The sequence below is a fragment of the Microbacterium sp. Y547 genome, from assembly GCF_057669785.1.
Window position 1 is genome coordinate 114188 of sequence record NZ_JBYHFN010000006.1, and the last position, 54259, is coordinate 168446.

Consider the following 54259-nt stretch of genomic DNA (forward strand, 5'->3'; position numbering starts at 1 on the left):
TGAGCGCCGCGCGTGAGCTGTTCGAGACCGTCTACGGCCGCGAGCCCGAAGGCACCTGGTCGGCACCGGGACGAGCCAACCTGATCGGCGAGCACACCGATTACAACGACGGGTTCGTCCTGCCCTTCGCGATCCAGCACCGCACGCAGGTCGCCCTCGGCACCCGCGACGACGGCCGCATCCGCGTCGTCTCGCAGTTCCCGGGCGGCTCGCCGCACGACAGCGCGCCCGTCGAGCTCTCCCTGGCCGACCTCGACGCCCTTTTCCCCGCTCGTCGCGACGAGGTCCGCGAGTGGGCCCGATACCCGCTCGGCGTCGCGTGGGCGCTGATGCGTGCCACGGGCGTCGACTCCCCGACCGGCGTCGACCTGGCCTTCACGACCGAGGTCCCTGTCGGGGCAGGGCTGTCCTCGTCTGCGGCGATCGAAGGTGCGACCGCTGCCGCCCTCAACGACATCTGGCACCTCGGACTCGAGGGCGAGGCTCTGGCCCAAGCGGGTCGGACGGCCGAGAACGAAGCGGTGGGTGCGCCCACCGGGATCATGGATCAGATGGCCTCGATCAAGGGCCAGGCGGATGCCGCCATCTTTCTGGACTGCCGCACCCTGGACGCGACCGTGGTCGACCTCGGCTTCGCCGCTGCGGGCTTGCAGCTCGTCGTCATCGACACGGGCGTCCGGCATGCGCACGCGAGCGGAGGCTACGGCGAGCGCCGGGCGGCCTGCGAGCGCGGTGCCGCGATCATGGGCGTCCCGGCCCTGCGGGATCTGCAGCCCGCCGACCTCGGCCGCGCGCGCGACCTCATGGACGACGTCACCTTCCGCCGGGTCCGCCACGTCGTGACCGAGAACCAGCGGGTGCTGGACACCGTGCGCACGCTGCGCGAACACGGTCCCGCCGCGATCGGCGACCTCCTCATCGCCTCGCACGCCTCGATGCGCGACGACTTCGAGATCTCGGTGCCGGAACTCGACACCGCGGTCGATGCGGCGCTCGCGGCCGGGGCGATCGGTGCGCGCATGACCGGCGGCGGGTTCGGCGGCGCCGCCATCGCCCTCGTGCCGCACGACCGCGTCGACGCCGTCGCGGATGCCGCGCGGTCGGCGTTCGCCGCATCCGGTTTCACCGCCCCCACGGTGTTCACCGTGACGCCGTCCGCGGGCGCAGGCCGCGACGACTGACGCGGTCAAGGCCTGGCACTTCGCACCCACCGGCCCTAGCGTCAGATGGTGCCGGGATCCCGCCCGGCCGGAAGGAGTGACCGTGGCGCACATCACCGTCGGCACCGAGAACTCGGCCGACATCGACCTCTTCTACACCGATCAGGGCGCTGGCCAGCCGGTCGTGCTGATCCACGGTTTCCCCTTGGACGGAGAGTCGTGGGGCAAGCAGCAGGCAGCGCTGCTGGATGCGGGCTATCGCGTCATCGCGTATGACCGCCGCGGATTCGGCCGGTCGTCCAAAGCCGGCTCGGGGTATGACTACGACACCTTCGCCGCGGATCTGCACGCGCTGATGGACGACCTCGACCTCACCGACGCGGTGCTCGTGGGCTTCTCGATGGGAACGGGTGAGATCGCGCGCTATCTCTCGCGCTACGGCACCGAGCGTGTCGCGAAGGTCGCCTTCCTGGGCTCGCTCGAGCCGTACCTGCTCAAGACCGACGACAACCCCGACGGCGCCGGGCCGCAGGAATTCTTCGACGGGATCGCGCAGTCGGTGCGTGAGGACCGCTACGCCTTCGCGCGCGGATTCTTCGACGACTTCTACAACCTCGACCAGAACCTCGGCTCGCGCATCTCACAGGACGCCGTCGACGCGAGCGTGCAGGTGGCGAACACCGCCGGCAATACCGCGATCGCGGCAGCACCCCTCACCTGGCCGACCGATTTCCGGGCCGACATCCCCGCGATCACGGTGCCGGCACTCATCCTGCACGGCACCGCCGATCGCGTCCTGCCCGCCGACGCGACGGCGCGGCGCTTCCGTGACCTGCTGCCCGACGCGACCTACGTCGAACTCGAGGGTGCCCCGCACGGCCTGCTGTGGACCCACGGCGCCGAGGTCAACGACGCACTGCTGGCCTTCCTCGCCGCCTGACCCGACGGCAAGAGAAGGGGATGCCGCGAGTCGCGGCATCCCCTTCTCTCACTTGACCCTGATCTTCGTCTGCTCGGCAGGCGTCGCCCGCAGAGCGTCGGACTGCAGCGTCGCGAATGTCGACCACGTGCCCCACAGGAGCCCCTTGAGGGTGTAATCGAACGTCACGGTGCCACCCGCCGAGGGCGGGGCCGTCGTGACCCGCACCGTGTCGCCAGCGGCAGGAAGCGTCGCGAGAGTCGCCCCGCTCGTGCCGTCGCGGTTCTCAGCACCGACCGCGGTCGCAGCCCCCGCACTGCCGACGGCGGCGGCACCGTAGGCGAACGTGATGTCCTCCTCGCCTCCGAGCCGGATCCACACCTGGAACGTGTTCGTCGCGTTGCCGGCGTACGTCGGCACGCCATTCCAGTCGACGACGAGCCACGACGACACCCCGTCGGTCAGCGATCCGACGCGCAGCGCGCCGCCTGCCGCGGGGTCAAGGTCGGTCCACAGCGGAGCGAGCACGTTGTTCGGCGCGACGGGATTGGGGATCCCGTTCGGCTCGAAGCGGTGGTCGGCGGCCGCGCCACCCCCGACGACGACGTAGCCGTTCGAGTCGACCCCCACCTGCGTGTACGTCTCGCCTCCGTAGGGGAAGGCGGGCACGGTGAAGTTGAGCATCTCCTCGTCGCCGATCGGCGTCGGAGAGATGCCGAACAGCGACAGCGGCAGGTAGCCGCCGCCGGGCGTCGATCCGGGGGCGACGAGCGCGACGGACGAGACGGTCGGCGGGATCGCCGGCGCCAGGGTGCCGCTCCACTTCGCTCCGAGCAGCGTCTTCTTGGCCGGCGCCGTGGCCGAACGCACCTGCAGCAGCGGACTCGCCGCGACGTCGATCTTGGCGGAGACCTCGACCGGCAGGTAGTTCGACGCCGTGACGGTGCACGTCGTCGTGGAGCCGCGCGTGATCGTCGTCGGATCGCACGTCTGGGAGAAGGTCACCTCGGCCTCGCCGACGTTGGCCGCCACGGGCAGCACCACGGGGTTCCCCGTGCGGGGCGTGATCGTGATCTGCCCCTCGTGCCACCCCTCGGTCGCCTTGAGCGCGTCGAGGACGATCTTGAGGTCTCTGGATTTCTTCGGCGCCAGCGAGAAGCTGGAGGGGATGACGGTGATCCGCACCCCCTCGGCGCTCGTGGCCTTCACCGTGAACTGCTGCGTCTTGCCGCTCACGTTCGTCACGGTGCGCGTGGTCGCGATCGCTCCGGGGAGCGGGTCGACATAGACGCTCGGGATGTTGAGGTCGACACGGTGCAGTGGATCGGTCGCGCTCGCGGCGAAGTCGGCCGCCGATTCGCTGATCGTGAGCACGGGCGCAATGGCCCGGTCGGCGCGGATCGATCCTGCGCCGCGGTCGAACACACCGGCGGGCGAGCCGTCGACGTTCACGACCGACTGCAGCGACGAGGTCATGAGCGCGGATTTGATCTGACCCGGCGTCCACGACGGATACGCCGCCTTGACGAGTGCCGAGACCCCCGCAGCGTGCGGCGCCGACATCGACGTGCCCGCGATGGCCTGGTACTGCTCTCCCGCAGGACCGCTCGAGATCTCGGACGGTGTCGGCGTGTGCCCCGCGATGACCTGCACGCCGGGCGCCGTGACATCGGGCTTGAGGAAGTCGCCGGCGGGACCGCGCGAGCTGAACGCCGCCATGACGTCACCCGGCGAAACCGTGGCGGTGCCGGCCGCCCACGTCGCCGTCGCTCCCGCGTTCGCATCGAGGAACGCCACGAGGTCGCCGTTGGGCCCCTCGAGCTGGATGGTCGGAAGGAAGTGGTTGTCCGTCTGCAGATCCTGCGGTTGGGGGTTGATGAGGATCATGCCCGCCGCCCCTCCCTGCAGCGCGTAATACCCCTTCTCGACCCGTCCGCCGCTGTTCGCGCCGCCGCGGACGCAGAGCACGACCTGTCCGGCGACCGACCCGGGTGCGAACGGCTTGTCGCAGTACTCCGTGCCCGGGTAGCCGGCGACGTTCTTCGTCTGGACGACGGGTGCGTCGGTGACCCCGGCGGTGATCGTCGTGCCGGGCTTGACGAACGTCTCGCCTGCGGCGCCTGCGAGCACGAGAGTCGAGGTGAAGGCCCGGTCCGACGTCGAGGCGGCGACGGTCGTCGTCCACGGGCTCGCGTGGTCGAGCGTCGAGGCGCCCGGCCCCGAGTTGCCCGCCGACGAGTTGACCGTGACTCCCGCCGCGAACGCGTCGAGGAACGCGAGCTCGACGGCGTCATACGGATTCTGGCTGCCGCTGATCGAGTAGTTGATGACGTCGACGCCGTCGAGAACGGCCTGGCCGATCGCGGCGAGCAGATCGCCGTCATACCCACCGAGCTCAGCGAGCGCCCGATAGGCGATGACGGATGCACCGGGGGCGACACCGCTGATCGCGCCCCGGTCGACGCCGAAGATCTCAGCCGATTCGACGTGGCTGCCGGCCGCCGTCGTCGCGGTGTGGGTGCCGTGGCCGTTGGCATCGCGCGCCGAGCAGACGTCGACCGTGCAGTACTCGCCCTCGAGGGCAGGTCCATGCAGCGAGACGTACGTGTCGAGAAAGGCGTGCGCGCCGATCAGCTTGTCGTTGCACTCGAACGCCGCGCCGACGCTGCCGTCGCCGAACTCGCACGCCCACGGCCCACCGTCCGGCCGGTCGATGCCGTTGTCGCGCAGCATCGGGTGCTCGGGCCAGATGCCCGTGTCGATGACGCCGATGATGACGCCTTCACCGGCCTTGTCGCGGCCGCCGAGCTTGGGCCAGACGGCATCCGCTCCGATGAACGTCGTCGCGTCGGCATCCGGCGCGGGCGTCGTGGGGGGCAGGGTGACCGCGGCCCGCGGGGCGACGGGGGTCGCCGGCGGCTTCGTCGCGGGGGCTTTCGTGGCCGGGGCCTTCGCCGGGGCCTTCTCAGGCGTCGGCGTCGGGGTCGACGGCTCGGGGGTCGAGAGCGGGTCGGCGGCCGGGGTCGCGGCATCCGACTGGCGCAGCTCGTTCTCTTGCACGGCGGCGACCGATCCCAGGGCGAGGACATCCTTCGCGCGGTTCGCCGGGATCGTCATGGCGTAGCCGCCGTACACCGTCGCGTAGGTGGCGATCATGCGGGCATCCGGCACGAGGGCGAGCGCGTCGGCCTGCGCCGCCGCGATCTGGGCTTCGACGTACTCGGCGTAGCGCGCGACCGCGGCACCGCCGTCAGCGAGGGAACGCCCCGTCACCTCAGGGCTCGTCGCGTTGTAGCCGTCGACACCGCCGGCGTACGAGGCGACCGGGTCGACGTCGACTTTGACGAGCACCGGCACGACCGCGGCGTCCGAGCGCGCGAGCAGGTCGTCATCGCTCTTCGCGAGGTTGCCCGACGCGGATTTCGCACCGACGTGCGGAGGTCCGTCCGGCGCGATCGGCGACGCGGTGAAGTCCGACGGCGGCGGTGCTGCCGACGCGGGTACGGCGATCGCGCTGACCAGCAGCCCCACCACAGATACACCGACGATGACGGCGCGAGCGTGGCGAAAACGGGAATTGCTCATGGCACTCCTCAGAGGTGATCTGCGAAACGCGCCGAGCTTGGGGGAACAACATGGCGTCCCGCTGTGCAACGGAGAATAAGCCCATTCCGTCGCGGGCACCAGAGGCCAAGGCCAGTCCGCACCCAGGTCCCCCCGAGCGACCGTGTCAGCTGAGCGCGGGGATGACCTCGCGCTCGAACAGCTCCATGCCGGAGAGGTCGTAGGCCGCCTCGGGGAAGTAGTGGATCGCGTAGTCCATGCCGTGCGCGGCGCGCTCGGCCAGCCGCTCGGCGATCTGCTCGGGCGTGCCGAACGCGGGCGACGCGAGGTAGTCGCGCTCGACAGCCGCGGTGTGCTCGTCGCCGAGGTGCGGGCGCAGTCGGTCGATCACCGCGGCCAGTCGATCGCGGACCTCTGCTTCGGTCGCCCCGATGATCGTGTTGAAATTGGCACTGCGCGTGATCTCACCCGGGTCGCGGCCGATGCGCTCGCAGTGCCCGCGCAGCACGGCGCTCTTGTGGTCGAAGACATCGAGGTCGTTCGCCCCGAAGTTCGTGTACGAGGCATACGTCGCCGCGATCTTGAGCGTCACCTTCTCGCCGCCGCCGGCGATCCACATCGGGATGCCACCGTCCTGTACGGGGAGCGGCTGCACGATCGCCCCGTCGACCTGGTAGTGCGTGCCGTCGAGCGTGGCGCTGCCGGTGGTCCAGGCCTGTCGCATGATGTCGACGCCTTCGCGAAGCATCCCGAGTCGGTCGCCGATGGCGGGGAACCCGTAGCCGTACGCGCGCCATTCGTGCTCGTACCAGCCGCCGCCGATGCCCATCTCGAGGCGTCCGGCCGAGACGTGGTCGATCGTCGCGGCGACCTTCGCGAGGTAGGCGGGGTTGCGGTACCCCATGCAGGTGCACATCTGTCCGAGGCGGATGCGGCTGGTCGAGGCGGCGAAGGCCGCCATGAGCGTCCACGCCTCGTGCGTGGCCTCTTCGCTGGGCACGGGCGTCGTGTGGAAGTGGTCGTACACCCACAGCGACTCCCACGGACCCTCGTCGGCGCGACGCGCGAGGGAGTCCATGACGCCCCACTGCTCGGTGGGGTCGATGCCCACGAGGTCGAAGCGCCAGCCCTGGGGAATGAAGGTTCCGAATCGCATGGGGCCGAGCCTACCGAGCGGGGGCGTCGACAACTCCGGAGAAAACGCCGTTTCGGGTCTGGGCTGCCGCCCCGACCCACCCCTCATCCGGAGTAGTCGACCACCGTGGCGTGCGCCATGCGCTTGCGCATCACCGCGATCGCGTCGGGGTTGTCGTCGACGAGCACGGCGTGGCGACCGAGCGCGACCGCGACGGCTCCGGTCGTGCCCGACCCGGCGAAGAAGTCGAGCACACGGTCTCCGGGGCGGCTCGAGGCCTGCACGATGCGACGCAGGATCCCCTCGGGCTTCTGCGTCGGGTAGCCGGTCTTCTCGCGCCCGCTCGTGGGCACGATGGTGTGCCACCACACGTCGGTCGGCAGCTTGCCGCGCGCGACCTTCTCGGGCGTGACCAGGCCCGGCGCCATGTACGGCTCGCGGTCGACCGTCTCCGAATCGAACCAGTACGCGTCGGGGTTCTTGACGTAGACGAGGATCGTCTCGTGCTTGGTCGGCCAGCGGCGGCGCGTCTTCGCCCCGTAGTCGTACGCCCAGATGAGTTCGTTGAGGAACCGGTCGCGCCCGAACAGCGCGTCGAGCAGCACCTTGGCGTAGTGCGCTTCGCGGTAGTCCAGGTGCAGGTAGAGCGTGCCGTCGTCGGCGAGCAGGCGCCACGCCTCTTCGAGCCGCGGCTCGAGGAACCCCCAGTAGTCGTCGAACCGGTCGTCGTAGGCGCGCAGGTCACCCCGCAGCCGCTCATAGTCACGGCCGTGGAACCCCCGACGCACGACTCCGCGCTCCCCCTCGCCTGCACCCTCCGCACCGGCGGACGGCACCGGGTCATCGACACCGGGGGCATCAGCCACCGTCAGGGGGTCTGCCGCGAGGGGGGCGGATGCCGCCGGCCGAGGCACGCGCGCCGTTTCGAGCGCGCGCTCACGCTGGCGTCCCGTATTGAACGGCGGATCGAGGTAGATGAGCGTGAACGAGCCGTCGTCGAAGCCGCGGATCACGTCGAGATTGTCGCCGTGGTGGATCGTGACCGACCCTGCGGCGAGCGCGGGGACCGACGCCGACGCCGGGAGGGAGCCCGGGGCGGGGGCCGCGGTCACGGCACGCGCTGCAGCCACGCGTCGGTGGCGAACTTCGACGCGACGAGTTCCTCGGCTGCGGCGTACTCGTCGTCCGAGATCGACCCCGGCACGGCGCCGTACAGGTTCGCGAAGGTCTCTTTGAACCGTTCGATGATCGCCTCGCGCGACAGGCCGGTCTGCCGGCGCAGGGGATCGACGCGCTTGGCCGCCGACGTCGTGCCCTTGTCGCTCAGCTTCTCGCGGCCGATGCGCAGCACCTCGGTCATGACCTCGCCGTCCATGTCATAGCTCAGCGTCGCGTGGTGCAGCACGCCGCCGTTGGCGAGCCGCTTCTGGGCGGCGCCGCCGATCTTGCCCTGCGGCGATGCGATGTCGTTGAGCGGCTGGTAGGTCGCCTCGACCCCGAGCGAGCGCAGTGCCTGCAGCACCCAGTCGTCGAGGAACGCGTACGAGTCCGCGAACGTCATGCCGGCGACGAGGGATGCCGGCACGTACAGCGAATACGTCACGATCGAGTTCGCCCCCATGAGCATCGCGCCGCCGCCCGAGATCCGGCGGACGACATCGAAGCCGTGGCGCGCAGCGCCCTCGGGGTCGACCTCGTTGCGCAGCGACTGGAACGACCCGATCACGACGGCGGATTCATCCCACTCCCAGATGCGCAGTGTCGGACGCCGGCGACCGTCGCCCACCCGCGTCGTGAGCACTTCGTCGAGCGCGAGGTTGAGCTGCGGAGAGACGGGGCGCTCGTGGACGATCTCCCAGTCGAAGTCCCGCCATCCCGGAGCCGTCACGAGCGCGCGGCGCACCGCCGTGCCGACCGATTCGGGCGTGAAGCCCAACAATTGGGCACCCTGGGGCAGCGCACCCCGCACCGCGGCGGCGATCGCCGCCACGTCGGACTCGACGGGCATCCCGTTGACGGCCGCGTCGATGTCGGCCAGAGCATCGTCGGGCTCGAGGAAGAAGTCGCCCGCGAGGTGGAAGTCGACGATCCGCCCATCGCGCTCTTCGAGGTCGACGACGACGAGCTTGCCGCCCGGAACCTTGTACTCACCGTGCATGGACCTCAGCCTACGGGCGGCCGACGCGCCGTCGCGCGGGTGGCTCGCAGGTTCGCGTCCGGCCGGACTGCTATCGTTGTGCCGCGGCCATGTGCCGTTGCGTCGTCGTCACGCTCCCCGGCATCCGAAGCCGTGGCTCATTACGAACGGCGAACCGATGCGCGATCCCGCGCCGTCGCCACCTCAGCACTGCTGCCTTTCCGCACGCGTGCACCACCGAAAGCACTCATGTCTTCTTTCCTCTCTCTCGGCGTGCCCGAGAACCTCGCATCCGTCCTCGCCGCTGATGGCAAGACCGAGGCGTTCGCCATTCAGCGCGACACGCTCCCGGACTCGCTCGCCGGTCGCGACGTGCTCGGCCGCGGCCGCACCGGCAGCGGCAAGACCATCGCGTTCGCGCTGCCCCTCGTCGCCCGCCTTTCCGGAGCAGGGGCAGCCAAGCGCCGCCCCGGTCGCCCCCGCGGGCTCGTCCTCGCCCCGACGCGCGAGCTTGCGACCCAGATCGCCGCGACGATCAAGCCGCTGGCCGACGCTGCCGGACTGACCGTGACAACCGTGTTCGGCGGCGTCAGCCAGAAGCCCCAGGAGCAGGCCTTCGGACGCGGCGTCGACATCGTCGTCGCGTGCCCCGGCCGCCTCGAAGACCTCATGAAGCAGGGCGTCGCCAAGCTCGATGCCGTCGAGATCGCCGTGCTCGACGAGGCCGACCACATGGCCGACCTCGGATTCCTCCCGGGTGTCACCCGCATCCTCGCCGCGACGCCGTCGGGCGGTCAGCGCATGCTCTTCAGCGCCACGCTGGACCGCGGCGTCGACAGCCTCGTGAAGCGGTTCCTCTCGAACGAGGTCCTGCACGAGGTCGACGAGGAGAGCGTCCCCCAGGGCGTCATGACGCACCGTGTGTTCGTCACGAACTCTGACGACAAGCTCGCGCTCGTGCGCCACCTCGCGTCCGGCCACGGGCGCCGCATCCTCTTCACCCGCACGAAGCACCAGGCCAAGAAGCTCGCGAAGCAGCTCACGGCAGCGGGCATCCCGTCGGTCGACCTGCACGGCAACCTCGGTCAGAACGCACGCGAGCGCAACCTCGCCGCGTTCGGCGCACCCGTCGAGAAGGGCGGCGTGCGCGTGCTCGTCGCGACCGACGTCGCCGCGCGCGGAGTGCACGTCGACGAGGTCGAGCTGGTCGTGCACGTCGACCCGCCCGTCGAGCACAAGGCGTACCTGCACCGTTCGGGTCGCACGGCCCGCGCCGGCGCCGAGGGCGTCGTCGTGACGGTCGCGACCGACTCGCAGCGCGGCGAGGTCAAGGACCTCCTGCGCAAGGCCAAGGTCACCGCGCCCCTCGAGGCCGTCCACGCCCAGCACGCCGCCGTCGCCGAACTGGTCGGCGAGCCCGCCCCGCACGTCACGCCGGCTCCCGTCCAGCCGCCGCAGCAGCAGCGCCCCTCGACCAAGAGGAAGCCCGCCGTCTCCGGTGAGAGCCAGGGCCGTCCGGCGCGTGGCCGTTCGGGCGGACGAGGCAAGAGCACGACGGATGCCGCGCGCCAGCCCGCTTCGGACCAGTCCCGCTCGGGCGCAGGACGCTCCGGCCAGGGTCGCGCACGCTCGTCCGAGCAGACCCGCAGTGCGGCTCCGGCCGTGCGCACGGGAACCTCGTCGAGCCAGCGCTTCACGACCGGTGCGACCGTCTCCGACATCCGCCGCAGCGCACGCACGCCGAACCGCCGCGCCCGCGGCTGAGCACAGCATCCTGAGACACCGCGGTGTCTCACCCACGACGACGCGCCGGGAGACCCCGGCGCGTCGTCGTGGTTATGCGGGGGTCAGTCCCCTCGCGGGCAGGCGGGCGTCGAGCCACGCGATCAGGTCGGCGCGCACCTCGGCCTGGCCGACCTCGTTGAAGATCTCGTGGCGGGCGTCGGGGTAGACGAGCGTCGTGACGTCGGTCAGCCCTGACCGCTTGCGGTACGCATCGGCGAGGCGGTGCACGCTGCGCGGCCCGCCGACCGTGTCGTCGCGGCCCACCATGAGCAGCACGGGCACGTCGTGCCCGAGATCCCGGCGCGGCAGCCCGTACAGGCGCGCCGCGTCGCGCAGCCCGAACAGCTTGAGCAGCGGGGTCGTCGTGGTGAGGGGGTCGTCGAGGAACGCCGCTCCCACGGAGAGATCCGACGACAGCCACGCGGTGCCCGTGGCATCCTTCGCCTTCCACGGCGCGTTGAGGTCGCCCCCGTTGAGCGACCCCGGCCACCGCAGCGCCGACCCCGACAGCACGACGGCGTCGTACGCATCCGGGTGCGCGTTGAACAGCATCTGCGCGAGGAACGACCCCCACGAGTGACCGAGCAGCACGACAGGCAGCCCGGGGTTCTCCTCGCGGATCAGCTGCGTGAACTGCCACACGGCGGCGAGCGTGGCCGGCATCCCGCCCGGTCCGAGCCGGCCGAGCTTGGTCGCGTCGCCGTTCCACTGCCCCATGCCCGTGCGCCCGTGGCCTCGATGGTCGTCGGCGTACACCGCGTAACCGGCATCTGTGAGCGTTTCGATGAGGGCCGTGTAGCGCCCCGCGTGCTCACCGACGCCGTGCAGCAGCTGCACGGCCGCCCGAGCCTCACTCTTCGCGAGGTGGACGTCGTAGACGATCGGAACGCCGTGTGCATCGATGAACTCGGGCATGCGCTCGATTCTAGGCAGGCTGCCGCCGCATTTTTACTTAACAACGATAATGACCTATGCTAAGGACTTATGCCTGATCACGATGCCTCCGATCTGCGCACGGCTGTCTTCCGGCTCGCGCGGCGCATGCGCACCCAACGCGCCGTCGACACGATGAGCGATGGGCAGTACGCCGTGCTCGCAGCGCTGTGGGTGCACGGCGCACACACCCTGGGCGAGCTCGCCGACCGCGAGCACGTGTCATCCCCCGCGATGAACCGCACGGTCAACTGCCTGCAAGAGGCCGGCTACCTGCACCGCGCCGCCGACGCGACCGACGGCCGCAAGGTCGTCATCGACCTGACCGCGGAAGGCCGATCGGTCGTCGAAGAGACCTCTCGCCGTCGTGACGCCTGGGTCGACGCGGCCCTGGCAGACCTCACCGACGACGAACGGGCGACCATGGCCCGCGCGGCGGGGATCATGCAGCGGATGGTGACGCGATGAGCCGCAGACGCCGCGGCACCCCCGCGATGTTCCGCTCGTTCTCGGTCTTCAACTATCGCGTCTGGTTCATCGGCGCGCTCGTGTCGAACACGGGCGCCTGGATGCAGTCCACCGCCCTCAGCTGGGTCGTGCTGACCGAGCTGACCCCGAACGACGCCAGCGCGATGGGCATCACGATGGCGCTTCAGTTCGCTCCACCGCTTCTTCTCGTGGGCGTCACGGGCTGGGTCGCCGACCGATTCGACCGACGGCATCTGCTCATGGTCACGCAGAGCCTGCTGCTTCTGCTGGGCCTCGTGATCGGGATGCTGCTGCTCATGGGCGTCATGACCCTGCCACTCATGTACGCCTTCGCGCTCGCGCTCGGCGTCGTCGCCGCTTTCGACAATCCCGCCCGCCAGGCATTCGTGTCCGACCTCGTGACGCGCGAGAACGCTTCGAACGCCGTCGCGCTCAACGCGGCGTCCTTCAACGGCGCGCGCATGATCGGCCCGGCCGTCGCGGGCATCGTGATCGTCGCGGTGGGCACGGGCTGGGTGTTCGTCGTCAACGCTGTGACGTTCATCGCCATGATCGCCGCGCTGCTGCTCATCCGCACCGACGAGCTCGTCCCGCGCGTGCGGGCACCGGGGGCGTCGCGCCTGGCCGACGGCTTCCGCTATGTCGCGCGCCGCCCCGACCTCGTCGTCACGTTCGCGATGGTGTTCCTCATCGGGGCGTTCGGCATGAACTTTCCCATCTTCGCCTCGACCATGGCCCTCGAGTTCGGCCAGCAGGCCGACGGCTACGGCCTTTTGAGCTCGATCCTCGCGATCGGTTCACTGTCGGGTGCACTGCTCGCCGCCCGACGCGACCGTGCGCGCATCCGCGTCGTCATCGCGGGCACGCTGCTGTTCGCGACGGCGGCATCCGTGTCGGCCTTCATGCCGACCTACTGGACGTATGCCGTGACACTCATGTTCACGGGATTCGCCGTCGTCACGATGCTGACGACCGCGAACGGGTACGTGCAGACGACGACCGATCCTGCGCTTCGCGGTCGCGTGCTCGCGCTCTACATGGCGATCCTGATGGGCGGGATGCCGGTGGGCGCACCCATCGTCGGATGGGTCGCCGCCGAGTTCGGCCCGCGCTTCGCCATCGGCCTCGGCGCCCTCGCCGGCTTCGCGGCATTCTCGATCGGCGCGATCTGGATGCTCGCGTCGGGGCGGCTCAAGCGCCGCAAAGACAGCCGCTTCCGCCTCACGATCGACGAGACGCTGCCGCTCACCGTCGTCACTCAGCCCTCGCCGGAGGAGTTCAGCGACGAGGTCGCCCAGACGACCCCGATCGGCGTTCCCTCCCCGCATCACCGCCCGCCGGAAGGGCGCTGAACCGGGCCGACGAGATCGCGACGCGCGGACGAGACGAGGCGACCCCGCCGACTCGGCGTCGCCGGCTCTCGGGAGAGGGTCAGCGAGTCAGGACGAGACGGCGTCGGCGCGACCCGTCGACTCGCGGATGACGAGTTCGGGCTGGAAGACGATCTGCGCTCGGGAGCCGCCGGCGTCGACCTCTTCGAGGAGAAGCTCCACGGCGCGGAAGCCGATGAGCTCGCTCGGCTGGCGGATCGATGACAGCGGCACGACGGCGGCGGCGGCGAAGTCGATGTCGTCGTAGCCGATGATCGCGATGTCGCCGGGCACAGAGGCACCGCCGAGCATGACGAGCGCCTGGAGGACCCCCATGGCGAGCAGATCGTTCCCCGCGAAGACGGCGTCGGGACGATCGCCGGGGGCACGAGCGTGCAGGCGTTCCCCCGCGGCGCGGCCGGCCAGCACGCTCATCGCGGGGGTCTCGATCACTTCGAGAGTCGCCCCACCGTGCGCCTCGACAGCGCGTCGTGCTCCTTCGAGGCGGTCCGCCACCTGACGCACCGAGACAGGCCCCCCGATGAAGGCGATGCGGCGGCGTCCCGTCTCGAGCAGGTGCTCGACCGCGAGGCGGCCGCCGGCGACGTCATCGACGGAGACCGACGACACATCGAGGTCGTCGCTCGGGCGATCCACGAGGACCGTTGCGATGCCGCGCGCGCGCAGCCGCTCGAGCCTGTTCGAGATGTCGTCGACGGGGGTGATCAGCACACCCTGCACCCGCTGCTCTTCGAACAGATCGAGGTAGCCCGTCTCACGCGCCGGATCATCGTCGCTGTTCCCGAGCAGCACCGTGAGGTCGCTCTCGGCCGCGCGGCGCTCAGCTCCGCGGGCGACATCGGTGAAGAAGGGGTTGCGCACGTCGAGCACGACGAGCCCGATGCTTCGGCTGCGGCCGGCGCGAAGCTGACGCGCGGCGTCGTTGCGCACGAAGCCGAGGTGGGCGATCGCGGCGTGTACGCGCTCGACGGTCGCGGGGGCGACCCGTTCGGGCCGGTTCAGCACGTTCGAGACCGTGCCGACCGAGACGGATGCCGCGGCCGCGACGTCTTTGATACTCACGGTCATCTGGGCTCCCGCTCGAATGCATGTGCAGTCCGGAGTTTATGCCACGTGTGCCGCTGCGACTCGCACCGCGGCGCCCTCGAGGGCCCCGGCTTGCGGATCATCCCCGGGCCCTCTAATCTTGAAACGATTCATGAGCGGGTGCCGCTTCGCTGAGAGGATCTGTCGATGTCGAATCTGAGATCACCCCAGCGCGTGTGCTTCCAGCTGCAGGTGCGCCCCGAGCTCCTCGACGAGTACATCGCGCTCCACAGTCCGGTGCATCCCGAGATGCTCGCCGTGATCGCCGCCGCCGGCCGGCGCAACTACTCACTCTTTGTCGGCGACCAGGGCACCCTCATCGGTTACTACGAGACCGACGACGACGCTGCCGCGCAGGCCTACCTCGCCGCGTCGCCGGTCGCCGCCGCGTGGGAAGCCGAGATGGCCCGCTTCTTCGTCGATCTCAGCGGGCGCCCCGACCAGGCGGCGACGCCGCTCGATGAGATCTTCCACCTTCACGACCAGCTGGCCGCGGCCTCCGAGAACGAAAGCTCCGCATCATGACGACGCTGACCCCCGAGATCCTCGCAAGCCTCGAACGCCAGGGCATCGAGCTGCCCAGCTGGGCATTCGGCAATTCCGGCACCCGCTTCAAGGTCTTCACGACCCCGGGAACCCCCCGCGACCCGTTCGAGAAGATCGCGGATGCCGCAGAGGTGAACCGCGTGACCGCTCTCGCCCCCGCTGTCGCACTGCACATCCCGTGGGACAGAGTCGATGACTATTCCGCGCTGCGCCGCCATGCCGAGGACCTCGGCGTCGAGATCGGCACGATCAACTCCAACACCTTCCAGGACGACGTCTACAAGTTCGGCGCCCTGACCCATGAAGATGCAGCCGTGCGCCGCAAGGCGATCGACCACCACCTGGAGTGCATCGACGTCATGGATGCCACGGGCTCGCGCGACCTCAAGATCTGGCTCGCCGAGGGCTCCAACTATCCCGGCCAGGCGGACCTGCGCGGCCGCCAGGACCGCCTCCAAGGGTCGCTGCAGGAGATCTACGCGCGCCTGTCCGGCGAGCAGCGGCTCGTGTTGGAGTACAAGTTCTTCGAGCCGGCTTTCTATCACACCGACGTCCCGGACTGGGGAACCTCGTACGCGCAGGTCGCGGCGCTCGGAGAGCGCGCCATGGTGTGCCTGGACACGGGCCACCACGCACCCGGCACCAACATCGAGTTCATCGTCATGCAGCTGCTGCGCCTCGGAAAGCTCGGCTCGTTCGACTTCAACTCGCGGTTCTATGCCGATGACGACCTCATCGTCGGCGCCGCCGACCCGTTCCAGCTGTTCCGCATCCTGTTCGAAGTCATCCGCGGTGGCGCGCTCAACAACCCCGCCGTGACCTTCATGCTCGACCAGTGCCACAACATCGAGCAGAAGATCCCCGGTCAGATCCGCTCGGTGCTGAACGTGCAGGAGATGACGGCGCGCGCGCTCCTGGTCGACGGCGATGCCCTGTCGGCGGCTCAGAAGTCCGGCGACGTCCTCGCGGCGAACGCCGTGTTCATGGATGCCTTCTACACCGACGTGCGCCCAGCGCTCGCCCAGTGGCGCGAGTCGCGCGGACTGCCCGCCGATCCGATGGCCGCCTACGCGGCATCCGGATACCAGGAGCGCATCGAGGCCGAACGCGTCGGCGGCGTGCCGGCGAGCTGGGGCGCCTGAGGCAGCGACGAGAGAATTCGGCCGCCGCACCGGCGCGCGTTCGGGCGCGGGTCACGCGCCGCGGTTGATGCTCGCCAGTCGCGCGTAGCGTTCACGGGATGCCGCGTACGCGGCATGACGCTCCGGATCCGGTGCGAACCGGCGTTCGACGGCACCCGCGAGGGCACGGATGTCGGCGAGCGAAGAGATGACGCCCGTCGCCAGCCCCGCGAGAAGAGCCGCACCGTGCGCGGCTCCGTGGCCTTGCACCGGACGGTGCACCGGGATCCCGAGCACATCCGCCTTGATCTGCAGCCATGCGTCGGACGTCGCCCCGCCACCCGTGCTCGTGATGCTGTCGAGAGTGAACGCGTGGGCGCGCAGCGTGTCGAGGTCGTGCGCGAGTGCGAGCGAATTGCCCTCCATCGCCGCGATCATGAGGTCGATGCCGTCCGTCGTGAGGTCGAGTCCGTCGAGGATGCCGCGCGCCTCGATGTTCCAGCTGGGCGTGCGCTCGCCCGCCAGACTCGGCACCATGACCGCGCGCCCGGGGCGCGGGCGAGAGAGCAGGGCCCCGGCATCGCGGAGGTCGCGCGTCGGATCGAGCGAATTGACCCAGTCGACCGTCGCACCGGCCGTCACCTGAGCGGTGATGAGCAGGTCGACGCCGGGCACGCAGTGGCGGGAGTGGATGAAGCCGGGAACGCTCGTGCCTCGCGGCACCGTGAGCATCGTGACGCTCGAGAAGCCGGTCATGTCGACGAGGGGGTCGCCGACCGCGAGCGCGCCGGCTTCGAGCGCCGACCCGATCGCGTCGATTCCGCCCGCGACGACGGGGGTTCCCACGGGGATTCCGGTCGCGGCGGACGCCGCCTCGGTCACACCGCCGACGACAGCCGATGCGGAGACGATCGGCGGAAGGTATCGGAGTGAGGGCACGGCCGCGCGCAGGTCAGGGGCGAAATCCCCGCGCTCCTCGTCGAAGCCTTGCATGAGCGACGCCGTCGTGTCGTCGAGTGAGGCGACCCCGGTGAGGCGGAAGACGATGAATCCGTTGGCCGAGAGCACGTGCGCCGCACGGCTGAGCACATCGGGCCTGTGCTTGTCCCACCAGGGCAGCTTCGCGGTACCGAAGAACGGGTCTGCACTGTTGCGGGACCGGGGGGCGAGACGTCCGATCTCGGCCGCCTCCGCGGTCGCGCGACGGTCGAGCCACGTGAGCGCGCGCCCGGTCGGTTCGCCATCGGCGTCGACCGCGACGAACGTGGGCGCCTGGCTCGTCACCGCGACGGCTGTCACCGTGCGGCCTGCCGTGAGAGCGCTCGTCGCGTCGACGACGGCGCTCCACCACGACATCGCGTCCTGTTCGGCACCGGCACCGCTCGTCTCGGTCGGGTACGGCACCGACCGATCGGCGAGGCGCGTGCCGGCGGCATCCGTCAGAACGACCTTCGTCGAACTCGTTCCGACGTCGATGCCGAGGAGAACCTCGGTCACCGCGCGTCCGCCCGCGGCAGGTCGACGAGGGGATGCAGCAGCGGCTCGCCCGCGAGGTAGCGCCGCACCTCTTCGGCGACTCCGTCTGCCGCGCGCTGCGCGGTCTCCTGGCTCGCGCCCGCGATATGCGGCGTCACGACGACGTCGGCGTCGCTCTTCGCAAGCTCGAACAGACGGTGCCCGAAGTCGACGGGCTCGTCGGGGTACACGTCGAATGCGGCGCCGCCGAGGCGGCCGGCGTCGATCGACGCCGCGACGGCGTCGTAGTCGACGAGTCCGCCGCGCGCGGCGTTGACGAGAAGGGATCCCGGCTGCATGAGCGCGAGACGCTCGCTGTTGACCAGGTGTCGAGTCTCGGGCGTGAGTCGCGCGTGCACCGAGATGAGGTCGGCGCGGCGGAAGACGTCGTCGATGTCGGAGACGCGTTCGACGATGTCATCCAGGACACCGGCCGGAAGGTAGGGGTCGAACACGAGCACGCGTGCGCCCATCGCGGCGAAGACGCGGGCGACGTGCGCGCCGACGGCGCCGGCGCCCAGGAGGCCGACGACCGACCCGGAGACTTCGCGGCCCACCGCGTCCGAGCGGTAGAGGTCGCCGCGCCATTCGTCGCGGAGCATGCTGGCCTGGGCGAGGGGGATCCGGCGCAGCAGCGCGAGGGCGAGGCCGATGGACATCTCGGCGGTCGCAATGCCGTTGCGGCCGGGCACGTTTGCGACGGCGATGCCGAAACGTCGCGCCGCGTCGAGGTTCACGTTCGTGGGGCCGCCGCGCGAGACACCGATGATCTTCAGATCGGTGGATGCCGCGAGGACGCGCTCGGTGAGCGGCGCGAGCTGCGTGACGATCGCCGTCACTCCCTCGAGCGCCGCGATGATCTCGTCCTCGCTGCCGGAGGCCTCGTCGACCTCGCCGACCCGGCCGAAAGGCTCGTCGGGCCAGATGAACTCGAGCTCGGCGATGTCGAGGGGCTGAGGGATCGCCCGCTCGAGCGACGAGCGGAAGAGGCTGGATCGGATGAACCGGTCGCCCGCAGCGAGGATGCGCGGCATGATCTGTCCTTTCGCCGACGACGTCGCGTCGGCAGTCTGTCGTGAGGCGGGAGCCCCGCGGTTCGCCGCGCGGACGCGGCTTTGACGCGGTGGTGCCGCCCCGCCGGTGCATCATCGGCGGGGCGGCCGGCGATCATCCGCCGAAGACCTCGTCGTAGTACTCCTGAGCGTTGTCCTTGTCGATGACCGTGACCGGCATGAACTGGTCCTTCTCGATCTCCTCGCCCGCGAGGAGCGCAACTGCCATGTCGATCAGCGTGCGCCCGTGAGCCTTGCCGCCGCCCAGGCTGATGGTCGTCTTGGCGGGGTCGCCCTTCAGGATGTTCTGGATCTCGTTCTCGGTCGCGTCGATCCCGAAGAGACCGAACGACTCGTAGTCGGTGACACCGGCCGACTTGACGCCCTCGTTGCCGCCGACGGCGCCGCCGCCGCCGATCGTCGCGATGACCTTCATGTTGGGGTTGGCCTGCAGGAAGTTCTCGGCGTTCGAGACGCCGTCCTCTGCGGTCAGCGCGGGAGCCGTGGCGACGAGCTTCGCATTGGGCGCGAGCTCGGCGATGGCGTCCTTAATGCCGTTCGCGCGATCGATGATCTCGGGGAAGGTGGGCAGGTCCATGAGGCCCCACTCGACCGTCTCCGCGGCGTCGAAGTTGGCGTTGATCCACTTCGCGGCGGCCTCGCCGTTGGCGTAGCCGGTGTTGTAGGCATCGACGAGGTACTGCGCGTCGTAGTTGTCGAGGACCTGGGTGTAGCCGATGACGTCGATGCCGGCATCCTGCGCCCGCTTGGTCACGTCGACGAGAGCCTTCGAATCGACCGCGCAGATGATGATCGAGTCGACACCCTGCTGGATGAAGTTCTCGATCTGCGTGACCTGCTTCGATGCGTCGCTCGTCGCGTCGACGTAGGTGACCTCGAGCCCCTGCTCGGCGCCGTAGGACTCGGCCTCCTGCACAAGCTCGGCCCACACGGGGTTGCTCAGGTCCGAGAAGGTGATTCCGACGGTGTACGTGTCGGAGTCTCCGGCGGTCGATCCGCCGTCACCCGATCCGGGTGTCGTGACGGCGCCGGCGCAGCCGGTCAGGGTCAGGGCCGCCACGGCGGCGACGGCGAACATGCCGAGCTTCTTCATTGAGGTTCCTTTCATGGGGTTCGCTCCGGACTCGCGTCCGGCGTCGAGGGGAGAGTTCACGCGGTCGCCGGGATCTTCGGCGTGCGCAGGGCGACACCGCCGATCTGCTTCGGGCGGCCCTTGGAGTTCTTGGACATCGCGTCGTAGATGACGGCGGTCATGAGGATGACACCCTTGATGACGAGCTGGACGTACTCGCTGACGTTCATCAGGACGAGTCCGTTGTCGAGGACGCCGACGATCATGACGCCGACGAAGGCGCCGAACAGGCTTCCGCGGCCACCCATGACGCTGATGCCGCCGAGGACGCAGGCCGTCAGCACACTGAACTCGAAGCCCGCGCCGGTCGCGGACTGCGCCGAGTTGAGACGACTGAGAAGCAGGACGGCGCCGATCGCGGTGAACAGGCCGCTGAGCGCGTAGACCAGGATGATCGTGCGCCGCGTGTTGACGCCCGAGAGTCGGGCAGCCTCGGCGTTGTTACCGATCGCGTAGAAGTAACGACCGACCGACGTCTTGTTGAGGATGAACAGACCGACGGCCCAGACCACGAGCAGGATCAGCAGCGAGATCGGGATGCCGTACAGAGCACCCTGCCCGATGAGCGAGAACTCCGCGGGGAACCCGAAGATCGGCAGGCCCTTGGACACGAGGTAGCTCGCACCGTTCAGGATCATCATCATCGAGAGCGTGACGATGAGCGGTGCGACGCCGGTGTAGGTGATGATGAGGCCGTTCACGATGCCGATCAGCGTGCCGAGCACGAGAGCCGCGAGCACCGCGAGGTACCAGGGCAGACCCACCTGCGCCATCAGGATGCCCGTCACGACGACGTTGAGCGAGATCTGGTACCCGACGGAGAGGTCGATACCGCCGGTGATCAGCACGAACGAGAAGCCCACCGCGACGATGCCGAGCGTGGCGATCTGACGCGCGATGTTGAAGACGTTGTTCGGATCGAGGAAGTTGGGCGTCAGGATGCTGAACGCCACGACGAGGGCGACCAGCACGAGGACGATGCCGAGATCCTTCAGCCTCGGCATGAATTTGAGCTTCATTCCACCACTCCTTCAGCGGCGAGGACCATGACGGCCTCCTGATTGATTTCGCCCTTGCGCAGCGTGCCCTGCTGTTCGCCTTCGCGAAGCACGACGATGCGGTCGGACATGCCGATGAGCTCCTCCATGTCGGAGGAGATCATGAGGATCGTCTTGCCCTCTTCGGCAAGGCGATTGATGATCTGGTAGATCTCGGCGCGAGCGCCGACATCGATGCCGCGCGTGGGCTCGTCGAAGATCAGCACCGAGGGGTCTGTCGCGAGCCATTTCGCCAGCACGACCTTCTGCTGGTTGCCGCCCGACAGGTTCCCGACGATCTCGTCGGCCGACGGCGCCTTGATGCGCAGCTCCTCCATGTACCGGGCGGCGAGGTCGTCTTCGACGCGGGGCCTCAGCACACCCGCGCGCGCGATGTCCTTCAGAAGCGGCAGCGTGATGTTGTCGCGGATCGAGAAGGGCAGCACGAGACCGTGGCGTTTGCGGTCCTCGGGGACGAGCGCGATCCGATTGCGGATGCCCTGGATCGGCGTGCGCGAGATGACGGATTCGCCGTCGAGGGTAACGGCGCCGGCCTCGATGGGCTTGGCGCCGAAAAGCAGCTCCATGAGCTCGGTGCGGCCGGCGCCGATGAGGCCGGCGAAGCCGAGGATCTCTCCCGAGCGCGCCTCGAAGGAGATGTCCCGCACGCCGTTGCCCGTCAGGCCGGACACGCGCAGCGAGACCGCGCCGGGTTCGAAGTCGCGCACCGGGTAGCCTTCGGTGAGCTCGCGTCCGACCATGAGGGTGATGAGCTCACGACGGTTCGTCTCGGCGGTGTCCATCGTCGCGATGTACTGGCCATCGCGCAGCACGCTCACGCGGTCGGACAGGCGGAAGATCTCCTCCATGCGGTGGGAGATGTAGACGATCGTCATCCCCTCGGCCTTGAGGGCGTCGACGACGAGGTACATGGCCTCGACCTCGGCAGCCGTGAGCGGCGCCGACGGCTCGTCCATGATGAGCAGTCGCGCCTTGCGCGAGAGGGCCTTGGCGATCTCGACGATCTGCTGGTAGCCCGTCGTCAGATCGCTCACGAGCACAGCGGGGTCGATCTTGACTCCGAGGCGCTGGAAGAGCGCGGCGGATTCGGCCGCCATGCGCTTGCGGTCAAGGACCGGTCCGCGCTTCGGGTAGTGCCCGAGGAACACGTTCTCCATCGCGTTGAGCGTCGGGACGAGCGTGAACTCCTGGTAGATGACTGCGATGCCGAGCTCCTGCGCCGACGCCGGGGTCAGCGCCGCGTGCTCCTCGCCGTCGACGACGATCGATCCCGCAGAGGGGGCGACGGCGCCCGAGAGCACCTTGATGAGCGTTGACTTTCCGGCGCCGTTCTCACCGACGATGGCGTGGACCTCGCCGGGGCGCAGGTCGAGCGAGACGTCCTGGAGGGCCGTGACGCCGGGATAGAGCTTTGTGATCCCCGATGCCTGCAGCGTGATCGGTCGGTGCTCGACGGCATGCGCGACGACGTCGGTCATGGGGTCGGCCTTTCCCAGCGGGTCGCCTGCAGGTTCATCACCACGGAGCACTCCTTTGTGGATTTGCGGTGTCGTCAGTCTGTGACACCGTGTTAGTTTTTGTCAACTTTGCTGCGCACGCTCACACAATCGCACAGCGGCGCGCGTGACGAGGCACGCCGAGCGCCGGTGCGCGCGAGGCGCCTCAGAGGATGGTCGCGACGATCTGCGCGTAGGGCCGCAGTTCTGCGGACGACGGGGTCAGATCCGTCGCGAGGACGGAGAGTCGGGCGAGGCCGATCGATGCCGCGGTCGCATCCCCGTCGAGCTTGTCGGCGTGCGCACCGACCACGACGGTCGACGAGGAGCGGGCGAAAGCGCGCTTGATCTCGGCCTCTTCGAGCGTGTCCTCGTAGCATGCCCGCTCGTCGAGCGCGGCCGTCGAGGCGAAGAATGCACTGAAGCGCATGCTCTCGAGGAACGCCGTCGCGACGGGACCCACGAGCGAATCCGACCGCCGGTCGGCCGCCCCGCCCGTGAGGATCGCGGTGACACCGGGGATGTCCTGCAGCGCCTGGAAGGTCGAGAGGCCGTTGGTCACGACCGTGAGATCTTCGGCCGCCGTGAGCGCGAGCGCGAGCCGGTGCATCGTCGTCGACGAATCCATCGCGATGACGCCCGCGGGCGGCACGAGCGCCAGGAGCTTCTCGGCGATGACCGCCTTCTCTTCGGAGTGCGATCGCTCGCGACCCGAAAAGCTCACGGGCCCGAGATACACCGCGCCTCCACGCACGCGACGGGCGATGCCCGAGGCCTCAAGATCCGAGAGGTCGCGACGGACCGTCATCTCACTCACGTCGAGGGCGGCAGCGGCGTCGGAGAGTGTCACCGACTTCGACGTCCGCAGCTGCTCGAGCAGCCAGGCGGCACGTTCCTCTGCGGCGAGCGACTTCACACTCACATCATAGAGACTTCACACCCTGAATCGCACAGGTTCTCACACAAGCCAACACCCCGAATCGGCGCGGGGAGCAGCCCGCGGCGCTACTATCGTTCAATGAACCAGCCCCGCGACGACGAGCGGACTTTCTGATGGCAACGATCCGCGACGTCGCACGGCTTGCCGGCGTTTCGGCCGGCACGGTCAGCAACGTGCTGAACCGCCCGTCCTACGTGCGCGCCGAAACGCGCGAGAAGGTCGTCCGCGCGATCGCTGAACTCGATTTCGTGCCCGACCAGAGCTCGCGGCAGTTCCGCGCCGGCCGCACACGCACGATCGGCGTCGTGGTCGCCAACCTCGACAATCCGTTCTTCGTCGATGTCGCTCTCGGCGCCGAGCAGCTCAGCCGCGAGCTGGGACTCGGTGTCGTCGTCTGCAACAGCGCGTACGACGCCGTGCGCGAGTCGCAGAACCTCGACCTGCTCGTGCAGCAGCGCGTGCAGGGCATCATCATCTCGCCCGTCGACGAGAACAGCTCCCGCCTCGAGATGCTGCGCGATCGTGGCGTGCCGATGGTCTTCGTCGACCGGGTCGGCGATGATCGCGACTGCTGGTCGGTCGTCGTCGACGACGGGCACGGCGGGCGCGCGGGAGCACAGCACCTCATCGACCGCGGGCACCGGCGCATCGCGTACGTCGGGCACCCGCACCGCTCCCCCAAGGTGCGCATGCGCTACGAGGGGGCGCGCGAGGTCGTCGACCGCACGGCGGGCGACATCACTCTCGAACTGCTCTCGACCGAGTCCTGGACCGTCGACGAAGGCCGTGCGGCGGGGCGGGCCCTGCTGGCACGACAGCCTGACAAGCGACCGACGGCGGTGCTGTGCGCCAACGACGTCATCGCGTTGGGCCTGCTCCAGTCGGTCACGCACGGCGGACTGCGCGTGCCCGAGGATCTCGCGATCGTCGGTTACGACAACGTCGTGTGGTCCGAAGTGGGCGCCGTGCCCCTGACGACCGTGGCGCAGCCGCGCGCACAGCTGGGCCGGACCGCGGTCGAGATGATCATGCATCTCATCGACAGCCCCCAGCGCAGCCCGAGGACGAATCACGTCGTCCTCGAACCCGACCTGGTCGTGCGCGAATCGACCTGACAGAACACGAAGGGGCGGATGCTGCTGCAGCATCCGCCCCTTCATAAGAGTCCGACTCAGAAAGCGGGCTCCACGTCGTCGACATTGTCGATCGTGACCACGGTAAGCGGGATCGGCAGACGCGCGTCGACCGTCTCGCCGCCGGCGACCTTGAGGATCGTCTCCAGCGCGAGCTGGCCGTCCTCGACGGGCGACTGCAGGATCGTCGCGTAGAAGTGACCGGCCTTGATGGACGCGAACGCATCCGCCTGGCCGTTGATGCCGACGATCACGGGGATGTCGGCGAGGTCACGGCCCGACTCGGTCCACGCGTCGATGAAGCCGCGTGCCATCGTGTCATCGCTCGCATAGACGCCGTCCATGTCGTCGCCGAAGCGCGTGATGAGGTCGCGGCTGGCGACGAGCGCCTTCTGCTGGTCGAAGTCGGCATTCACCGACTGCAGGATCTCGATGCCCGATCCGAGCTCATCGAGACGGTCGGTGAAGCCGTCGCTGCGACCGATGCTCGTGCCGTTGCCTGCCTGGCCGGCGATGATGACGACGTTTCCTTCGCCTCCGAGCGCGTCGTTCATCGCGTCGGCCGATAGCACGCCCTCTTCGTAGACGTCGGGGCCCGTGAAGCTCGCGACGAGCTTGAGCGCCTCGTCATCCATCGGCGAGTTGATCAGCACGACCGGGATCTGAGCCGACTGCGCCTGGATGAGGCCCGGGATGTAGGCCTGCGGGTCGAGCGGCCACAGCACGATGCCGTCGGGGTTGCGGCCGATGCACGTCGAGAGCTGCTCGGTGCCGGTCTGGACGTCGAAGTCCTGACTGAGCATCGTGACCTTGGCGCCTGCCTCCTCGGCGGCGGCGAGGAAGGCCTCGTTGGCGGGGGTGGCGTAGGCGTGCGATTCGGCTGCCGTGATGTAGCAGATCTCCTTGCCGGAGCCTGCGGCCTCGCCGTCTGTCGAGCCGGATCCGGTGTCTGCCGAGCCGGCGCATCCGGCGAGCAGCATCGCCGCTGACAGCACGGCTCCGCCGAACAGGAACTTCTTCTTCATGCGATCGTCCTTTCGATCTCTTGGGTGGTGTCTTTCTGCGCGCCCGACCTCCGTCGTCGGAGCCGTCGCGCGAGCGACGACAGGGAGAGGTCGACACCCTGCTTCGCGAAGGTGAAGCGGTCGAGCAGGATCAGAAGCAGCAGGATGCAGCCGGTCACGATGTCCTGCACGTAGGCGGGCACGCTCTGGTACTCCATCGCCGTCGTCAGCGCCGCGAGGGTCAGCAGACCGCCCAGGGTTCCCAGCGCCGAGCCGACGCCGCCCTCGAGCCGCGTGCCACCGATCACGACGGCCGCGATCGCAGTCAGCACGATCGTGTCGCCGAAGACGGGTGAGCCGGTGTTCGAGGCGATGCTGAACGTCACACCGGCGACGCCGGCCATCATCCCGCTGAACACGAAGGCGCCGAACAGGTACGCGTTGGAGCGCACGCCGCTGGCCGTCGCGCTGGCCGCGTTGCTGCCGACGGCGAACAGGTTGCGTCCGCCGACGCTGCGCGTCAGCCAGAAGTGCAGCAGGACGATGAGCGCGAGGAACAGCAGCACGCGAGCGGACACGGTGCCCGCGACGGGCTGGGTGAGCGGGATACCGAAGAACGGGTCCGTGCCGCTGAGGGGCCGGGAGTCGGTGATGAGGTGGCATACGGCCCGGAAGAACACCATCGTCGCGAGGGTCGCGACGAGCGAGTTGATCTTGAGCACGACCACGAGCACGCCGTTGATGGCGCCCGCGGCCATGGCGACCGCGACGCCGACGAGGGCCGCCGGGATCTGACCGAGAGCGGGCTGCAATCCGATGGCGGCGATACCCGAGAGGGCGAGGATCGCCCCGCCCGAGAGGTCGAGCTGGCCGGCGATCAGCACGACGGTCAGACCGATCGCGAGGAGTCCCATCGTCGCGACACGGTCGATGCCGAGGCTGAGCGTGCGGCCTTCGAAGAAGCCGGGCACGAACGAGGCCGACAGCACGAGGGTCGCGACGAGGATGACGATGACGCGATAGCGCACGAGGCTCAGGAACACGACACTGTCGGTGATCCGATTCGACGAGGTACGGGTCATGATCGGCCTCCCTTCCGGCGGAGGTAGACATCGAGCGAGACGGCCGCCACGATGAGCGCGCCCTTGGCGATGCCCTGCACCGCGGTGGGCACGCCCTGCAGCACGAGGATGTTGTTGAGGAGCGCGACGAAGAGCAGTCCGCCGATCGCGCGCGGGATGCTGCCGGATCCGCCGAGGAGGCTGACGCCACCCACGACGACGGCCGTGATCGCGTCGAACTCGTAGCCGATTCCGATGCCGGGGCGCGCGGTCTGCAGCGTCACCCCGAGCAGCACGCCGGCCATTCCGGCCAAACCTGCGGTCAGCACGAAGGCCGCACCACGCGTGAAGAAGAGAGGCACGGCACTGGCCCGCGTCGCGTCCGGGTTCCCACCAGCCGCATACACCCAGCGCCCGAGAACGGTGCGCGAGAGCACGAGGTGCCCGATGATCGCAACCGCGAGGAAGACCAGCACGATGACGGGGATGCCGAAGATGCGACCGTTGAGGAAGGCCTGCGCCTCGGGGTCGCTGCCGTAGACGATGACGCCACCCACGCTCCACTGCGCGATGCCCAGCACGATCGTGCCGACGGCGAGCGTTGTGATGACGGGGTTGATGCCCGCATAGCCGATGAGGAGACCATTGACGACTCCGGCGGCGAGGGCCGCGAGGATCGCCACGAGCGCCGCCGGGATCGTGCCCATCATCGGCTGCAGTCCGAGCACGAGGATCGCACCGACGGCGACGGTCGCCGGCACCGAGAGGTCGGCGAGGCCGCGGGTGATGAAGACGAAGGTCATCCCGACGACGATGACGCCGAGGATCGAGATGTTGATGAGGACGTTCGTCAGGTTGCCGATGCTCAGGAACCGGTCCGACAGGACCGACCCCACGATCAGCAGCAGAACGATGCCGACAGGCATGCCGATCCAGGGGCCGATGCGCGAGAGCGCGCTGCTCTTGGTCAGGCGGTCGCCCGATCGGGTCGTGTTGGTCTGCGCCCGCGTGGGCGCGGTCGATGAGGTCATTGCGATACCTCTCCGGTAGCGGCGTGCATGACGGATCTTTCGTCGGCGTCGGCGCGGTCGAACTCGGCCGACACGCGCCCTTCGTGAAGGACATAGACGCGATCGCTGACGGCGAGAACCTCGGGAAGCTCGGACGAGATGAGCAGGATCGCGACCCCCTGGGCGGCGAGCTCGCCGATGATCGTGTGGATGTCGGCCTTCGCGCCGACGTCGACCCCGCGCGTCGGTTCGTCCAGCAGCAGCACGTCCGGGTGCGTCGCGAGCCATTTCGCGATGACGACCTTCTGCTGATTGCCGCCGCTGAGCGTGCTCACGGCGCGCTCGATGACGGGCGGGGAGACCCCGAGTGCGTCGACCTCGTTTCGCGCGAGGTCGCGCTCGCGCCGCGACGAGATCCAGCCGGCCGAGCTCACCTTGGGCAGCACGGGCAGGGCGATGTTGTCTTTGATGGATGCTTCGGGGATAATCCCGTCGCGCTTGCGATCCTCGGGGACGTAGGCGATGCCCGCGTTGACCGCTGCGCGCGGACTGCGGACGCGCACATCCGCGCCGTTGATACGCACCGTTCCGGCATCGGCGGCGTCCAGGCCGAAGACGGCGCGCGCGACCTCGGTCCGGCCGGCACCGACGAGGCCCGCGAGACCGACGATCTCGCCGGCGCGCACCGTGAGCGAGACGTCGTCGAAGGCACCCGAGCGGCTGAGGCCGTCGATCTCGAGCACGACGTCTCCGATCGGCACGTCGCGCTTGGGGAAGACGTCGGTCAGATCGCGCCCGACCATGAGGGTGATCATCTCGGTCGCGGTCAGCCCCGATGCGGGCCGCGTCTCGATCTGACGGCCGTCGCGCAGCACCGTGACCTGGTCGGCCAGGTCGAGCACTTCGCGCAGGCGGTGGCTGATGTAGATGATGGCGATTCCGTCGGCGCGCATCGTGCGGATGACACGGAAGAGCGCCTGCGCCTCGTGCTCGCTCAGCGACGACGTGGGCTCATCGAGCACCATGATCTGGGGGCGGGCGGCGTAGGCCTTGGCGATCTCGACCAGCTGCTGCTGGCTCACCGTCAGCGATCCGAGACGTGCGCGCGGGTCGATCCGAGCGTCGAGAGCGTCAAGGACCGCACGGGCGGACTCGAAGAGCGCGCGACGGCGCACGATGCCGAGTCTCGACGGCGTGGCCCCCAGGGTGATGTTCTCGGCCACGGATAGGTCGGGCACCAGGTTGAGCTCCTGATAGACCATGCCGATGCCGCGGCGCCGCGCATCCAGCTGACCCGAGATCCGCACGCGTTCGCCCGCCAGGGCGACCGAGCCGGCATCGGGCTGGTAGACCCCGGCGAGGATCTTCATGAGGGTGGACTTGCCGGCGCCGTTCTCACCGACGATGGCGTGGACTTCGCCGGGTTCGACGACCAGGTCCACGTCTGACAGCGCCTTGACGCCGGGGAACGACTTCGAGATCCCCCGCATCTCCAGGGCGGGCACACTCATGCCGACTCCTTCCTCTTCGCGCCGCGCGCGCGGCTGGGCCCGGCATCGATCTCGATGGCATAGGACACCGACTCCCCCGGCTGCAGCTCAGGCAGGACGCCTTCACTGCGCGCGGTGGCGCGCCCCCTGCTCCAATCGACGTTCACGGGTTCGAGCCCGAGCACGTAGTGACCTTCGCCGAGCATCTTCCACTGGTGCAGGCCCGGCAGCGTCTTGGTGTCGAACCTGATGGCGAGACGCACGTCGCGTTCGGGGTTGTCCACCGAGACTTCGGCGAAACCCTGATCGCGGAAGTCATGACGGAACACCTGCTCGGCGTAGTCGCGCGTGGGTGCCGACAGCTCATGCCAGCTCGCGACGCCGGCTTCTGCGGCCGCGTCCCGCGGAGTGACGGCCGCGGACGGGATCCGCAGCACGGCGTCCTCCGAGAGCAGCGGCCAGCCGAGATTGCAATGGTAGAGCACCATGTGACCGGCCGAGCGCGAGTCCTCGTTGGTCACGGTGTCGTCGATGCGGATGACCGAGCCGCCGAGGTCAGCGTGGATCCGGCGGCGCAGAACGAGGTTCTCCCCGAACACCGACGCCTGCCGCACCTCGCCCTCGATGACGATCCCGTCGTCAGCGACCTGCGCGCGCGTGATCGTCGCAGGTATCGAGCTGATCCGGCCGTGCATGGGGTAGTCCACGCCGTCCTCGCTCGTCGGCGGACCGAACGAGTCCAGACCGCAGGTCGTGAGGAGCCCGCCTCCGAACGCCCGCAGCCAGTCCATGCCGACGTCGTGCGTGTGGGCGGGCGCGCCGATGCCGACCGGCGACATCCAGGCCAAGGGAGTTCCGCGGAACGTCACCTGGCCGAGGTCCATCGCCCGATCCGGGTGCACCTCGAACGACAGACCGCCGCCTGTGTCGACACGGATGCGGCGAGCGCCGCGCGCCGCGCCCTGCGTCTCAGTGAACTCGTCGATCCGGGCGATCTGCGCGAGCGTGCCGATCCGCCGCCGCGCCTCGGTGAGGTCGACGCCGAAGAGCTCCGCCGTGCCGGGCATCTACAGTCCCAGCTCTCCGCGCTCGGCGTTCAGCTGCGCGCTGCCGGGGCCGAAGTGCTTGAGGATGACGAGGTCTTCGGTCGCGGACTCGTTGACGACCGTGACGCCCGCCGAGGCTGCGGATGCCGTGACGAAGAACTCGTCGGACGAGAACTGGCCGTATCGGATCGAGCTGATCGCAGCGAGGGACTGGCCGTTGATGGTTCCGCGGCCGCCGACCGCGACGAGACCGTACGCATCGTTCTCGTCGACCGTGACAGCTCCACCGGGGCGCACCGTGAGCTCCTTCGCGCTGAACGCGGGCGAGCGGTAGGTGATCCACTTCTCGACGTAGTCGGGCGTTGCGGCGCGCGCGCTGGCCACCGTCTCGACGGGGGGCGTGAAGCGGTGGCTCCAGAAGTCGGGGTCGACGTTGCGCTCCCAGTCGACCAGCTCGACGATGAAGTCGAGGTCGCCGACGCGGTCGTCGGGCACGTCCTTCCACAGCAGCTCGTCGCCGACCTCACGGTTGTTCGACCAGGACTCGGTCATCGCGAAGACGTCGCAGGCGGCCTGCGGCTCGTACGTGCACATGCTGGCCGGGGCGTGCAGGATGCCGGCGGGAACGTCCCACCCCGTGCCGGGCGTGATCCGGTAGGCCTTCGACAGGTCGGTGATGCGGTTGTCTCCACCGCGCAGGAATCCGGCGAGCTTCTCACGCAGCTGATCCTTCGTCACCTCGGGGTGGAGGCCGAAGAACGTGTACGGGAACTGACCGCCGTGGTTGTTCATCTGCGCCGGGAAGTAGTACGCCTCGGGCTTGCCGGGCTTGCCGACCAGGGCGGCGTGCTCGTCGCGGTGGTGGATGTGGAAGGGCAGCGGGAACTCGTTGTCGAAGAACTTCGAGTACATCGGCCACAGGCCGTGCGAATCCCACAGCCCGCCGATCGCTTCGCCACGGAAGTGCGCGATGAACTCGTCGAACGGGATGACGTTGCCGTCGGGGTCGCGCACGAGGCTCAGTCCCTCGAACGGGTCGGTGCGCGGCCCGTTCTCGGCGCGGATGGCGCTTGCGAGCCAGCGCTCGTCGATGCCGCCCCGGTCTTTGCCGAGCGGGAAGTAGTCATCCGGGTGCAGGCGGATGCGGCGGCCCGGGGTGCAGAACGAGCGCGGCACCCAGGCGGGCGCGAGCGAAAGGACGCCACCCGAGGCGTCCATGGCGCGCTCGATCGCGGTCTCCGCACTCGTGACGTTCTCGTAGGGCCCGGCATTCGCCATTTCTCACTCCTTTGTGACGTCTCCGTTCGACGTCGCTGTCTCTCAGGCTGCACTTGGGTTCATTGAACCTTTTGTGATTCAGTGAATCTAGCAAAGGCGCTCGTGCGATGCAACAAGTACGTCGGATGCATCCAGAAGTTGTGCGATGACCGCTGATGGAGCAATGTCGACGTCATGTCGACCACGAGCTCCCTGGACAGCGAGAGGCGACGGCAGGCCCTGGCCCACCTCGTGGAGGAACAGGGAGCAGTGAGCCTCACCGAAGCGGCGGCGGCATTCGACGTGTCGGCCATGACGATCCGCCGAGACCTGCTCGAACTCGAGACCTCAGGCCTGGTGCGCCGCGTGCGTGGGGGCGCGATCACCGCTCCGGGACCGCAGAGGTTCGGCGTGCGCAGCAATCTGCAGCGCGACGCGAAGGCGCTCATCGCCCGCAAGGCCGCCGACCTCGTGCCGCGCGCCGGCGCGATCGCGATGGATGCGTCGACGACGGTGGGAGCGCTCGCGGCCACCCTCACCGGCACCGACGAGCTGACGGTTGCCACGAACTCCTGGGAGAACTTCTCCGCCGTGCGTCGCGCCGGTTCTGTGAACGCTCTGCTCACGGGCGGCCAGGCCGAAGCCTCTACCGACAGCCTCGTCGGGCCGCTCGCCTGCCGGGCGGCGGCATCGATGAGCTACTCCACCTTCTTCACGAGCGCGAGCGGGGTGCACGCCGAGCTCGGATCGATGGATGTGTCGCTGTCCGAAGCTCAGGTGAAGCAGGAGTTCGCCCGCGCCGCGGAGCGCATCGTGCTTCTCCTGGACTCATCGAAGATCGGTGAACGCGATGTCGCCCGCAGCTTCGACTGGGAGCAGATCGATCTTCTGGTGACGGAGCTCGACCCGACAGACGAGCGGTTGCGCGCGCTGCGCGATGTGGTCGACCTGCGCTGACCATTGCAGGCTTGATCATTTCTTGTCATACTTCACACGAATGAACATCCGCGTACTGGAGGCTCCGTGATGACCGACTCGATTCCCGCACAGCTGATCGCACGCAGCAACCGCCTCGGTGCCGACGCCCGCAACACCAACTACGCCGGCGGCAACACGTCGGCCAAGGGGTCCGAAATCGACCCCGTCACGGGAGAGCCCGTCGAGCTGCTGTGGGTCAAGGGCTCGGGCGGTGACCTGGGCACCCTGACCGAGACGGGTCTCGCGGTGCTGCGCCTGGACCGATTCCGCTCGCTCGTCGACGTGTACCCCGGTGTGGACCGCGAGGATGAGATGGTCGCAGCGTTCGACTACTGCCTGCACGGCAAGGGCGGTGCTGCCCCGTCGATCGACACGGCGATGCACGGCCTCGTCGATGCGGCGCACGTCGACCATCTGCATCCGGATTCGGGCATCGCGATCGCGACTGCAGCTGACGGCGAAGAGCTCACGGCGACGATCTTCGAAGACAAGGTCGTCTGGGTCCCGTGGCGTCGCCCCGGTTTCCAGCTGGGTCTGGACATCGCCGAGATCAAGGCGAAGAACCCGCAGGCGATCGGCACGATCCTCGGCGGCCACGGCATCACCGCGTGGGGCGACACGTCCGACGAGGCGGAGGCGAACTCGCTGTGGATCATCGAAACGGCACAGAAGTACCTCGATGAGAACGGCAAGGCCGAGCCGTTCGGTGGTGTCCGCGCCGGATTCGCCGCCCTCCCCGAGACGGAGCGCCGTGCGAAAGCGGCGGCTCTGGCCCCCACGATCCGCGGCCTCGCGTCGACCGACAAGCCCATGGTCGGCCACTTCACCGACTCCGATGTCGTCCTGGACTTCCTCGCGTCCGAGAAGGCACCCGCTCTCGCCGAGCTCGGCACGAGCTGCCCCGACCACTTCCTGCGCACCAAGGTCAAGCCGATGCTGCTCGACCTCGCCGCAGATGCGTCGATCGAAGACTCCATCGCGCGCCTCAAAGAGCTGCACGAGCAGTACCGCAAGGACTACCAGGCGTACTACGACGCCCACGCTTCGGCAGACTCCCCCGCGATCCGCGGCGCCGACCCGCTCATTGTTCTCGTGCCCGGTGTCGGCATGTTCTCGTACGGCGCGAACAAGCAGACGGCACGTGTCGCCGGCGAGTTCTACGTCAACGCGATCAACGTCATGCGTGGCGCCGAGTCGCTGTCGACGTACGCTCCCATCTCCGATGCCGAGAAGTTCCGCATCGAGTACTGGGCTCTCGAAGAGGCCAAGCTGCAGCGCATGCCCAAGCCCAAGACGCACCAGGGCCGCATCGCGTTCGTGACGGGTGCGGCATCCGGGATCGGCAAGGCCATCGCCACCCGTCTCGCCGCCGAGGGCGCGTGCGTCGTCGTCGCCGACCTCGACCTCGAGAAGGCGCAGGCCGTGGCCGCCGAGCTCGGCAACACCGACGTCGCGATCGGCGTCGCCGCGAACGTCGCCGACGCCGATGGCGTCCAGGCGGCGATCGACGCGACCGTGCTGGCATTCGGCGGCATCGACCTCGTCGTCAACAACGCGGGCCTGTCGCTCTCGAAGCCGCTGCTGGAGACCACCGAGAAGGACTGGGACCTGCAGCACGACGTCATGGCGAAGGGCTCGTTCCTCGTCTCGAAAGCCGCCGCGAAGGCGCTCATCGAGCAGGGCATGGGCGGCGACGTCATCTACATCTCGTCGAAGAACTCCGTCTTCGCGGGTCCCAACAACATCGCCTACTCCGCGACGAAGGCCGACCAGGCCCACCAGGTGCGGCTCCTCGCGGTCGAGCTCGGTGAGCACGGCGTGAAGGTCAACGGCATCAACCCCGACGGCGTCGTGCGAGGCTCCGGCATCTTCGCCAGCGGCTGGGGCGCGAACCGCGCCGCGACCTACGGCGTCGCCGAGCAGGACCTGGGTCAGTTCTACGCCAACCGCACGATCCTCAAGCGTGAGGTCGTGCCCGAGAACGTGGCCGACGCCGTGTACGTCCTCACCGGACCCGAGCTGAGCCGTACGACCGGCCTGCACATCCCGGTCGACTCCGGCGTCGCCGCGGCATTCCTGCGATGAGCACGACGGGCGCGGTCGCCGCCGTCGACCTCGGCGCCACGAGCGGCCGTGTCGTCGTCGGCCACGTCGGCACCGACACGCTCGAGCTCACGCAGGTCGCACGGTTCGCGAACGACCCCGTGCAGACCTCGGACGGGCTGCACTGGAACATCCTGGGGCTGTACGGCAGCGCCCTGAACGGGCTGCGCGAAGCGTTCCGCCAGGCTCCCGGCATCCGCACCATCGGGGTGGACTCGTGGGCCGTCGACTACGGTCTGCTGCGCGATGGGCGCCTGTTGGGTGAGCCGTTCCACTACCGCGATGCGCGCACCGAGCGCGGTGTCACGGCGGTTCACGAGCGGATGCCGCACGCCGAGCTCTTCGCCCGCAACGGCCTGCAGTTCCTCCCGTTCAACTCGCTCTATCAGTTCGCCGCCGAGCCGCGCGACGTGCTCGAGTTCGCCGACGCGGCGTTGCTCGTGCCCGACCTCATCGGCTACTGGCTGACCGGCATCGCCCGCGCCGAGCTGACGAACGCCTCGACGACCGGGCTGCTCCGCGACGGCGACTGGGCAGCCGACCTGCTGGCGGCTGCAGGCGTGCCGCGCGGCATTCTTCCCCCGCTCATCGCTCCCGGCGAGCGCCTGGGCGCTCTGTCGGAGCGGGTCGCCGCGTCGATCGGCGCACCCGAGGGCGTGTCCGTGACCGCGGTCGGCTCGCATGACACCGCATCGGCGGTCGTGGCGGTGCCGATGCAAGCGGATGCCGCCGCGTACATCTCGTGCGGAACGTGGGGCCTGGTCGGCGTCGAGGTCGACCGCCCGGTGCTGTCGCCCGAGGCTCTCGCGGCGAACTTCACCAACGAGGGCGGCGTCGATGGCCGCGTGCGACTGCTGCACAACGTGATGGGTCTGTGGGTGCTGAGCGAGACCGTGCGCACGTGGGAGCGCGCCGGTGAACGCATCGACCTTGCGTCACTGCTCGACGCGGCCGAAGACGTCTCGGGCGACGTGCCCGTCTTCGACGTCAACGACCCGCGCTTCATGCCGCCCGGCGACATGCCCGCACGGATCGACGCGTGGTTCGATGAGCACGGCGTCGCTCCCCCGCGCTCGCGGGCGGAGTACGCCCGGTCGATCGTCGAATCGCTGGCCCAGGCGTTCGCCGACGCATCTCGCCGAGCCGCCCGCATCGGCGGCGTCGACGTGCGCACGATCCATATCGTCGGGGGTGGCGCGCTCAACGAGCTGCTGTGCCAGCGCACGGCCGACCGTTCGGGCCTGCCGGTGCTGGCAGGGCCCGTCGAGGCGACGGCGCTCGGCAACATCCTGGTGCAGGCCAGGGCCGCGGGGCTCGTGGCGGGCTCGCTGGAGACGCTGCGCGACCTCGTCGCGCGCACGCACGCACCGAGGCGTTACGACCCGGCCCGCTGACTACTGCCCGGGGTATGCCGCGTACGGCGCGGTCCGCGTGACCGACGTGCTGCCGGCGTTCGTCGCGATGGTGACCGCTCCGGCAGGCACGGCGGCGAGGCGCGAGTTGATGCTCGCCGCGACCGAGTCCCCGGGTGCGACGCCACGGAAGGTCTTGCCACCATAGGCCGTCGTGACGACGATGTCGGCGGGCACCGCGAGCGTGTTCGTCGCCGTCACAGACAGGTAGACATCACCGGCGAGAATGCGCGGCACGACCTCGACCGGGTACCCGCCGTAGGGCACGGTCTCGGTCTCGCTCGCGGTGCCACTCGTCGCCGTGATCGTGGCGAATCCGGGCGGGATGATCGTGAGGCGGGTGTTGATCGACGCTGCGACGGTCCGGCCCGGCGCGACGGCGGCGAAAGTCGGGCCGCCGTAGACGGTCGAAAAGACGATGTCGACGGGGGTCGACGAGACGTTCGTGGCCGTGATCGACAAGAAGACGTTGCCCGCGAGGATCCGCTGAGTGAGGTTGACGCTCACAAGATCGGGCGCCGCCACCTCGGCGACCATCGCGTGAGATGGAGCCGCCGTCGCCGCTGTCGTGCCACCGAGAACCAGTGCGCAACTCGCGATTCCGATCGCCCCCGCCATCGCCGTCCGGCGCCATCGTGCAATCATCGACATCGTCTCTCCTTTGAGCGTTCGACGAGCGCTGCATCGGGGCGTCCCCAGGAACATCCTGGATCTCCCGCAGCTGGAGCCGAGTCAGGCAAAGCTATTGGCCGCGGCCACCCACTGTCAACGCCCATCACCGGCGGAGAGGCTGCAACGGTCGCCGAAACCGGGGGTCCCACCCGCGCTCTCGGCGCCCTGTTGCAGTCTCGCGAGCCGAGGGTCAGCGTTGGACGGAGAAGGCGCCGTAGGGCACCGTCTTCGTTTCGCTCACGGACACACCGTCCATGACACCCGCGACCTCGACCGTGGCCTCGCCCGCGGGCACTTCGGCCAGCCTCGTGTTCACCGACACCGATACCGAGGCGCCTGATGCGACCTGTGTGAACGACTTCTTCCCGTACAGCGTGGTCACTGACACATCCACCGGAACGTCCGCATCGTTGGTCACCGACACCGACAAGTACGCCTTGCCGGCGAGCGTGCGCTGCGCCACATCGACCGACGCCGGCAGACGCTCGACCCCGGTGAACACCCACGTGCCCGACCCGACACGGAAGCGCTCGATGCCGCCTTCGACACCCAGCGACTCAGCCGTCGCGCCATCGGGACCGTCGATCGCATAGTCGATGCCCACCCCGTTCGGCACCTCGACGATCGCCGACACGTTGACCGGGATCGTCGCGCTCAGGGTCACGTTGTTGCCCTGACGGGTCCACGAGGACGACACCCGGCCACGCTGCGTGACCTGCGAGCCCTCCGCATGCTGGAGTCCCGTGTCGGGAACACTGATCCGGATGCGGGAGGCACCGGCATCCGTGACCGCGATGCCCAGCACCGAATCGAGGATGTCGACGACGCCCTGCGCACCCCAGCCATGCGAGCCGCTGTTGGCCGAACCGCTCAGTTCCCATGCCTCCGGGGTGAACGTGCCGCCCTGCTTGAGCCACTGCGCCCAGCCGAAGTCGTCTTCGTTCGTCAGCAGGTTGAGCATCCCCTCACCCTGCCCCGACGCGGCGAGCGCGGCGAGCAGGAAGTGCGACGTCATCGGACCCTGCTTCATGCCCATCGAGGCGATGTGCGCGCCGAGGGCGGGCAGGTCCTCTTCGGGCGCGATGCCGAAAGCGATCGCATACGACGTCGAGTGCTGACCGGCGTGTGCGGACTGCGTGCCGTCGGCCGCCAGGCCGTCTACGTAGATGCCGTCCTCGCCGCGGAGCGTCTCGTTCATGCGCTGGGCGAGAGCGTCGGCGTCGGTTCGGTACGCCTGGACTTCGTCGGCGGGCCGTTCGAGCACCTCGGCGACGAGCGCGACCTTTCGCAGCACGTTCACGCCGAGGGCATTGACGGTCGTGCGGGCCGCTGCCCCCATGTCGTACCCGAAGCGGCCGTGCGCGGGCCAGTCCACGATGCCGTGGTTGTACTGACCGCTGCCGCCGGTGAGGCGTGTGACCAGTCCCGCAGTCGGCCCTTCGGTCGGGATGTGACGACGCACGTAGTCCGCCGTCGCGCTGATGTTGTCGTACACGTCCTCGAGCAGTTCACGGTCGCCCGTCTCGTGGTAGTACTGCCAGATCCAGTCCGGCACCACCTGAGTGAAGTCGGGGATGTCGCGCTTGCCGTCGCCGTTGGGATAGACCGCGTTGTAGCGGCCGCTGTCGGCGAGCGTCGCGCTCCACCAGCGTTCCTGGCTCAGCATGAACTCGCGGATCGCCTTGCGCGTGGCGTTGCGCTCGAACTGAGTCGCCATGAGCCCGTCGGAGATATTGATCGTGTCGTGCAGGAACTGGCCTTGCTCACGCGTGGGGGTGTCCACGAATGTCTCCTGCACCGAGTAGCGCAGCGACCGATCCATGAGGTCCCAGACGGCGTTCAATGTCGGGTTCGAGCTTTCGAACGTCGCCGCGCCGTCCTCGGGGTAATCGACGTGCACGATCGTCGCCGTCACATCCTCGGTCGTGATCGGTTCACCGGCATCCGGGATCTCGAGGTAGCGGAACGCCAGGTGACCGAACGCCTCGTACCGCTGGGCGCCGGCGACCTGGGTATAGGGCCACGACATGTTGGTGCCCTGCGTGTCCACGCCGGCGGTCGAGACGCGTCCGTTCGGGGCGAGACCGAGGCTCCCGCGGATCGGGATCACTCGACCTGCCTGGCCGTTCTCGAAGGTCACGGCGGGTCGCGCGGGGATGACGACACCGAAGTCGGCGACCGGGGTGCCGTCCTGGGCGATGAGGATCTGCTCGGGATGCACCACGGTCTCGCTCATGCGGGTGATGTCGCCCTCGAGGGTCGTCCAGGGACCCGTGGGGTGCTCACCGAGCACGACCGCGTCGGCCCAGTCGCTGTCGTCGTACGACGGCTGCTTCCATTCGCCGATCGCCGCGACGGCGGGGCCCTCGAGGTGTTCGATGTAGAGTCCCTCGCCGTTGCGCGTGCCGACCATGCGGTACGGCCCCCGGCGCACGTTCCACGAGTCGTCGGTGACGACGACGAACTCCGACCCATCCGCGTATTCGACGACGATGCGCGCGAGCAGGCCCGGTTCGACCCCAGCGCGACCCTGGCCGCTGCTGAACCAGTGCAGCATCGCCCCGATCGCGAGTTCTTCGCCCGGCTCGACCAGCGACGTCACGTCGGCGACGTGGTAGTAGCCCTCGCCCGGGTAGCCGAAGTTGCTCACGCGATCAGCGGTCTCGCCGTTGAGGTAGAGCTCAGCCGTGTGGCTTGCCGCGAGGTAGCTGCGTGCCCGAACGATCTCGCCCTCGGGGAGGTCGACAGCCGTGCGCGCGAGCGTGTACTCGTCGGCTTCGCGGTTCGTCGTGCCTCGGACCCACTGGTCGAGGGCGCCGTCGAAGTTCTCGGCGAACAGCACCTGACTGCCGTCGAGCGACGTGACTCGGATGTTGTCGAAGTCGGCCACCTCGCCGCTGGCCATGCGCAGCCCGATCGTGCCCTGCGTCGAGCCCGTGTTCGACGCATCGGTCCAGGTGTCGACGACCTCGCCGTTGATGCTCGTCGTGAAGGCCTGTCCCTCGATCCGGATGCTCGTCCGGTAGGTGATCTGCGTGTCGATCGTGAGCGGCACCGAACGACGCGCGTCGGTGGGGAAGCCGCCGGCGATCATGCGGTGGGTCTTCAGTGCGTTGTCGTTGGCGTGCAGCTGCCACATGTACCCGTTGCGGTCGCCGCTGCCGCGGAAGACGAGGGCCGCGGCGCGGGTGATCGGCGTGACGTCCATCGTGACGACGTAGTCGGTCCAGTCGGCACCGGTCTTGACGAGCGTGACGTCGCCGCCGCTCACGCGGCCCTTGCCGTCGATGATGCTGAGCGAAGATGCGTCGGGGTTGCCGGGCTCGCGACGGATCCACTCCGCCCCGCCCCAGTCGCCATCGCCGAGGCCGGTGTCGAAGCTCGCCTCTTCTGCCCACGGCGACGCCAGATCGTCGCGATCCCAGGTCTGTACTGTCCAGGAGTAGGTGCTGCCCGGCTCGAGCGCCTCGCCGCCGTAGTCGATGTACGACTGATCGGATGCCGCGACCTTGCCCGAATCCCAGACGACATCATCGGCGTCGTCGACGACGCGGATGCGGTAGGCGCTCTGCACTTCGTTGCCGTCTTCGTCTTGTGGCAACCACCCGAAGCGAGGCGTCACGTCGGTGCCGAGCGGTTGCACGTCATCCTCGACCGTGAGGCGTGTGGGCGCATCGGGAGCGTTCGTCTCGGCGCTGGCGGCGGCGCTCGGCAGGGCGAGCAGCGCACCGGTCAGGGCCGCGACACTCAGAGCGGCGGTCGCGACGAGGCCGCGGTGGCGTCTGGAGTGGACGGGGGTCAGGTCGTCAGGCATGGATCCGGCTTTCCGGCGACGGCGGCATTGCGTTCACACCTCTTCATCCGCGGTGCGTCATCGCCCTGGGGTGGGTGGCCAAGTGCCTTGGCGGGCACGATTGAAACGATAAAGCAGCCCGACGCCACGGTCAAGGACTCGTGCGAGCGGACCCGTGGGGCGCGCACTCCCACGAGGATGTCGGTGCACGCGAAAGCCCGGCATGCGGACGCAGACCGGGCTTTCGTGCGTTGGTGACGACTTAGAAGTCGAAGTCGCCGATGTTGTCGGCGTCGAAGACGAAGGGGTCTCCGAGCAGCACGCCGTTGTCCGGGCCGACCTCGAACGAGCCGAGCTTGCCGGCCTCGAACGTGTCGCCCTCGGCACCGGTGATCTCGCCGGTGATGAGCGCCGCCGTGGCGAACGCGGCAAGGTAGCCGAGGTCAGCCGGGTTCCACAGCGCGAACGACTTGACGGTGCCGTCTTCGACGTACTCGCGCATCTGGTTCGGGGTGCCCAGGCCGGTCAGCGCGACCTTGCCCTGGTACTCCGAGGTCGACAGGTAACGTGCCGCAGCGGCGATACCGACGGTGGTCGGCGAGACGATGCCCTTCAGCTCGGGGTAGGTCTGCAGCAGAGCGGCGGTCTTGTCGAACGACGTCTGGTCGTCGTCGTCACCGTAGGCGATCTCGACGATCTCGATGTCCGGGTAGCTCGCGGCGAGCTCCTCTTCCATCAACTCGATCCACTCGTTCTGGTTCGTCGCGTTCGCCGACGCCGACAGAACAGCGATCTCACCCGAGCCGCCGATCTGGTCCGCGATCAGCTCAGCCTGGACCCTGGCGATACCCTCACTGGCCGCCTGGTTGATGAACAGGTCGCGGCAGTCGGGGTTGGTGTCCGAGTCGAACGTGACGACCTTGACGCCTGCCGACCGCGCCTCGTCGAGTGCGTCGCAGATCGCCTCGGGGTCGTTCGCCGACACGATGAGTCCACCCGCACCCTGCTGGGCAGCCGTCTGGATGTACTGCACCTGCGACGTCGGCGAAGCCTCGGTCGGGCCGACCTCTTCGAACGTGCCGTCGAACTCGGCGGTCGCCTCTTCGGCGCCGCCGGTCGAGGTGTCGAAGTACGGGTTGCCGAGGTTCTTCGGCAGCATCGTGATCGTCAGGTTCGCGTCGCCGTCGCCGCTGTCGCCGCCGTCGGTCGAGGTGCCGCCGCCGTCGCCGCCCGAGCAACCGGCCGCGACCAGCACCACGCCGAGAGCCAGCGCGGCTGCAACACCAGCACGCCGCTTACGCTTCAATCCGAACATCATTGTTTCCTTCCTTGGTGCGAGGAGCTCTCGCGGGGTTTGTGATTACGGCGTCGGGTCGACGGCTGTCGCTCGCTCAGCGACGCGTCTTCCTCTTCGCTTTCCGATGGCCGCGGTACGTCGCTTGTGCAGCCATGCGAGGAAACTTGCAGACACCACCGACAGGATCAGCAGAACACCGGTGACGACATTGATGATGTCGCTCGTGACACCGGCAAGGCGCAGCGCGCTGCCGAGGGTGCCGATCAGCAGAACACCGGCGATGACACCGTGAAGCGCACCGCGACCGCCGAAGATCGACACGCCCCCCAGCAACACGGCGGCGATGATCTGCAGCTCCATGCCCATCGCGTTGTCGCCCCGGGCGTTGGAGTACAGCAGCGTGAAGTAGACGCCCGCGAAGCCCGAGACGGTGCCCGACATCACGAACAGCAGGAACTTGGTGCGGCCGACGTCGATGCCCGAGAAGTGCGCGGCCTCCTTGTTGAGGCCGATCGCGTACAGCGAGCGCCCGAACGGAGTGAAGTGCAGCAGGATCGCGAACAGGATCGCCAGCACGATGAAGGGGATGATGACCACCGGGATCGGCGTACCGGGGATGTTCGCCTTCGCGAGGGCGGTCCACTCATCCGGGAAGTCGGTGATTGCCGTCGTGCCGAGCAGGCCCACCGCGATCCCGCGGAACAGCGCGAGCGTGCCGATCGTGACCGCGAGTGAGGGCAGCCCGACCACCGTGATGAGAAAGCCGTTCACTGCGCCCGCTACGGCACCGACGAGAATCGCCAGCACGGCGGCGACGGGGAACGGCAACCCCGCCTGTGTGAGGATGCCCGTCATCACACTCGACAGCCCGACGACGGATGCCACGGAAAGGTCGATCTCTTCCGTGATGATGATCAACGTCATGGGCAGCGCGATCAGCAGGATCGGCGCGACGTCGCGCAGCAGGTAGGTGACCGTGAGCGGACTGTCGAAGTTGCGCACCGTCGCCAGAGCGACCACGATCACGATGACGAGCAGCGCGATGATCGCGGACTCGCGCGTGAAAAGGATGCGTCTCCACGCCGGACGGGCGTGCGCCTGATAGAGCCGGACCGGGGTGGTCTCGGTGGCCACGGCGCTCATCGGCCCTCCTCCCGTTGTGCGATGAGTCGTCGGTGCTGGCGGACCGCGAGGACGCGGTCGAGCACGATCGATCCGATGATGAGGATGCCGACGACGGCGCGCTGCCAGAAGTCGTCGATCCCGAGGATGGGCAGGGCGCGGTTGATCGTGAGCAGCAGGAACGCGCCGATGGCGGCGCCCCACACCGTTCCGACACCGCCCGCGATCGCGACGCCGCCGATCACCGCGGCACCGATCGCCTGCAGCTCCCAGCCGGTTCCGGCTGCGGATGAGACCGTCCCGTAGCGCGCTGCGTACAGCACACCGGCCAGACCCGACAGGGCGCCCGAGACGACGAATGCCGTGATGATGCGTCGGTTCACCTTCAGCCCGTAGAGGTGCGCGGCTGCCGGATCGGAGCCGATCGCGTAGAACTCACGGCCACCGCGCGTGTTGCGCAGATACCAGGCCGCAGCGATCAGCACCACGACGGCGATGATCGTGAGGACCGGGATCCCCAGCAGCTGGTCGGTTCCGAGACCGCGGAAGTCCCGTGGCAGATCCGACGCGTTGATCCGATCGCTTCCGGTCCACGCCACGTTGATGCCGCGATAGATGTACATCGTGCCGAGGGTGATCACCAGCGCCGGCACTTTGGCCCACGCCACGAGCAGTCCGTTGATCGCGCCGAGGAGGCCCCCCAACACCACTCCCGCCACGAACACGACGATCGGCGGGATGCCCTCGAAATCGATGAACAAGCGGCCCGTCAGGTAGGCGGTGAGCCCCACGACCGAACCGACCGACAGGTCGACGCTGCGAGTGATGATGACGAAAGCCTGACCCACAGCCACAAGCAGCAGCAGGGACGGCGTCAGCAGCAGGTCGCGGAAACCGTCGTTCGAGAAGAGGAAGGTGGGATTCGCGGCGGTCGCGACGACCACGATCACGATCAGCGCGATGGCGATACCGGCCTCGCGCGCCGTGGCGATGCGCCGCACGAGCCGTGCCGCGCCGCTCGTCCCCGGCTTCACGGCGGAGGGTGTCAGAGTCGCGCTCACGCGGCGACCTCCGCATCCGCCGTCGCTGCGAACATGACGGCTTCGGGCGTCGCGGCTGCCCGCGGGAACTCCCCGGTCAGGCGGCCCTCGCGCATGACGAGTACACGGTCGGCCATGCCGAGCACCTCCGGAAGTTCGGACGAGATCATGAGGATCGCCAGCCCTTGCTGTGCCAGTTCGCTGAGGAGCCGATGCACCTCGGCCTTCGTTCCCACATCGATGCCGCGGGTCGGCTCGTCGACGATCAGCACTGTGGGCTCCGTCGCGAGCCACTTGCCGATCACCACCTTCTGCTGGTTGCCTCCGGAGAGAGTCCCGGCCTCGGCGTCCAGGGCTGCCGTCTTCACCTCGAGGCGACTGGCCCACGTCTTCGCAGCCTGATTCTCCAGGCCGTTCCAGATGAGTCCCCATTTTGCGAGCTTCGAACGAATCGCGAGTGTGATGTTGCGGGACACTCCATCGTCGAGCACGAGTCCCTGCTTGCGGCGGTCTTCCGGTACCAGTGCGACGCCTCGCGTCGTCGCGAGGCGGGGGTTGCCCTTCGGGAGCACCTTGCCCTCGAGCGTGACGACCCCGGACTCGTAGGTGTCCACGCCGAAGACAGCGCGCGCTACCTCGCTGCGCCCGGCGCCGACGAGCCCTGCCAGACCCACGATCTCGCCCGCACGTACGTGGAAGGAGATGTCGGAGAACACGCCCTTCCGAGTCAGTCCCTCGACCTCGAGGACGACGTCGCCCATCTCGGCGGGCAGCTTGGGGAACAAGTCGTTCACATCGCGCCCGACCATCTGGCGCACGAGATCGTCGACGGTCGTGTCCGCGATTGCCGTCGTGTCGATGTACGAGCCGTCGCGCATCACCGTGACCGTGTCGCACAGGGCGAAGACTTCGTCGAACCGGTGCGAGATGAACAACAGCGCACGACCCTCGTCGCGCAGGCTCCGCGCCACGGCGAACAGCCTCTCGACCTCGACGCCGGACAGCGCCGCTGTCGGCTCGTCCATGATGAGCACCTTGGCATCGAGCGAAATGGCTTTGGCGATCTCAATGATCTGCTGATCGGCGATCGAGAGGCCGTCGGTCACGCGGTCAGGGTCAAGGCTCACGCCCAGACGCTGGAAGATCTGCACGGCCTCCGCGCGCATCGCCTTGCGGTCGATCCGCCCCACGGCATTCGTGGGCTGGCGCCCCATGAAGATGTTCTCGGTCACCGACAAGTCGGGGAACAACGTCGGCTCCTGGTAGATCACGGCGATTCCGGCCTCTTTCGACTGCGCCGTCGAGGTGAAGTCGACCGACTGGCCGTCCAAGAGGAACTCGCCCGAATCACGCCGGTAGAGGCCGGCGACGATCTTGACGAGCGTCGACTTGCCGGCGCCGTTCTCTCCGATCAACGCGTGAATCGACCCGCGGTGCAGCGTCAGACTTCCCGAGCGCAGCGCGAGAACAGCACCGAAGGATTTCACGACGCGCTCGAGGACGAGCGCGGGCTCGCGCGACGGGTTGCTCTCAGCCACGGGTGCAGCCTCCCCTTTGAGGTCAGGCCGAAAGTGAATCGATTCAGCCGGGTACTCCTACCTTATTTACGCTCATCCCCCCGGTCAAGTCGAGCGCAGTCCGTGATGGGATCGTGACCAGCGCGCTCCAAGCGGTCACAACGTCCAGAGCCCGTCCAACTCGCAGTGGGACCCGCTGTTCGCGGACATCCCGCTGATCACGATTCCACCGCCGGTGATGTGCATCCTCTTCCAGAAGCAGGTTGTGGCCGGGATGACGAGCAGCGCCGTCAAGGGCTGACGCGACGCACGAGCCGGTCACTGCCCAGGAGGGAACGCCGCGTACCGAACGGTCTTCGTGTCCGAGACCGTCTCACCGTCGGCGATGCGCGTCGCGACGATCGTCACCTCGCCCGCGGGGATCGCCGCGAGCCTCGAGTTGACCGAGACGCTGACCGACGTGCCGGGCTGGACGTTCGTGAACGTCTTGTTCCCGTACGGCGTCGCGATGACGACGTCAGCCTGCACCGTGGCGTTGTTCGCCGCCGAGACGGAGAGGTACGTCTTGCCGCCCAGCATCCTCGGCGTCACTTCTGCGCCGAGATCGAAGCCGTCCGGGCACGCCGCACCGACGGCGCTCGGGTCGCTGTCCCGCGACGCGCTGACGTAATGGCACCCAGCGGGCACCTCGATGACGAGGTACCCACCCTCGCGGGCGGCCTGAGTCTCGATCCGGTCCACGAAGAGAGTGCCGTCTCCCACGCCCTCGACGGGAACGGACACGACCGCGGTCGAGCCCGACGGCACCCGAAGTCCGAGATCCGTCCGGCCGCCCTCCTGCGCGTATGCCGCGCGGATCAAGCCGCGCACGGTGGGCACGCTGACGTCCGCGGAGGACAACCCTCCCGGCTGCAGCTTGACCGAGAACTTCTCGTACCCCGGCTCGATCGACCTGATTCCGAACACACCGCGCGGGATCATGAACGCCGGCGACGAGGCCCAGGGATGCGAGAACGTGGTGTTCGACTTCAGTGCCGGGTCCCAGGCCTCCATCGTGGCACCCGCACCCAGCGCGATCATGTTCATCCAGCTGCGCTGCCCCGTCGACGTCATGAGCCCGTACGCCGCGTCACCCTGGTCGCCGTCATAGAGCGCCTGCAAAAGGAAGGGCGCGCAGTACACGCTGCATTGCATGCCGCGACCCGCCAGGTACTCACCGACGGTCTCTCGCTGATCGTCGGCTGTGACGCCGAACGCCTGCGCGAAGACACTCGCGTGGATCGCATGATGACCGGTGCGCACCTTCGCGGCATCCATCCCGTCATCGAATGCACCGGCGTCCCGGTCGTAGAGATAAGTGTTCATCGCCTCGCGCAGCCGATCGGCGATCGCGCCGAAGCGCACGGCGTCGTCGGCGTGACCGGTCGCGTCGGCGATGTCGGCCATGTCGCGGTAGCTGCGATAGGCGAGCGCGTTGACGACGGTGTTGTACTGACGGAACTGGTACCCGTCACGCTCGCCCGCGGGCCAGTCGACGATGTCGCAGTCCGTGCGGCTGTTGCATCCGTCCGAACCCGATGTCTTGCGAATGAGCCCCGTCTCCTCCTCGAGGTACTGAGCGGGAAGCTTCGACACGAGTGCGTCATAGTGTTCGGAGGTGAACGACTCGTCCCCCGTGGACTGCCACAGTTCGTGCGCGGCGAGGATCAGGTACATCGGCCATTCGGTCGGCCAGGTGCGCCTGCTCAACAGGTACTCCACCGAGTACTGCGCGAGGGTCGGGTCAGCATCGAGATAGATGTGCGACTGCAGCTGGATGAACACGTCAGCTTCATACGGCGCGCGCTCTCGCGTCCACGAGTCGCCGTAGATGTCGAAGTTCTGCGAGTCGATCGTGTGCCGGGACAACTCCCAGACCGCATCGATCGCTTCACCGTCGCCTCGGAACTGAGCGTCGTCGCTCATCGGGTAAACGAGCGCGGCCGCCTGCAGGTTGTCTGCCGTGACAGGCTCGGGCGCCCCGATGATCTCCACGTAGCGGAACACCCGGAAGCCCCAATTCTGCAGCGCCTCCCCGTTGCCCGACAGCGTGTAATAGTCGCGGTAGTTGTTGCCGGTGCGCATCTGCCAGCGCACGGTGTTCGCCGTGGTGGTGCGATCGGTCAGCTCTTCGCCGTACCGGATCTCTACGCGCGCTCCCGCGGCACCGTCCAGTTGAAGCCGTACGCCGCCGAGCCAGGAGCGGCCGAAGTCGACGAAGTAGTGGCCCGGACCCTTCTGCACGATCCGCTCGGGAGCGTGGAGCTCTTCGGCGAGATTCTCGGTCGTCGACGGTGCGAGGCGCGGCAGAGTCGATCGCGCGGACGCTCGCGCCCAGGAGGAATCGTCGAACCCGGGCTCGGCGAATCCGAAAGGGTAGACGCGCGCGTCGAGGTCCTCGACCGGTGCGCGGAAGTACGACGTTCCGATCGACCCGCCGCTCGGGTAGACGTCGGTCCCTCCGCGGCTCGTCCACTCGCGCCCCGTGTCGAAAACCTGGCGAGTCCCGTCCTCGTATTCAACGATGAGCTTCGCGAGGAACCCCGGGCCCTGTGTCGAATGGGCGAGCGCTCCGATGGCGTTGCTCTCGCCCGCACGCACGAGCGATGTGACGTCGTACCCGCCGAATCGGTTCTCGTCGGCGGCGGGTTGCTGCGGTCCGGCACCGACGAACTCTCCATTGACCCAGATGCGATAGACGTACTGGCGCCCCGGGGCGGTCGACGAGCCGCTGGTGAACAAGGTCGCCCATGCCACCGGCTTGTCTTCGAGCGCCGCTTCGCCGCGCAGGAACGCCCATTCCTCCGCGCCGCCCGCCTGCCCCGCGCGCACGCAGTCTGCGGACCGCGGAACCGTCAGTTCCCCTGACTCGGCGGTGCCGCAGGGGAACGCTGAGTCACCGCTCGGGAAGGCGTTCTCGTACACGACCTGTCCGCGCGGGCTGGTCACGCGGAGGTTCGAGAAAACGCCGACCTCCTGGCCGCCGTTGCGGAACCCGATCCCGCCGGCGCGGACGCCGGGGACGACACGCGAATCGACCTGTGTGCCGTTGACGGATGTCGTGAACATGTCGCCTCGCGCCGAAATCTTGATGCGGTTGGTCGTGCCGATGCCGATCGCGGGAGACACCACCGTGTGGGGCAGCGCGGTGAAGGTGCCGTTGACCCTCGTGTGCGGCACGATGCGGGAGTTGTCGCCGCGGATCTGCCACATGACGTTGTTCCGGGCGTCCGCGGCCCGCAGCAGAATCCCCGTCGCGACGTTCGAGACCTTGACGTCCACTTCGAGGTCGTAGTCCGACCACGGGCCGAAGTGCATGCACCCGGTACGCTGAGCGATCGGGATGGACAGGGCGGACCCGGTCAGGGTGCCGCAGCTGAAGTCGTTGTATCCAGTCCCCTCGAAGTCGTTCTCGTAGAGCACGGCCCCGTGCGGGTCGGTCATCCGCACGTCGTCGACGACGAAGGACTCGGTGCCGCCGGTGTAGAAACCGAACCCGCCGCTGGCGAGCGTCGCGTCGACGGTGGTGTCGACCAGGACGTCATCGAGGTAGGTGCGGATCACGTCACCCTCCGCTTCGATGCGGATGTCGTAGAGTCTCGCGCTCGCTCCGTTCTCGATCTGCACGCCGAGCGGGACCGTCTTGAGCACGGCGGGCGACGGGTCGCCGTCGAGCTTTCGGTGCACGGCGAGCTCGTTGACACCGTCACCTCGGAACTGCCACAGGTAGTAGTTGTTCGCGTCCGTCGCTCTGAACGCGACGGTGACATGACGCTGCACGAACCGCGCACGCAGACTCAGCGAGAAGTCCGACCCCCACCTCTCGGATCCGCCCACCCACACAGTGTCCGCAGAGGACCACCCGGCACCAGGGCCTGTACCGAACATTGCCGCCGTCGCCCATGACGTCGCGACCCCTGCCCCGTCCCACGTCATGACACTCCAGAAGTACCGCTCGCCCTCGGCGAGTTCCGGACCCGCGTACGCGATGCCGCCGATGCGGTCCGACTCGACCCGCCCCGAGTCCCACACATCAGCGGCGTCGCCCAGGAGCTGCTCGGACGACGCCACTACGACACGGTAGGCGGTCTGGGACTGCGACGGCGCGAGGTTCCACCGGAACGTCGGCGCCGTGGCGGCGTCGACACCCATCGGCGCCGGCAGAAAGTTCGTGGAAAGAACGGATGGCGCGGGTCCGGCTTCGACCGCCGACGCAGACCGCGCCGGCACACCCGCGAGGGTGATCGCCAGCGTCGCGGCAAGTAGCGCGATCAGTGGCGCGCGAAGGGTATCGCGCAGGCGCGTGCGAGCAGTGTTCACATGTCCTCCTTGACAAGCGTGCCGTCGGCCACCCCGTCGGCGTCGAGATGCCGACATCGTGCGGACCCGAATCGTGAATCGATTCAGCGGTCACGCAGAGGCTACCAGTGCGGACAGCATCGCGAAACGGCCGATCCGCGCGGCGTTTCCGGCGGAGGTAACGACCGGGTAACGAGCCATCGGGCAACCCTTCCCCCCGGCATCCGCACCCCCATAGCCTCAACGGCATGACACAACACGTGCGCCTCAGGCGCTTAACACTCACGCTGGCCTGCACAACGGGCCTCGTCCTTGCCAGCCTCCCCGCCGTCGCGCAGGCGGCCGAGGTTCCCGTCACCCCGCCCGACACGATCGTCGACGCTCCCCTGACGGGTGGCATCACCCGCGACCAGAACAGCCGAGTCCCGGCAGGCGCCGCCTGGACCGAGCACTACTTCTCCACTTCGGACGGAAGCGATGTCGAACTGCACGCCGATGTGCTTCGACCCGTTCACCTGCCGCTCGACCAGCCCACCCCCATCATCCTGTCGGTCGGTCCGTACTTCGGGCACATCGGCCAGTCCGGCAATGACCGCCACCCCCACACCGGCCCCTCGGACCGTTTCACCGACCTCATCGAGGGCGGATCGCTCATGGAACGCGGCTACACCGTCGTCTACGTCGACCTCCGCGGATACGGCGGTTCGACGGGCTGCATCGACTTCGCCGGACCCGGCGAACAGGCCGACGTGGTCGCAGCAGTGGACTGGGTCGTGAACCAGGAATGGTCCACCGGCAAGGTCGGCCTGTACGGCAAGTCCTACGACGCCGTCACCGGCCTCATCGGAGCGAACCTCGAGCCCGAAGGACTCGAGGCCGTCGTCGCACAGGAGCCGCTGTGGAACATGTACAACTACCTGTACAGCAACGAGGTGCCGCGCTCCAACGTCACCGGCACCCCGCGTGCCTACAACGGGATCGCGTCGCTGCAGGGCATGGCCGATGACACCGCGCGGTACAAAGCCAACGCGGCGTACGAGATCGCACACCCCGAATGCCTCTCGAACAACCTGCGGGATGCACTGGAGCCCCGTCTGGACTCGGAGTACTGGAGCGCCCGCAACCTGGCCGAGCAGGCCAAGGGTTCGACGGTCCCGCTGTTCGTCACACAGGGCATGACCGAAGCGAACACCAAGCCCGAGGACTTCAACGAGTACCTCACCAACCACGAAGGACCCCAGCGCGGCTGGCTCGGTCCGTGGGACCACGTGCGCGGCGGTGACCGCAACGCGGCCGGCGTGCTCGAGATGGGACGCGAGGGCTGGTACGACGAGGTCATGCGCTTCTACGACAAGTACCTCAAGGGCATCGAGCCCGAGGTCGTCGACCCCGCGTTCCTGATCCAGGACAACTTCGGCTCGTGGCGCGCACAGGACTCGTGGCCCGCGATCGACCGCACCACCGTGATCGACCTCGAGCCCGGGTCGTACGTCGATGACGACGGCCGCACGGCCGCCCCGGCCGGCGCTGCCACGTTCGACATGGAGAACGCCCCGAGCCTGCTGCCGAAGGGCGATCTCGTCAAGGCCGAGAGCGGCAACTTCCAGGCTCGCAGTCGCAGCGCGGAACCGCCGCGGACCACATCGGACGCGGACGGCTACTACACCTGGTCGCGCCCGCTGAACGATGAGACGCGCGTTTCGGGTACTCCCACGATCTCGTTCAACGCGACCGGCACCGGCAACGTGCTGGCGCGGCTGTGGGATGTCGCACCCGACGGCACCGCGGTGATGTTCACCGAGCAGATGTCGAGGGTGGCCAACGGTACGGTCACGTTCGACCTCAAGGACGTGGACTGGACCCTGCTCGAGGGCCACCAGCTCGCCGTCGGCATCGGCACGAACTACACCCGCAGCTGGCCGCGCAGCGGCTCGGGCGGGACCATCACGGTGAGCGAACCCACCCTGACGCTGCCGCTGGCGAGCACCGCGAACGACCAGGAAGCGCACGGCGCGCGCGCGCCGTTCCTGAGCCGGTACCTCACGAGCTACACCAGCCGACTGGCAGGCATCGAGGGCACCTTCTCGCTGAACGCGGGCTTGGATGTCACGGCCGAAGTGACGCCGCGCTCCCTCGCGGGCAAGGTCTACCTGTCAGTGTCGGCGACGAACCACGATTCGGTTCCGGTCGACCTGACCATCTCGACCGTCTACGGTGCCAAGACGTTCACGAACGTTGCGCCGGGCAAGACGGTCTCGGTGTCGATCAACACGCGTCTGGCGTCGGTTCCGGCCGGTGAGGCGACGGTCACGGTGACCGGAACCATCGACGGCGTCTTGTTCAGCGGAACCGAAACGGCTCCGTTCGTCGGGTTCCCCGTCGAAGGCTAGTCAGCCGCAGAGTGACCAGGGGCGGGGATGCGCAGTCAGGCATCCCCGCCCCTTCTCGCGCGTGCAGCTCCCGTCAAGCCCCTATCCGCCCCGCGGATGCAGGCCTAGCCTTACGGCATGGATGAAGAGCGACGCGCCGAAGACCAGCCCATCGAACAAGACGCCCCGACGGGCGGCGACGAGACGACAGAAAGCGAACTCGAAGCCGACAACGCCGTCGAAGAGGACATGCTCAAGACGCTCGACCCGAACGACGCCCCCGCGTGACGAATACGTCTCGAGTGCGCCGCCGATCCGCGATGCTGAAGGGTAACGTCGTCCGCACGGTCAGATGGTGAAGTTGTCGGTGATCGTGGGAATCGTGCACCATCCGCCCCAGACCAACGTGACAGCGCCCGAGTACGACGCCGAGTGCCAGCCTGGCGACCCGATGCCGACATACCGGTCGCCTGAATCGTCACCGGCGCTCCACATCGCGGCGCTGTCGTTCCACCCTATGGCGAGGTCGGTTCCGACCGTGAGGGTTCGGTGGACGACGACGCCTTGGCTAGAGCTGAACCCGTAGTTGACATACATTCGCCCGCGCGCGCCCCGGTTGTATCCCTCGATCCAGGCTGTTCCGCAGTTATATGTCTGCACCGCATAGGTAGTCGGCCCTCCCTTGCTGGGCGTCGGGCAGTAGCCGCGCTCCTGGGCGTATGCCAGAACGTCGCCGGTGAACTCATCACACGCGAGGACGGCCTCCACAGAGGCTGCATCTTCAGGAATCTCGCCGTCGCCCACAGCGACCACGAGGGCTATGACAGTCTTGTATCGACTGACTCATCGGCGAATACGGCGGACGAGCCAAGAAGCACCCCGCACACGGCCGCCGCCGTCGCCGTCGCCGTCGCCGTCGCCGTCGCCGTCGCGATGATTGCAACTGAGATCCTGGACTTCTTCATCATTTCCCCCGTTCCGCAGGCGCTCATCCGCGACAGGATCAGGATGAAGCAATCAAGGGGCTGTGTACCACTGCTGACGCCAGATCTCCCCCCTCTTCCTTGCCTTGAGGCGGCGTAGCGTGACACGCATGGCCACGCGGAGAGCATATTTCCCGACCGCCCGAGGTCTCGCAGCTGCCCTCTGGGTTCTGCAGAGTAGGGGATATGGGACAAGGGTCGGATTGCCTGAAAACGGGCCAACGAGCGAGGGCGACGAATCGCAGAATCTTCACTCAGAAGCTGTCCTCTGGGCCAGCAGGCTCGGCGTTTCGCAGGCAACAGGACTCGTGCCCCTCGATATCGATGCTCGCGAGCTGGCAGACTTACCAACCTTGCAGCCCTACCTCCGAGACCGTCGCTCGGAGTTAACCTCGTGGCTCGACGACGTTTGCCCCCGAAATGAAGGCAGGCACTCCCTCCCTCTCCACACGATGCCCGCAGAGACGATCTCATCTGTCCTCGGGGTAACCGCCCGACGCTGACCCGAGCGCGCCGAGCATCCAAGCCGAGCCATGACGTGCGGCCGCTCAAGAAGGACCGCTTCGTCAAGCTCACCGGCACCCGCCCCGCCGTCGACCAGGTCCTCATCGACCGCGCCCGGCAGCTCGCCGGCCTGAAAGGGTACGTCACGAACATCCTCCAGGTCCGGCTCCCCGGTGGTGAGGTCGTCGCGGCGTATCAGGAGCTGTTCCGGGTCGAGCGGTCGTTCCGGATGGCGAAGACCGACCTGCGCGCGACTAATGTTCCACCACGAACGGGATTCGATCCACGCACACCTCACGATCGTGTGCACCGCCCTCGCCGTCTCACGCCACCTACAAGAGGCCACCGCGGCCAGCGTCCGCAAGATCATCCGCAGCCTCCGACCACTCGGCGACGTCAGCATCAGCATCGGCGGGAACGAGATCACCGCGACCACGCCGCCCGGAGCCAACGCACAGGAAATCCTCGACTCACTCGACCGGAGCGCTACGCACTAAATCGGCACGACTTCGAGGGAGGCCCGCCCTCACGAACGGAAGCGACCCGGAGTAGGGAATTTCGATGAGCACAACTGGGGAATTTCAGTGAGCGCCGTCAACGCGGAGCTGCTCGCGGAAAACTACCCCTAAAACGCGAAAGGGCCACCCAGC

40 protein-coding genes and 1 pseudogene (2 of these 41 cut by a window edge) are annotated in these 54259 nt (G+C 68.3%); 15 read left to right on the forward strand and 26 right to left on the reverse strand.

The genetic code is table 11. The features are described 5' to 3' along the window. On the forward strand, positions 1-3 hold the 3' portion of the coding sequence (galT, locus tag AC25Y0_RS11320; RefSeq protein WP_488121815.1) for a galactose-1-phosphate uridylyltransferase. It extends 1185 nt beyond the left edge of the window; the window shows 3 of its 1188 coding nt (coding positions 1186-1188); the start codon falls outside the window, past its left edge; it ends in the stop codon at positions 1-3. After that, positions 1-1181: the 3' portion of a galactokinase gene (galK, locus tag AC25Y0_RS11325; RefSeq protein WP_488121814.1), read on the forward strand. It extends 1 nt beyond the left edge of the window; only the last 1181 of its 1182 coding nucleotides appear in the window; the start codon is cut by the window's left edge — 2 of its three bases fall inside, at positions 1-2; the stop codon is at positions 1179-1181. Before galT ends, galK begins: the two co-directional genes overlap by 4 nt. A gap of 82 nt (positions 1182-1263) precedes the next feature. After that, positions 1264-2100 carry an alpha/beta fold hydrolase gene (locus AC25Y0_RS11330; RefSeq protein ID WP_488121813.1) on the forward strand — a complete coding sequence of 279 codons (837 nt, stop codon included), beginning with the start codon at positions 1264-1266 and terminating at the stop codon, positions 2098-2100. Positions 2101-2148: 48 nt separating this feature from the next. On the opposite strand, the gene AC25Y0_RS11335 is transcribed toward AC25Y0_RS11330, so the two are convergent. The 4 genes from AC25Y0_RS11335 to lplAB form a co-directional block, all read right to left on the reverse strand. Beyond that, a complete protein-coding gene (locus AC25Y0_RS11335; RefSeq protein ID WP_488121812.1) occupies positions 2149-5664 on the reverse strand; it encodes a S8 family serine peptidase in 3516 nt (1171 codons plus the stop codon). Between the two features lie 145 nt (positions 5665-5809). Beyond that, positions 5810-6799, reverse strand: a complete 990-nt coding sequence (locus AC25Y0_RS11340) for an LLM class F420-dependent oxidoreductase (protein WP_488121811.1) — start codon at positions 6797-6799, stop codon at positions 5810-5812. Positions 6800-6882: 83 nt separating this feature from the next. Beyond that, the gene (locus AC25Y0_RS11345) at positions 6883-7908 is read right to left on the reverse strand and encodes a DNA-methyltransferase (protein ID WP_488121810.1); all 1026 of its coding nucleotides are present in this window, start codon (positions 7906-7908) and stop codon (positions 6883-6885) included. Continuing rightward, complete coding sequence (gene lplAB, locus AC25Y0_RS11350; protein WP_488134680.1) at positions 7887-8936, reverse strand: lipoate-protein ligase LplAB; 1050 nt, start codon at positions 8934-8936, stop codon at positions 7887-7889. Before lplAB ends, AC25Y0_RS11345 begins: the two co-directional genes overlap by 22 nt. 228 nt (positions 8937-9164) lie before the next feature. Between lplAB and AC25Y0_RS11355 the strand changes: the two genes are divergently transcribed. Continuing rightward, on the forward strand, positions 9165-10679 hold the full coding sequence (locus AC25Y0_RS11355) for a DEAD/DEAH box helicase (protein ID WP_488121808.1): 1515 nt from the start codon (positions 9165-9167) through the stop codon (positions 10677-10679). Positions 10680-10751: 72 nt separating this feature from the next. On the opposite strand, the gene AC25Y0_RS11360 is transcribed toward AC25Y0_RS11355, so the two are convergent. Further along, the gene (locus tag AC25Y0_RS11360) at positions 10752-11615 is read right to left on the reverse strand and encodes an alpha/beta hydrolase (protein ID WP_488121807.1); all 864 of its coding nucleotides are present in this window, start codon (positions 11613-11615) and stop codon (positions 10752-10754) included. Between the two features lie 69 nt (positions 11616-11684). Here AC25Y0_RS11360 and AC25Y0_RS11365 point away from each other — a divergent pair, with 69 nt between their 5' ends. After that, entirely contained in the window at positions 11685-12101 is a 417-nt protein-coding gene (locus AC25Y0_RS11365) for a MarR family winged helix-turn-helix transcriptional regulator (protein ID WP_488134681.1), read from the forward strand. After that, a complete protein-coding gene (locus AC25Y0_RS11370) occupies positions 12098-13474 on the forward strand; it encodes an MFS transporter (RefSeq protein ID WP_488134682.1) in 1377 nt (458 codons plus the stop codon). Before AC25Y0_RS11365 ends, AC25Y0_RS11370 begins: the two co-directional genes overlap by 4 nt. Before the next feature lie 87 nt (positions 13475-13561). Here the strand turns inward: AC25Y0_RS11370 and AC25Y0_RS11375 are convergent, their stop codons facing one another. Continuing rightward, the gene (locus AC25Y0_RS11375; protein WP_488121804.1) at positions 13562-14581 is read right to left on the reverse strand and encodes a LacI family DNA-binding transcriptional regulator; all 1020 of its coding nucleotides are present in this window, start codon (positions 14579-14581) and stop codon (positions 13562-13564) included. 165 nt (positions 14582-14746) lie between these two features. Between AC25Y0_RS11375 and AC25Y0_RS11380 the strand changes: the two genes are divergently transcribed. Together AC25Y0_RS11380 and rhaI are read left to right on the forward strand one after the other, a co-directional pair. Further along, the gene (locus AC25Y0_RS11380) at positions 14747-15124 is read left to right on the forward strand and encodes an L-rhamnose mutarotase (RefSeq protein WP_488121803.1); all 378 of its coding nucleotides are present in this window, start codon (positions 14747-14749) and stop codon (positions 15122-15124) included. After that, entirely contained in the window at positions 15121-16287 is a 1167-nt protein-coding gene (gene rhaI / locus AC25Y0_RS11385) for an L-rhamnose isomerase (RefSeq protein ID WP_488134683.1), read from the forward strand. The genes AC25Y0_RS11380 and rhaI overlap by 4 nt, the downstream gene beginning before the upstream one ends. A gap of 51 nt (positions 16288-16338) precedes the next feature. On the opposite strand, the gene AC25Y0_RS11390 is transcribed toward rhaI, so the two are convergent. The 6 genes from AC25Y0_RS11390 to AC25Y0_RS11415 all read right to left on the reverse strand — a co-directional run bounded on the left by AC25Y0_RS11390 (position 16339) and on the right by AC25Y0_RS11415 (position 23462). Next, on the reverse strand, positions 16339-17763 hold the full coding sequence (locus AC25Y0_RS11390) for a xylulokinase (RefSeq protein WP_488134684.1): 1425 nt from the start codon (positions 17761-17763) through the stop codon (positions 16339-16341). Beyond that, positions 17760-18815 (reverse strand): NAD(P)-dependent oxidoreductase, encoded by a 1056-nt coding sequence (locus AC25Y0_RS11395; protein WP_488134685.1) that lies wholly within the window; start codon positions 18813-18815, stop codon positions 17760-17762. The genes AC25Y0_RS11390 and AC25Y0_RS11395 overlap by 4 nt, the downstream gene beginning before the upstream one ends. A 133-nt stretch (positions 18816-18948) precedes the next feature. After that, positions 18949-19947, reverse strand: a complete 999-nt coding sequence (locus AC25Y0_RS11400; protein WP_488121799.1) for a sugar ABC transporter substrate-binding protein — start codon at positions 19945-19947, stop codon at positions 18949-18951. Between the two features lie 56 nt (positions 19948-20003). Next, positions 20004-21005, reverse strand: coding sequence for an ABC transporter permease (locus AC25Y0_RS11405; RefSeq protein WP_488121798.1), 1002 nt, complete (start codon positions 21003-21005; stop codon positions 20004-20006). After that, positions 21002-22522, reverse strand: coding sequence for a sugar ABC transporter ATP-binding protein (locus tag AC25Y0_RS11410; protein WP_488134686.1), 1521 nt, complete (start codon positions 22520-22522; stop codon positions 21002-21004). Before AC25Y0_RS11410 ends, AC25Y0_RS11405 begins: the two co-directional genes overlap by 4 nt. Positions 22523-22706: 184 nt before the next feature. Next, positions 22707-23462 (reverse strand): DeoR/GlpR family DNA-binding transcription regulator, encoded by a 756-nt coding sequence (locus AC25Y0_RS11415; protein WP_488134687.1) that lies wholly within the window; start codon positions 23460-23462, stop codon positions 22707-22709. Positions 23463-23593: 131 nt separating this feature from the next. Between AC25Y0_RS11415 and AC25Y0_RS11420 the strand changes: the two genes are divergently transcribed. Further along, positions 23594-24595 (forward strand): LacI family DNA-binding transcriptional regulator, encoded by a 1002-nt coding sequence (locus AC25Y0_RS11420; RefSeq protein ID WP_488121795.1) that lies wholly within the window; start codon positions 23594-23596, stop codon positions 24593-24595. A 56-nt stretch (positions 24596-24651) separates the two neighbouring features. Here AC25Y0_RS11420 and AC25Y0_RS11425 read toward each other — a convergent pair whose 3' ends face one another. Genes AC25Y0_RS11425 through AC25Y0_RS11450 form a run of 6 tightly spaced genes read right to left on the reverse strand, consistent with a single transcriptional unit; the run spans position 24652 to position 31502 of the window. Next, the gene (locus tag AC25Y0_RS11425; protein WP_488134688.1) at positions 24652-25638 is read right to left on the reverse strand and encodes a sugar ABC transporter substrate-binding protein; all 987 of its coding nucleotides are present in this window, start codon (positions 25636-25638) and stop codon (positions 24652-24654) included. Beyond that, positions 25635-26699 carry an ABC transporter permease gene (locus AC25Y0_RS11430; RefSeq protein WP_488121793.1) on the reverse strand — a complete coding sequence of 355 codons (1065 nt, stop codon included), beginning with the start codon at positions 26697-26699 and terminating at the stop codon, positions 25635-25637. The genes AC25Y0_RS11425 and AC25Y0_RS11430 overlap by 4 nt, the downstream gene beginning before the upstream one ends. Continuing rightward, positions 26696-27709 (reverse strand): ABC transporter permease, encoded by a 1014-nt coding sequence (locus AC25Y0_RS11435; protein ID WP_488121792.1) that lies wholly within the window; start codon positions 27707-27709, stop codon positions 26696-26698. The genes AC25Y0_RS11430 and AC25Y0_RS11435 overlap by 4 nt, the downstream gene beginning before the upstream one ends. Next, positions 27706-29199, reverse strand: coding sequence for a sugar ABC transporter ATP-binding protein (locus AC25Y0_RS11440; RefSeq protein WP_488134689.1), 1494 nt, complete (start codon positions 29197-29199; stop codon positions 27706-27708). Before AC25Y0_RS11440 ends, AC25Y0_RS11435 begins: the two co-directional genes overlap by 4 nt. Beyond that, the gene (locus tag AC25Y0_RS11445) at positions 29196-30245 is read right to left on the reverse strand and encodes an aldose 1-epimerase family protein (protein WP_488121790.1); all 1050 of its coding nucleotides are present in this window, start codon (positions 30243-30245) and stop codon (positions 29196-29198) included. Before AC25Y0_RS11445 ends, AC25Y0_RS11440 begins: the two co-directional genes overlap by 4 nt. Further along, a complete protein-coding gene (locus AC25Y0_RS11450) occupies positions 30246-31502 on the reverse strand; it encodes a hypothetical protein (protein ID WP_488121789.1) in 1257 nt (418 codons plus the stop codon). It lies immediately after the preceding gene. Between the two features lie 174 nt (positions 31503-31676). Between AC25Y0_RS11450 and AC25Y0_RS11455 the strand changes: the two genes are divergently transcribed. The 3 genes from AC25Y0_RS11455 to AC25Y0_RS11465 all read left to right on the forward strand — a co-directional run bounded on the left by AC25Y0_RS11455 (position 31677) and on the right by AC25Y0_RS11465 (position 35956). Further along, complete coding sequence (locus tag AC25Y0_RS11455) at positions 31677-32438, forward strand: DeoR/GlpR family DNA-binding transcription regulator (RefSeq protein ID WP_488134690.1); 762 nt, start codon at positions 31677-31679, stop codon at positions 32436-32438. A 69-nt stretch (positions 32439-32507) separates the two neighbouring features. Beyond that, a complete protein-coding gene (locus tag AC25Y0_RS11460) occupies positions 32508-34544 on the forward strand; it encodes a bifunctional aldolase/short-chain dehydrogenase (protein ID WP_488134691.1) in 2037 nt (678 codons plus the stop codon). After that, positions 34541-35956, forward strand: coding sequence for a rhamnulokinase (locus AC25Y0_RS11465; RefSeq protein ID WP_488134692.1), 1416 nt, complete (start codon positions 34541-34543; stop codon positions 35954-35956). Before AC25Y0_RS11460 ends, AC25Y0_RS11465 begins: the two co-directional genes overlap by 4 nt. Here AC25Y0_RS11465 and AC25Y0_RS11470 read toward each other — a convergent pair whose 3' ends face one another. The 7 genes from AC25Y0_RS11470 to AC25Y0_RS11500 form a co-directional block, all read right to left on the reverse strand. Further along, positions 35957-36625: a hypothetical protein gene (locus tag AC25Y0_RS11470; protein ID WP_488121785.1), complete on the reverse strand. Its 669-nt coding sequence runs from the start codon at positions 36623-36625 to the stop codon at positions 35957-35959. Positions 36626-36836: 211 nt separating this feature from the next. Beyond that, entirely contained in the window at positions 36837-40460 is a 3624-nt protein-coding gene (locus tag AC25Y0_RS11475) for a family 78 glycoside hydrolase catalytic domain (RefSeq protein ID WP_488134693.1), read from the reverse strand. 241 nt (positions 40461-40701) lie between these two features. Then, the gene (rhaS, locus tag AC25Y0_RS11480; protein WP_488122279.1) at positions 40702-41754 is read right to left on the reverse strand and encodes a rhamnose ABC transporter substrate-binding protein; all 1053 of its coding nucleotides are present in this window, start codon (positions 41752-41754) and stop codon (positions 40702-40704) included. Positions 41755-41799: 45 nt separating this feature from the next. Beyond that, positions 41800-42879, reverse strand: a complete 1080-nt coding sequence (locus tag AC25Y0_RS11485) for an ABC transporter permease (protein WP_488121783.1) — start codon at positions 42877-42879, stop codon at positions 41800-41802. Continuing rightward, positions 42876-43919: an ABC transporter permease gene (locus tag AC25Y0_RS11490; RefSeq protein WP_488121782.1), complete on the reverse strand. Its 1044-nt coding sequence runs from the start codon at positions 43917-43919 to the stop codon at positions 42876-42878. Before AC25Y0_RS11490 ends, AC25Y0_RS11485 begins: the two co-directional genes overlap by 4 nt. Then, positions 43916-45436 carry a sugar ABC transporter ATP-binding protein gene (locus AC25Y0_RS11495; RefSeq protein ID WP_488134694.1) on the reverse strand — a complete coding sequence of 507 codons (1521 nt, stop codon included), beginning with the start codon at positions 45434-45436 and terminating at the stop codon, positions 43916-43918. Before AC25Y0_RS11495 ends, AC25Y0_RS11490 begins: the two co-directional genes overlap by 4 nt. 297 nt (positions 45437-45733) lie before the next feature. Next, entirely contained in the window at positions 45734-49774 is a 4041-nt protein-coding gene (locus AC25Y0_RS11500; protein ID WP_488121780.1) for a family 78 glycoside hydrolase catalytic domain, read from the reverse strand. 227 nt (positions 49775-50001) lie between these two features. On the opposite strand from AC25Y0_RS11500, the gene AC25Y0_RS11505 reads away from it, so the two are divergent. Next, positions 50002-52143, forward strand: a complete 2142-nt coding sequence (locus tag AC25Y0_RS11505) for a CocE/NonD family hydrolase (protein WP_488121779.1) — start codon at positions 50002-50004, stop codon at positions 52141-52143. A gap of 117 nt (positions 52144-52260) precedes the next feature. Further along, positions 52261-52410 carry a hypothetical protein gene (locus AC25Y0_RS11510; RefSeq protein WP_488121778.1) on the forward strand — a complete coding sequence of 50 codons (150 nt, stop codon included), beginning with the start codon at positions 52261-52263 and terminating at the stop codon, positions 52408-52410. Between the two features lie 60 nt (positions 52411-52470). Here AC25Y0_RS11510 and AC25Y0_RS11515 read toward each other — a convergent pair whose 3' ends face one another. Then, positions 52471-52935, reverse strand: a complete 465-nt coding sequence (locus AC25Y0_RS11515) for a hypothetical protein (RefSeq protein ID WP_488134695.1) — start codon at positions 52933-52935, stop codon at positions 52471-52473. 711 nt (positions 52936-53646) lie between these two features. Between AC25Y0_RS11515 and AC25Y0_RS11520 the strand changes: the two are divergent. Further along, positions 53647-54106, forward strand: a pseudogene (locus AC25Y0_RS11520) (IS1634 family transposase); the annotation flags it as partial. Positions 54107-54259: the final 153 nt, after the last annotated feature.

What these genes read in the sequence shown, in the direction of transcription:
- AC25Y0_RS11335 (WP_488121812.1), bottom strand. Translation starts at nt 5,664, where the DNA reads ATGAGCAATTCCCGTTTTCGCCACGCTCGCGCCGTCATCGTCGGTGTA.
- AC25Y0_RS11340 (WP_488121811.1), bottom strand. Translation starts at nt 6,799, where the DNA reads ATGCGATTCGGAACCTTCATTCCCCAGGGCTGGCGCTTCGACCTCGTG.
- lplAB (WP_488134680.1), bottom strand. Translation starts at nt 8,936, where the DNA reads ATGCACGGTGAGTACAAGGTTCCGGGCGGCAAGCTCGTCGTCGTCGAC.
- AC25Y0_RS11355 (WP_488121808.1), top strand. Translation starts at nt 9,165, where the DNA reads ATGTCTTCTTTCCTCTCTCTCGGCGTGCCCGAGAACCTCGCATCCGTC.
- AC25Y0_RS11360 (WP_488121807.1), bottom strand. Translation starts at nt 11,615, where the DNA reads ATGCCCGAGTTCATCGATGCACACGGCGTTCCGATCGTCTACGACGTC.
- AC25Y0_RS11365 (WP_488134681.1), top strand. Translation starts at nt 11,685, where the DNA reads ATGCCTGATCACGATGCCTCCGATCTGCGCACGGCTGTCTTCCGGCTC.
- AC25Y0_RS11370 (WP_488134682.1), top strand. Translation starts at nt 12,098, where the DNA reads ATGAGCCGCAGACGCCGCGGCACCCCCGCGATGTTCCGCTCGTTCTCG.
- AC25Y0_RS11375 (WP_488121804.1), bottom strand. Translation starts at nt 14,581, where the DNA reads ATGACCGTGAGTATCAAAGACGTCGCGGCCGCGGCATCCGTCTCGGTC.
- AC25Y0_RS11380 (WP_488121803.1), top strand. Translation starts at nt 14,747, where the DNA reads ATGTCGAATCTGAGATCACCCCAGCGCGTGTGCTTCCAGCTGCAGGTG.
- rhaI (WP_488134683.1), top strand. Translation starts at nt 15,121, where the DNA reads ATGACGACGCTGACCCCCGAGATCCTCGCAAGCCTCGAACGCCAGGGC.
- AC25Y0_RS11395 (WP_488134685.1), bottom strand. Translation starts at nt 18,815, where the DNA reads ATGCCGCGCATCCTCGCTGCGGGCGACCGGTTCATCCGATCCAGCCTC.
- AC25Y0_RS11400 (WP_488121799.1), bottom strand. Translation starts at nt 19,947, where the DNA reads ATGAAGAAGCTCGGCATGTTCGCCGTCGCCGCCGTGGCGGCCCTGACC.
- AC25Y0_RS11405 (WP_488121798.1), bottom strand. Translation starts at nt 21,005, where the DNA reads ATGAAGCTCAAATTCATGCCGAGGCTGAAGGATCTCGGCATCGTCCTC.
- AC25Y0_RS11410 (WP_488134686.1), bottom strand. Translation starts at nt 22,522, where the DNA reads ATGACCGACGTCGTCGCGCATGCCGTCGAGCACCGACCGATCACGCTG.
- AC25Y0_RS11420 (WP_488121795.1), top strand. Translation starts at nt 23,594, where the DNA reads ATGGCAACGATCCGCGACGTCGCACGGCTTGCCGGCGTTTCGGCCGGC.
- AC25Y0_RS11425 (WP_488134688.1), bottom strand. Translation starts at nt 25,638, where the DNA reads ATGAAGAAGAAGTTCCTGTTCGGCGGAGCCGTGCTGTCAGCGGCGATG.
- AC25Y0_RS11430 (WP_488121793.1), bottom strand. Translation starts at nt 26,699, where the DNA reads ATGACCCGTACCTCGTCGAATCGGATCACCGACAGTGTCGTGTTCCTG.
- AC25Y0_RS11435 (WP_488121792.1), bottom strand. Translation starts at nt 27,709, where the DNA reads ATGACCTCATCGACCGCGCCCACGCGGGCGCAGACCAACACGACCCGA.
- AC25Y0_RS11440 (WP_488134689.1), bottom strand. Translation starts at nt 29,199, where the DNA reads ATGAGTGTGCCCGCCCTGGAGATGCGGGGGATCTCGAAGTCGTTCCCC.
- AC25Y0_RS11445 (WP_488121790.1), bottom strand. Translation starts at nt 30,245, where the DNA reads ATGCCCGGCACGGCGGAGCTCTTCGGCGTCGACCTCACCGAGGCGCGG.
- AC25Y0_RS11450 (WP_488121789.1), bottom strand. Translation starts at nt 31,502, where the DNA reads ATGGCGAATGCCGGGCCCTACGAGAACGTCACGAGTGCGGAGACCGCG.
- AC25Y0_RS11455 (WP_488134690.1), top strand. Translation starts at nt 31,677, where the DNA reads ATGTCGACCACGAGCTCCCTGGACAGCGAGAGGCGACGGCAGGCCCTG.
- AC25Y0_RS11460 (WP_488134691.1), top strand. Translation starts at nt 32,508, where the DNA reads ATGACCGACTCGATTCCCGCACAGCTGATCGCACGCAGCAACCGCCTC.
- AC25Y0_RS11465 (WP_488134692.1), top strand. Translation starts at nt 34,541, where the DNA reads ATGAGCACGACGGGCGCGGTCGCCGCCGTCGACCTCGGCGCCACGAGC.
- AC25Y0_RS11470 (WP_488121785.1), bottom strand. Translation starts at nt 36,625, where the DNA reads ATGTCGATGATTGCACGATGGCGCCGGACGGCGATGGCGGGGGCGATC.
- AC25Y0_RS11475 (WP_488134693.1), bottom strand. Translation starts at nt 40,460, where the DNA reads ATGCCTGACGACCTGACCCCCGTCCACTCCAGACGCCACCGCGGCCTC.
- rhaS (WP_488122279.1), bottom strand. Translation starts at nt 41,754, where the DNA reads ATGTTCGGATTGAAGCGTAAGCGGCGTGCTGGTGTTGCAGCCGCGCTG.
- AC25Y0_RS11485 (WP_488121783.1), bottom strand. Translation starts at nt 42,879, where the DNA reads ATGAGCGCCGTGGCCACCGAGACCACCCCGGTCCGGCTCTATCAGGCG.
- AC25Y0_RS11505 (WP_488121779.1), top strand. Translation starts at nt 50,002, where the DNA reads ATGACACAACACGTGCGCCTCAGGCGCTTAACACTCACGCTGGCCTGC.
- AC25Y0_RS11510 (WP_488121778.1), top strand. Translation starts at nt 52,261, where the DNA reads ATGGATGAAGAGCGACGCGCCGAAGACCAGCCCATCGAACAAGACGCC.